Here is a 57,671-nt window from a genome sequence, read left to right as displayed (position 1 = left end):
CGGCCGCGGGGCTCGGCAGCTCCACGGGCTCGGCGTCCACGCTCTCGAGCGCGGTGTGCTCGCCCGGCTGGCCGGCCACGAGGACGTGCCTCAAGGTCTTCACGTCCCGCCGGATCTGACTGGCCAGCTCGCGGTAATCGAACCCGCCGTCCCGGTCGGCGATGACGTAGGCGACCGCCTCCGTGTGCTCGCAGAAATACGTGATCTCGGCGCGCCGGTGGGCGGGCAGGGCCAGGACGGGGAGGGCGCCGAGGCGGAACAGCGCAAAGCACACCTCGAAGAACTCCACGATGTTCGGGAGCTGGACCACCACGCGATCCCGCGGCCGGATCCCGAGGCGCAGGAGGCCGGCGGCGAGGCGGTCGGCGCGCCGATCGAGCTCACCGTAGCTCAGCCGGCGGTCGTCGCCGACGAGGGCGATCCGATGCGGGTGCTGCGCGGCCCGCTCGCGGAGCAGGTCCCCGAACGTCTCGCCGCGCCAGTAGCCTTCGCGCCGGTAGAGCTCGGCGACCTCGGGCGGCCAAGGGGTCCAGCCGGAGAGGGCCTGTCGGCTTTCCTCCGCGGGCATCACCCGATCTCCGGCGCCTGGTCGAGGCCGAGCGCGTTCAGCATCGTGCGGAGCTTGGCGGACGTCTCGTCGAGCTCGCGCTGGCCTTCGGAGCCGACGACGATCCCGGCCCCGGCGTAGAGCCGGAGCGCCCGCCCGGCGACGTCGGCGCAGCGGATGACGACGGCCCACTCGCCATCTCCGGCGGCGTCGCACCAGCCCACGAGGCCCGTGAAGAACCCGCGATCGAAGGGCTCGAGCGCCTCGATGGCCGCGCGGGCGCGCTCGGTGGGGTATCCGCACACCGCGGGGGTCGGGTGCAGCGCGGCCGCGAGCCTCATCGAGGAGATCGAGCGATCGCGGAGCTCGCCCGTGAGCCGGCTGGACAGGTGCCACAGGTTCGCCGTCTGCGTGAGCGACGGCTCCTCGGGGACGCTCAGGTGCCGGCAGAACGGCCGGAGCGCGGCGGCGACGGCCTCGACAACGATCGCGTGCTCGTGCCGGTCCTTCTCGGACGCGAGCAGGGCGATGGCGCGCCGCCGGTCCTCGTCCGGATCCGGGCTGCGGATCGCGGAGCCGGCCAGCGGGTTGGCGACCACCCGGAGCCCGGAGCGGGACAGGAGCAGCTCGGGGCTCGCGCCGATCAGCGTCCGCGGCCGCGAGCTCGGGCCGCGCTCCGAGCCGGACAGGCCCGCGATCGGATCGGAGAGGTTGGCGGCGAAGGTGTAGCCGCTCCGGTTCTGCTGCGAGAGGCGCTGCAGGACGGCGCGGAGGTCGACCGCCTCTCGCAACGTCATCTCCAGCATCCTGGAGAGGACCACCTTGCTGAGCGCCTCGTTCCGCATCAGGCCCACGGCCAGCTCGACGCCGCGCACGTAATCGCGGGGCTCGGGGACCTTCCGCAGCGTCTGGAGCGAAGCCGGCGGCTGGGGTCTGAGCGCGTCGGCCGCGGCGCTCAGCGGCCCGGCGCTCTGGATCGCCTTCGGCACGATGAGGTGCGCGGGCGAGGTGCTGTTGAACGGCACCGCGCCGACCGCCATGGGGACGCCGTGGCCGGCCCGCCCCTGCGCCGCGAGCACCCGGGTGATGCGGTCCGAGAGGCGCTCGCCGCGGTCGGTGCCGATCGTCTCGAGGATCATGTCGTGCACGCCCTGCGCGAGGAGCGTGCGTGTCGGCGACGCGAAGAAGAACGCCGACTCGGGGGTGTATTGCTTGAGGATCTGCCCGGCGTTCAACGAGGGATGAGCGACGGCAGCCGGCATCGATATGGAATTCATCGAACACTCCTTGAAAGGTGTGGAATCGCGGGGCGCCCGCGGCGCGGCGCTCGGGCCGGAGCGCGGCGATGTCACCGCGCGGCGGCGGCGGCGCTTCCGGCGCTGACGCGGGAGCGCGCGATCGCCGCCGCGCCGCCGCGGGCCGCGCGCTCGGGACCCGGCGCGCCGCGGGTCTCATGGGACGGACGTGCAGCGCGACGCCGCATCGGGGCGCGCCGGCAAAGGCTCGGCCGCCGCGCCTCCAGGGCGAGCGCGGAGCGCCGGGGCACGCGCTCCGCCCGCGAGGGCGTCGAGGCGCGGCGTCGGCGCGAACGTCGAAATGGGCACGTCGTCACATCCAGCTCCGATGGGCTTCGAGAGCCGCGTGGGCTCGGTTCATCGGGCTCTGGACGTGGAGTCGCTGGCCGCTACAGAAACCTGATAAGGAAAATCAGTTTCAACTAATCCATGACATGTTCAATACGAACTGTCAAGGTTTCCTGCGCCGGTCACCGAAGGGGGCTCGCGAGCGAGCCCCGGGAACGAGCCGCGCCGGCTCAGCGCTTCTCGCATTGACATTCCACGCGAGGTGTGAAACGAGTCGCCGCGCCATCGGTGCTCGCCAGGCCATCGCCCGGCGAGCTGAAAAGGGAACCCGGTGAGAATCCGGGGCTGCCCCCGCAGCGGTGAACGGGAACGACCATCACCATCGAGCACTGGGCCGCGCTTGAGCGGCCTGGGAAGCGGTGATCAGTAGGAGAGCGGCCGGCGACGGCCGCAGCGCCCGTGAGTCCGAAGACCTGCCGAAGGTGCGCGCGCCGGCGATCCGGCGCGCGCTGACCTGAGCCTTCGAGGGGAAGGCGCGCAGGCTCTGGATCACCTCGCTCACGCGCGGTGCCGCAGCCCGTCCCGCGGTCCCTCCGATTCGGCTCTCAGCTCACCCGAGCAGTGCTGGGTCGACGCGGGCAGGCGGGCGTGAATGGATCAATCCCTTGAGCGTGTGAGGCGCCGCCGGCGGAGCGACGGCGCGGGGTTCTGGCTCGTGCTCGCCGCCGGCAGCGCCGTGGCGCCGGCAGCCGTCGCGGAAGAGCTGCGCGGGGCAGGGGCCGAGCTGGGCGGCGATCGCGCGGCCGCCGCGACAGCCCCCCTGGAGGTGCGCGTCGAGGGGGATCGCGTGCGCGCGCCCGCCCCGCCCAAGGACAGGTCCGTCGCCGGGTCCGTGCTGGGCCGCGACCGCCTGGCCGGCGCGGGGCTCGAGGCCGCGGACGTGCTCCGCACGCAGCCGGGCGTCCAGGTCACCGAGTCCGGCGGCTTCGGCGGACCGGCGACCGCCGCGATCCGAGGCGCGACGGCCGCGCAGACGCCGGTGTACCTCGCCGGCGTCCGCCTGAACGACGACGTCGCCGGGACCGCGGATCTCTCGCTCGTGCCCCTGTGGCTCGTCGAGCGCGTCGAGATCTACCGCGGCAACGCTCCGATCGAGGCCGACCGCCTCGGGCCTGGCGGCGCGATCTTCTTCGAGCCTCGACGGCCCTCCCGGACCACGGCCGGCGTGGGCGCCACGGCAGGCTCGTTCGGCGCGAGGCGCGGGTGGGCGTTCGCCGGCGTCAGCGCGGGCCCGGTGACCTCGATCTTCGGGGTGAGCGCGGAGGCCGCGGCGAACCGCTACGCGTTCGTCGACGATCGCGGGACGCTCTTCGACGCGAGCGACGACACCGTCCAGCGCCGGCAGAACGCCGACACGCGCACGATCGACGCCTGGGCGCTCGCGCGCGTCGATCTCGGCCGCGGCGCGACCGTGGACGTGATCGCGAACGGCACGGGCCGCGAGCAGGGCGTGCCGCGGCTCGCGCTCTTGCCGTCACGGGAGGCGCGCGGGGAATTCCGGCGCGCGCTCGCGTCCGTCGTGGCGCGGGTTCCGTTCGGCGACGAGGCGCAGCACACGCTCGAGGCGCGCACCTCGTTCATCGAGGCGCGATCCGAGTTCCACGACCCCCTCCTCGAGCTCGCGCTCTTCACGCGCGAGCTCCGCCTCGCCGGCCGCCGCCTGGAGCAGACGCTGGGCGCGACGCTCCATCTCTCCGACCGCCTGAGGGTGCGGCCCATGCTCTCCGTCGCGCGGGAGGGGATCTCGCGCGCGCCGGACGACATCCCGCTCGCGCGCGCGCGGCGCTCGTTCGCGCGCGGCGCCGTCAGCGCGGAGCTGCGCCTCGGCGAAGGGCTCGCGCTGCACGCCCTCGCGAGCGGGGAGTGCCACGCCACCGGCGTGGACCCGGAGCGCCCTTGCGACGCGCTCGCGCCGACCGGACGCGTCGGCGTGGAGGTAGGGAGCGATCGACTCCGGGTCCTCGCGACCGTGGGCCGCTACCTCCGCGTCCCGACGCTCGGCGAGGTGTACGGCATCTCCGGCGTCGTCCACGGCAACGCCGAGCTCGAGCCGGAGGCCGGCGTCACGGCCGAAGCCGGCCTCCGGGCGCAGACGCGGCCCGGCGCGGTGCTGCGCGGCGCCTACCTCGACGCGTTCGTGTTCGGGCGCGCGACCTCCGGGCTCATCGCGTACGCGCGCGCCGGCCAGGGCTACGTGGCCCCGTACAACGTCGGGCGCGCCCGCGTGCTCGGCGCCGAGCTCCTGACCGGGGTCGAGGTCACCTCGTTCCTCCGCGCCGAGATCGCGGCGACGCTCCTCGATCCGCGGGACACGACCCCGGAGCGGATGACCACCAACGACGTCCTTCCGTTCCGCGCTCGCCTCGTCGTCGCGCCGCGCCTCCGCGCCGCGTGGAAGCCTCCGGACCGCGGCGTGCTCTCGGGCGCCTCCGGCGAGCTCCGGGCCGTGTACCAGTCGAGCCGGTACGCCGACCCCGCCGGCCTCGGCGTGATCGCGGAGCAGGCGACCGTCGACCTCGAGGCGGAGGCGACGTGGTTCGGAGGTCACCTCGCGACGCGAGCGCGCGTCGCGGATCTCCTGGACGCGCGGCGCACGGACATCGTCGGGTATCCGCTCCCGGGACGGAGCGCGTTTTTCACACTGGAGTCGACATGGTGAACATCCGTCGTTATTGCCTCGCGTTCTCGATCCCGCTCCTCGGCTGCAACGTGGATCCGCCGCCGCCGTCGACGGGCGGTGTTCGAGGCGGCGGCGGGAGCGAGCCGGACACGCCGGGCGCGTGCGAGCGCGGCGTCGTGGTCGTGACGAGCGATTACCAGTCGACGAACATCGCGATCGCGAAGCTCGACGGGACCACGCTCTCGCCCTCCTTCGTGTCGAGCGGCGCAACAAAGCCGGGGCTCAGCCTCGCGCTGTCGGGCGACGTGGACGTGCCGGCCGCGGCGCCGCCGTCCGGCCGCGTCGTCCTGATCGACCGGTATGGAACGAACGTGATCACCTGGATGGATCTCGAGACCGCCGAGGTCATCGCGCAGCTCCCGGTCGGGCAAGGGTTCGAGTCGAACCCTCACGACTACATCGAGGTGGGCGAGGATCGCGCGTTCGTCTCGCGCTTCGGGAGCAACCCGATCCCCGGCGGCGAGCCCTTCGACGAGGGCGGCGATCTCCTCATCCTCGACACGAAGAAGCACGCCATCGAGGGGCGCATCGCCCTTCCGGAGGAGCGAGAGGGGCTCCTGCCGCGCCCGTCGGGGATGACGCGCGTCGGCGACGACGTGGTCGTGTCGCTCGGTCGGCTCGCAGCCGACTTCTCGGACGAGGGTGAAGGGCGCTTCGTGGGCGTCTCGCCGGCGGAGAACGCCGTCGCGTGGACGGTGGACATCGAGGGGCTCCACGGCTGCGGACGTGTCGCCGTGTCGCCCTCGGGCGAGCGGCTGGCCGTCGCCTGCTCGAGCCGCTTCGACGCGGACGCGATGAAGTTCGATCCGGCGACGAGCGACATCGTGATCTACGACGCGCGCTCCACCCCTCCCAGGGAGATCGAGCGGCTCGGCGTGGCCAGGGAGCTCGACGCCGGGATCCAGCCCTCGCTCGCCTTCGCGTCCGAGGACGTCCTCCTCGCGAAGACCTACGGGGGCAACGCGTCCGCCGGCGACAGCGTCTTCTCCGTGACCATCGGCACGGGCGACGTGACGCCGCTCGGCGAGGCGAGCCAGCCCTTCGTCTTCGGCGGCGTGCGCTGCTCGCCTGGTTGCGGCGATGTCTGCCTGCTGAGCGACGCGGAGAGGAACAAGCTCCGGCGCTGGAAGGTGACGGCGAACGGAGCGCTCGAAGCGCTGGAGGACGTGAGCGTCGACACCCAGATCGGGCTCCCGCCGCGATCCATCGGCGGACTCTGATGCGGCGCCCCAGCGGCGGAGGACGGGTGAGATGACCATGCAAGGAATCGGTGCCGAGCACGCCACGAGCGCGCGTGAAGAGCCGGCGGCCTCGCGTCCGGGAGGCCGCGCGCTCGTCGCGTATGCCGTCTTGCTCGTCGTGCTCGCGGCGGTCGCCGCGGCCTCGCTCGCGCTCGGCCCGGCGAGCCTGTCCGACGCGGGCCTCCGGGCGACCCTGCTGACGCTGCGCGCCGCCCGCCTCGGGGCGGCGCTCCTCGTGGGCGCGGCGCTCGCGGTCGGGGGCGTCGTGGTGCAGGGCCTGTTCCGGAACCCGCTCGCGGAGCCGTCGGTCCTCGGCACGACCGCGGGCGCGGCGCTGGGCGGCAAGATCGCCCTCCTCGCCGTGGAGCTCGCCGTCGCCGAGCGCGGGATCCGCGGGCTGCCCCCGGAGATGGTGCTCCCGGCCGGATGCCTCGCCGGGGCGATCGTCGGCCTGGGGCTCGTGCTCGCGCTGGTGCGCGCGCCGGGAGATCTGCTGAGCATCCTCCTCGTCGGCTTCCTCCTCTCCTCGCTGTTCATGAGCCTCGGGAGCCTCGCCACGAGCCTCGCGCAGGAGCGCTGGGAGCTCGGCCGCGCCGTCGTCGCGTTCGCGCTCGGCGGCCTGTCGGGCACGAGCCCCAGGCACGTCGCCCTGGCCGCGCCGCTCGTGCTCGCCGGCGTCGTCGCCGCGTGGTTCTGGGGAAAGCCGCTCGACCTGCTCCTCTCCGGGGAGGAGGAGGCGGCGTCGCTCGGCGTGGACGTGCCCCTCGTGCGCCGCTTCTGCATCCTCTGGATCGCGGTGCTCACCGCCGGCGCCGTCGCGCTCGGGGGCAACGTCGCCTTCGTGGGGCTGCTCGTGCCGCACGCGCTGAGGCCGTTCCTCGGCGTCGACCATCGGCGCCTGATCCCCGTCGCGGCGCTGGGCGGCGCCGTCTTCGTCGCCGCGTGCGATCTCGCCGCGCGCCTCCTGCCCGCGCGCGGCGAGGTGCCGCTCGGCGTCATCACCGGGCTCATCGGCGCGCCGGCCTTCCTGGTGCTGCTCGCGCGCTCGCAGCGGGAGGCCGAGCGTGGCTGAAGCCGTCGGTGTGGCCGGGCTGCGCGTCCGTCGCGGGGGGCGGGTCGTCGTCGACGACGTGTCGTTCACGGCGCCCTTCGGCGGCGTGCTCGCCGTGCTCGGTCCGAACGGGGCGGGCAAATCGTCCCTCCTCAAGGCGCTCGCCGGCGTCGTGCCCTCCGAGGGCGACATCCGGCTCAACGGGCACCGCGCGCGCGAGCTCCGCGCGCCCGAGCGAGCGCGCCTCGCCGCGTACGTCCCGCAGCAGTCCGAGCTCCGCTCGCCGCTCGCGGTCGCGAGCGTCGTGGCGCAGGGCCGCTACGCGCACCACGTCGGGCGCGTGCGCGCCGCCGCGGCCGACGAGGAGGCCGTCGATCGCGCGCTGCGGCTGACGAACACCACGCCGCTCGCCTCCCGCCCGTTCCCCGCGCTCTCGCAGGGCGAGCGGCAGCGCGTGCTGCTCGCGCGGGCGATCGCGACGGAGGCCAGGATTCTCTTGCTCGACGAGCCGACCGCTGCGCTCGACGTCGGGCACGCCCTTCGCCTCTATGCGCTGCTCCGGCGTCTGGCGGCCGACGGCTACTGCATCGTCGTGGTGCTCCACCCCCTCGCCGAGGCGCTCGACTGGACCGACGCCGCGGTGCTCATGGATCGCGGCCGGCTGCGACAGCAGGGCGAGACGCGCGACGTCATCAAGCCCGGCGCCGTGGAGTCGATCTACGACGTGCGGCTCGTTCCAGGCGGCGCGCTCGGCTTCCGCCTGCCCATGGAGCCGGAGGGCCCCGGCCGGGGAGCGCTTCCATGAACGCCCTCGCCTGGATCAACTACGGCGCGCTCGCCGGCGCGCTCGCCCTGTCGGTGGCCGCGGCCGCGCTGCCGCGCTCCTCCGACCAGCGCGCGCCGGCCGGACCGCAGGACACCGCCGCGCGCTCGGTCGAGGCCGCCGTTCCGGGGGCGAACCCGGCGTCGATCGAGGATCATGCGGGGGTCGCCGTCACGCTCCGCGACTTCCGCAGGATCGCGTCGGCCAGCACGGTGGCGGACGCCCTGCTCGTGGAGCTCTGCGAGCCCGACCGCGTGGTCGCGTTCACCGGGTACGGCGCGCGCCGCTCGCCGCGCGGCTACAGGTACGCGGGCAAGGCCCGCGTCGAGGACACCGCCGACATCGAGGCGCTCCTCGCGCTGCAGCCGGATCTCGTCCTCCTCAACGGCTACGGCGACCCGCGCCGGATCGCGCGCCTGCGCGAGGCGGGCCTGACCGTCTACGACCTCGGCCCGATGCGCGGGCTCGCGACCCTCGTCCCCAACGTGCACGAGGTCGCCGCCCTGGTCGGCGACCCGGAGCGCGGTCGGCGGTTCGCGACGGCCCTCGTGCAGGGCATGGCCGCGGTGGCCGCCGATCTCCAGCCCCCGCAGCGCCGTCGCGGCATGTACCTGAGCGGCTACGGCGGCCGTCTCTTCGGAGGCACGGCGGGCACCAGCTACCACGACGTGCTCACCTCGGCAGGGCTGGTCGACGCGGCAGCGGCCGCGCAGCGCGACTGGCCGGAGTACACGCCGGAGCACGTGCTGACGCTCGATCCCGATGTCCTGGTGACGAACACGGGGATGCGGAAGATCCTGTGCGGCCAGGCCGGCCTCGACCGGCTGCGCGCCTGCACCGCGCCCGGCGGCGTGGTCGAGCTGGACGACGCGCTCCTCGGCGATCCGGGGCCAGCGATGCTCGAAGCCGCCCAGACGGTCCGGAGCGCCGTTTACGGCGCTCCCGCTGCGCTGGGCGCAGCGCGCGCGGGCGGCGAGACGCCCGCGCGCAACCCTGCCAACAAGGAGAACTGACACGATGAGCGACGACGCGGCGCTACGCTCGAGCGAGCGCAACCTCGACGGGACGACGACGGAGTACTTCGACGTCCCGCCGGCGGAGGCGACGTATTGTGAGCTGGTGAGGGTCCTGTTCGAGGACCACTGGAATGCGATCGATTTCGGCCCGTGCCTACAAGGGGCCGTGTTCGAGCTGCGGTTCGCGAGCAAGCCCCGGATCGGGTACCTCGACGGATACTTCACGATCGGGCCGGATGAGCCGGGCGCGTGGCACCTCCACCTCTGCGTCGGGGCGCACAAGGGGACGAAGGCGCGGCCCACGCCTCCGGAGCTCGCGCGCTGGCGGCAGTGCGCGCGCGCCGCGTTCTATCGCGACCTGGACGCGAACGGACGCCCGAGGAGCTGGGGATTGAGGCTCTGGAACGGGCGGGACGAGCAGATGATGACGGTGTTCTTCCCGAACCCGTGGCTCGACCAGGCGCGCATGAAGCCCGTCAGGGACCCGGACTGGTCGAGGCTCGCGCTCTGGATGGACCTGCGCGCGCGCTTCGCGGGCGTGCCGCCCGAGCCCGCGCCGGTCGATGGGCCTCGGCGCCCGCAGATGTGCGGATAAGGCGCCTGAGCAGAGCATCGTCCCGGCGCGAGCCGGAGGCAGGTCATCTCCCCCGCACGAGGCGGTGGATCAGATCGAGCGCCTTGGCCGGATCCCTCCGCCCCGTCGCGCACGCTCTGCACACGCACGCGACGCCCCGCGCCTCCTGGGGAACCCGCTGGAGCACGTCGGCGGGGATCGCCGTCTCGAAGCACCAGCAGGTCGTCGCCCCCTCGGCCATCCCGCACGCGTTCGCCTCGCCGCACAGCGGGCACCGCGCGGGATCGACGTCGGCGCCGATCACGGCGTCGCGCCGGCGAGCCGCCCGCGAGCGATCCGCGCCGCCTCCACCATGTTGACCAGGGCCGCCTCGACCTCCTCCCAGCCGCGGGTCTTGAGCCCGCAGTCCGGGTTCACCCAGAGCTGGTGGCCGGGCAGCACGCGCGCCGCGCGCTCGAGCAGCTCGACCATCTCATCGAGGGTCGGCACGCGCGGCGAGTGGATGTCGTAGACGCCCGGGCCGATCTCGTTCGGGTAGCGGAAGCGCGCGAAGTCGGCGAGGAGCTCCATCCTGGAGCGCGACGTCTCGATCGAGAGCACGTCGGCGTCCATCGCGGCGATGGCGTCGAGGATGTCGCCGAACTCCGAGTAGCACATGTGCGTGTGGATCTGGGTCTCGTCGCGGACCCCGCTCGTGGCGAGCCGGAAGGCGTCCACGGCCCACCGCAGGTAGGCCCCCCAGGCGTCGCGGCGCAGCGGCAGCCCCTCGCGGATGGCCGGCTCGTCGACCTGGATCATGGCGATGCCCACGGCCTCGAGGTCGGCCACCTCGTCCCGGAGCGCGAGCGCGATCTGCGCGCACGTCTCGCTCCTGGGCTGATCGTCGCGCACGAAGGACCACTGGAGGATCGTGACGGGCCCCGTGAGCATGCCCTTCATGGGCTTCGCCGTGAGCGACTGCGCGAACGTGGACCACGGGACGGTCATCGCGGAGGGGCGCGACACGTCGCCGAAGAGCACGGGCGGCTTCACGCACCGGGAGCCGTAGCTCTGGACCCACCCGTTCTCGGTGAAGGCGAAGCCGTCGAGCTGCTCGCCGAAGTACTCCACCATGTCGTTGCGCTCGAACTCGCCGTGCACGAGGACGTCGAGCCCGATCGCCTCCTGCTTCTCCACGCAGCGCCGCGTCTCGTCCTTCAGGAAGCGCTCGTACTGCTCCGGCGTCATCCGGCCCGCGCGCAGCGCGGCGCGCGCGCCGCGCACGTCGCCCGTCTGCGGGAAGGAGCCGATCGTCGTCGTGGGGAACGCCGGGAGGCCGAAGCGCGCGCGCTGCTTCCCCGCTCGCTCGGGGAACGCCGACGCCCGGCGCAGCATCCCTTCGTCCACCGCGGCGACCCGCGCGCGGACCTCCGGGTTCCGGGTCCGCTTCGAGGCGCGCCGCGCGGCGAGCGCGCTCCGCGCTTCGGCGAACAGCGCCGAGCCTGGCGCGTCCGTCGCGGCGGCGTCGGCGAGCGCGCGCAGCTCGGCCAGCTTCTGCGCGGCGAACGCCATCCAGCGGAGCAGCTCGGCGTCCAGCCGCTTCTCGGCGGACAGGTCGACGGGCACGTGCAAGAGCGAGCACGACGGCGCCACCACGACCCGCTCCGGCCCGAGCGCCGCGACCGCGCGCCGGACCAGCCGGTGCGCGGCGTCGAGGTCGGTGCGCCAGATGTTCCGGCCGTCGACCACGCCCACCGAGAGGGACATCGACCGCGGGAGCGCGGCGAGGGCGGCGTCGAGCTGCTCCGGCGCGCGCACCAGGTCCACGTGGAGCGCGTCGGCGCCCGACGCGGCGGCGAGCGAGAGGTTCTCGCCCAGCGCGCCGAAGTACGTCGCGAGGAGGACTCGAGGCCGCTTCGCGCACGCGGCGAGCCGGGCGAACGCCCGCCGGCAGGCGTCCTGCGCGCGCGCGTCGAGGTCCAGCGCGAGGCACGGCTCGTCGACCTGGACCCACGCGACGTTCCGGTCCGCGAGCGTCCCGAGCAGCGCCTCGTAGACCGGGAGCAGCCGATCCAGGAGGTCCAGCGTGCTGGCGCCGGACGGCGACCCCGGCGCCAGCTTCGAGAGGAGCAGGAGGGTGGCCGGCCCGACCACCACGGGACGGGTCTCGACGCCGAGCGCCCGCGCCTCCTCGATCTCGCTCACGAGCTTCGACGCGTCCAGCTCGAACCGCTGCCCGGCGTCGAGCTCGGGGACGATGTAGTGATAGTTCGTGTCGAACCACTTCGTCATCTCCAGCGCGGCGACGTCGACGCCCGCGGCGCGATCCTGGAGGCCCCGCGCCATCGCGAAGTAGCGAACGAGCGGATCGGAGATGGCGCGATAGCGCGCCGGCACGGCGCCGACGGCGATCGCCATGTCGAGCATGTGGTCATAGAGCGAGAAGTCGTTGCTCGGGATGTGGTCGATGCCCAGCGAGCTCATCGCAGACCAGTGCCGGCGGCGGAGCATCGAGGCCGTCGCCTCGAGCTCGGTCGCAGGCGAGCTCTTCGACCAGTAGCTCTCGAGCGCCTTCTTCAGCTCTCGAGCGACGCCGAAACGCGGATAACCGAGACATGTTGCGAGCACGGACATGGTGAGACCCCGTTCCCTTCTCAGGACGATTGAATGGTTTGGAGCGGCGGCACGCCCCTGGGCGTGCCGTGCGTGTCGAGCGCGACGAGGACGACGCGGCCGCGCGCGGCCCGCTCGATGTCAGAAGGAGGCATCGAGGACGACCTCCCCGGCGACGCCGACCTGATACGCCGAGACGCGGCGCTCGAAGAAGTTCGTGACCTCCTGGACGTCCTGCAGATCCATGAAGGACAGCGGGTTCTTCCCCCCGTAGCGCCGCGGCATGCCGAGCGTGACGAGCCGCTGATCGGCGCAGAACTCGAGGTAGCGGCGCACGTCGCGCGCCGACAGGCCCGCGACGCCGGCGCCGAGGAGATCCTCCGCGAACTGGGCCTCACACTCGATCGCCTCATCCATCATGTCGAGGATCGACCGCGAGAGGCCGGCGTCGAAGAGCTCGGGCTCCTCGCGCCGCACGGTGCTCACGACCTCGAAGGCGAAGCGCATGTGCGCGCTCTCGTCGCGGAAGACCCAGCTCGTCCCCGCGGCGAGCCCGTGGAGCAGGCCGCGCGAGCGCAGGAAGTACACGTACGCGAACGCGCCGAAGAAGAAGAGCCCCTCGACGCACGCGGCGAAGCAGACGAGGTTGAGGAGGAACTGCCGCCTCTCGGAGCGCGACTCGAGCCTCCCCAGCGACTCGATGGAGTCGAGCCAGCGCATGCAGAAATCGGCCTTCTTCCGGATCGAGGGGATGCTCTCGACCGCGGCGAAGGCGCGGTGGCGCTCCTCCGGATCGGGGATGTACGTGTCGAGGAGCGTCAGATAGAACTGGACGTGCAATGCCTCTTCATAGAGCTGCCGCGACAGGTACATCCGCGCCTCCGGGGCGTTGATGTGCCTGTACAGGTTGAGCACGAGGTTGTTCGCCACGATGGAGTCTCCCGTGGCGAAGAACGCGACGAGGCGCTGCACGAGGTGGCGCTCCGCGGCGGTCATCCTCCGCAGGTCGCCCACGTCCGTCGAGAAGTCGACCTCCTCGACCGTCCATGTGTTCTTGATGGCGGCGCGGTACATCTCGAAGAAGGCCGGATACCCCATCGGGCGCAGCGTGAGGCAGAGGCCCGGATCGAGCAGGCGCGCGGGGCGGCTCACGCGGCTCACTGGCACGCCTCGCAGGACTCGGGGTTCTCGAGCGCGCACGCCACGTCCGCGGCCGCCTTCGCCGGCGCAGGCGGGAGGTCCGGCGCCGCGCCCACGGTCGCCTTGGCGATGCGCGTCGCGGGGCGCGAGCGCAGGTAATAGGTCGTCTTGAGCCCCTTCTTCCATGCGTGGAAGTACATGCTCGAGAGCTGGCCGATGGTGGGGTTCTCGACGAAGAGGTTCAGCGACTGGCTCTGGTCGATGAAGGCGCCGCGATCCGCGGCCATGTCGATGAGCGACCGCATCGGGATCTCCCACGCCGTCCGGTACACGGCGCGGACCTCCTCGGGCAGCTCCTCGAGCCCCTGGACCGAGCCCTCCGCGAGCTTGAGCCGGGCGCGCACCGCGTCGGTCCAGGCGCCGCGCTGCTTGAGCTCCGCGACGAGATAGCGGTTCATCTGCAGGAAGTCGCCCGAGAGCGTCTCGCGCTTGAACAGGTTCGACACCTGCGGCTCGATGCACTCATAGCAGCCGGCGATCGACGCGATCGTGGCGGTCGGCGCGATCGCGACGAGCAGCGAGTTCCGCAGCCCCTCGGCGCGGATGCGGGCGCGGAGCGCCTCCCAGCGCGCTTCGTCCTGCGGCACGAGGCCCCACGCGTCGAACTGGAGCTCGCCGCGCGCCGCGCGCGTCTCGTCGAAGGCCGGGTGGCGCCCCTTCTCGGCGGCGAGGTCCGCGGACGTCGAGAGCGCGTGGTAGTACACCTCCTCGGAGATCCGCCTCGAGAGCTCCCGCGCGGCCTCCGCGTCGAAGGGCAGGCGCATCTGAAAGAACACGTCCTGCAAGCCCATGAGCCCGAGGCCCACCGGCCGCCAGCGGAGGTTCGAGCGCCTCGTCGAGGCGATGGGGTAGTAGTTGAGGTCGATGACGCGATCGAGCTGGCGGATCGCCGTCCGCACCGTGCGCGCGAGCTTCTCGAAATCGAACGCGACGGTGCCGTCCGCGCGCGCGGCCGTGTGGCGCGCGAGGTTGATCGAGCCGAGATTGCAGACCGCCGTCTCCTCCTTCGAGGTCACCTCCACGATCTCGGTGCAGAGGTTCGAGAGGTGCACGGTCCGGCCCGGCAGCGCCGTCTGGTTGCAGGCGCGGTTCGCCTTGTCCTTGAACGTCATCCAGCCGTTGCCCGTCTGCGCGAGCGTGCGCATCATCCGCGCGTAGAGCTCGCGCGCCTTCATCGTCTTCTTGGCGAGGCCCGCCCGCTCGGCCTCGGCATAACGGCGCTCGAACTCGTCGCCATAGAGATCGGGGAGATCGGGCACGTCCTTGGGATCGAACAGGCTCCATTCGCCGTCCGCCTCGACCCGCTTCATGAACAGGTCCGGGACCCAGCTCGCCAGGTTCAGGTTGTGCGTGCGCGCGGCCTCGTCTCCGGTGTTGTCGCGCAGCGCGAGGAACTCCTCGACGTCGGCGTGCCACGGCTCGAGGTAGACGCAGCAGGCGCCCTTGCGCTTGCCGCCCTGGTTCACGGCCGCGACGGACGCGTCGAGCGTCTTGAGCCACGGCACGATCCCGCTGGAGTGCCCGTTGGTGCTCTCGATGAGCGAGCCGCGCGACCGCACGCGGTGGTAGGCGAGCCCGATGCCGCCCGAGAACTTCGAGAGCATCGCGACGTCGGTGTAGCGCTGGTAGATGGTCTCGAGGTGGTCCTCCGGCGAGTCGAGCAGGAAGCAGCTCGAGAGCTGCTCGTGGCTCGTCCCGGCGTTGAACAGCGTGGGCGAGCTCGGGAGGTAGTCGAGCGACGAGAAGAGGCGATAGAGCTCGACGGCCTGCGCCGCCGTCTCGGACAGCGCGCAGGCGATCCGGAGGAAGAACTGCTGCGGCGTCTCGATGACGAGGCGCGTCTCGGGGTGCTTGAGGAGATAGCGATCGTAGAGGGTCCGCAAGCCGAAGTACTCGAGCTCATGGTCCCGGCCCGGCTCGATCGCGTCGTTCAGCTTGCGGGCGTTCTGCGCGACGAACCCGTGGAGCCGCTCGTTGATGAGGCCGAGCCGCCGCCCGACGGCGACGGACTGCGAGAAGGCGTGGATCTCCTGATTGCGGACCTCCTTGTCGATATAGGTCGCGAGCAGGCGCGCCGCGAGCTTCGCGTACTGGGGCTCATCCGCGATGAGCGACGCCGCCGTCTGGATGGAGAGCTGGTCGAGCTCGCGCGTCGTCGCGCCGTCGTAGAGGCCGCTGATCGTCTTTGTGGCGACGCGGAGCGCGTCCACGTCGGACAGGGCGAGGCAGCAGCGGCTCACCGCCCGGACGATCTTGTTGACGTCGACGGGCTCGCTCGACCCGTTGCGCTTCTTCACCCGCATCGTCGTGTGCGGGGGCGCCTCCTCGGCGCCTCCGGTCCTCGCGCTCCGCGCCCGCAACGGCGCCGCGCCGTTGCTCGTCGTCACTGTGTCGCTCAGCATGGCAATCCTCCTCGTCACGCTTCGTTCGGAGCGGTTCCAGACCGCTCGCGTCGAGACCGCGAGAGCGAAGAGGCCAGCCGATGCGCGCGAGTGCGCCGGCTCTCCAGGAGAGCCTTCGGACCGACCGCTCGCCCCCGCGGGCGAAAGGAAGACAACGCGGGAGGGGGTCGGAACCGGGACGGGCGCGAGGATCAGCGCCAGCTCGGACCTCCCCGCCTCCCTCGAGGCTTCCAGGCCAAACCGGCGCAGGATGTCTCCCCAGCGCAGGATGTCGGCAGGTCTTCGGGCTCGCGAGCGCTCCGGCTCTCGCCGGCTTCCTACGGTCCACCGCTTCCCAGCCCGGAGGGCCAGTGCTCGTCGTGGAGATCGTTCTCGCTTACCGCTGCGGGGCAGCCCCGGATTCGCACCGGGTTCCCTTTTAAGCCCCGGGCCGAAGCCCGAGGCACCAACATGAGGCACTACATATTGCGGTGCGCGACCCCGGTCAAGCGATATGTTGGGGATCCGGGCGAGCGCATGGATGTGGCGCGATCGCTGTCCAACGACGGATGCGCTCGCGACCGTCCAGGCCTGTGCTGCCTGTCCGACGCTCTTCGGAACGAGAGGGCGTGCACGGTCGAGCGAGGTTTGCGCGTCAGCGGTGCGCGACGGCGCGCAGATCGTCGAGCTAGGGGCAGGATGCGTTGGCGATCGCCACGGCGTCGAGATCGAAGACGCCCGTCGCGCCCGTCAAATCCGGCCGATCGGTGATTCGCACGTAGCGCGCGAAGCTGAGATCGAGATCGGCGAGGTCGAAGGCGTCGCCGCCCGCGACCTCGGGGTCGGTTGGATCGAGGATGTTCGTGTCGGGGTTCGCCAGCACGGGGTGCCAGCCGGCGCAGGAGCCGTAGGGGGCCGCCGCGGCGGTGCACGGGAAGGCGATCCAGTCGACGCCGTTCTGGCTCACCTCGACGGTCGCGAGCTCGGCGAACACGGAGGTCGGGCCGGTCTCGAAGGGGTTCTCGAAGACGATGAAGTCCGGTCCTGGCCCGTCGACGATGAGGTTGCCCGAGAAGCCCAAGGTGACGGTGCCGCCGTTGCCGAGGGACACCACGTCGGTCGAGCCCCCGCAGCAACCTCCGCCCTTGGGAGGACCGAAGGCGATGTTCGGGAACCTGTCCTGTCCGTAGTTCGGGCCGGGCCCGAAGAGGTGGCTTACCACCTCGGAGGCGAACACCGTTTCCGCTCCCGTGCAGTCGACGCCGCCGCCGCCCACGCCGCTGCCGCCGTCGCCGCCCGCGCCGCCGTCGCCCGCGGCACCGCCGCTGCCCACGCCGCCGCCGTCGCCGCCCGCGCCGCCGTCGCCGCCAGACCCCCCTGCGCCGCCCGCGCCGCCGCCGCCCGCGCCGCCGTTTCCGCCTGCGCCGCCGTCTCCGCCTGCGCCGCCGCCGTCTCCGCCTGCGCCGTCGCCGCCAGATCCCCCTGCGCCGCCCGCGCCGCTCCCGGCGTCGTTCGACGACGTGCTCGCGCCGCCGCCCGAACCGGTGGCCCCTCCCTGACCGGTCGCGCCGCCGGATCCCTGCGCTGCCGTTCCTCCCATTCCCCCGGGGCCGCTCCCGGACGGCGAGCCCTCGGAGGAACAGGCGATGATCGTGAGCACCGACAGGAGCACGCTCGCGCGCGTGATACGAGAAACCATGAGACCTCCGAAGGCGAGCGCGCGCCGCGCCGGGGTGAACCCGGCGCGGCGCGCGCCCGCGTGCTGATCAGTAGAACGGCGCCGACGTGCCGTACCGCGCGAGATAGATGTTGTAATCGGCGGTGTTGATGCTCCCATCTCCATTGAAGTCGGCGTGCTGGTTGTACCCGGGGTCGCCCAGCTGGGTGCTCCACGACGCCACCAGGATGTTGTAATCGGCGGTGTCCACGTCGCCGTCGTTGTCGAGATCCGCGTCCGCGATGTTCCCGAATCCATCGCCGTCGGTGTCTCGCTGGTTCGCGTTCGCCGTGAGGTAGGCGTTGTCCGCGCCGTCCGGCACGCCGTCGCTGTCGGCGTCCGGCGCGCCGTCGGGGAAATAGAGCGTCACCTTCGGCGTCACCCCGATCTCCCAGAAATCCGAGGCGCTCCCGGCCGAGTAGCACTGCCCCGCGGGGGACGAGTACTCGTCCCCCGACGGGTTCCAGGCGATCGCCAGGGCGCTCGTGTGGCCGACGAACGCGATGGGCGACGTCGCGCTGTCGTCCTCGCACGCGTCCGGCGTCAGCTCGAGGTACTGCGACGAGCTCCCCTCGTTCACCGGCGTCTGGCTTCCCCCGACGACGCTCGCGACAACGCTGGCGCGGATGAGCGCGGCATAGCCGTTCTCGCTCGCGCCGCCGACGCCGAACGCGTCCCCGCCGCCCACGTGCAGGGCGTCGTCCCCGTCGAAGCCGAGCGCCGCCGCGCTCAGCACATTGCTCGCCAGGAGCGAGCCCTCGCTGCCGCCGTAGGCGTACGCGCTCGCCGTGCCGTCGATGACGTCCTGGATGTCGGCCGCCGCCCAGATCCTGAGCTCGCCGGTCCGGTTGGGCGAGGTCTGGTAGCCGATCCCGGTGACGAGGTTGCCCGCGGAGTCCACGGCGATCCCCCCGGAGGCGCCGGGGATGCTCGTGATCAGCGGGATCTCCGCGATCTGCGGCGCGGTCAGATCGAGGGCGTAGACGCCGCTCGTGTAGCCGCCCGGCCCGTTCCACCCGCCATTGATGACGAGCGCGTCGTTACCGTACCAGGCCCCGTCGTAGTAGTTGACGTCGAGCTCGATCACGTCCCCGTGGCTGAGCAGGTCGGGCGGCGAGGTGACGCTGAGGATCGAGCTCGGGAACACGAGCAGCGGCGCCCCGTAGCCGACGCCGAGCGCGATCGTGCTGCCGTCCGGCGAGATGGCGAGGAAGCTCGGATCCATCGGCCCGTCGCTCAGCGTCGCGACGGGCACGTAGACGCCAGATCCGTAGTTCTTCTGGAGGTACAAGGTCTGATCGTTGGCGACGAGGAGCCGCCCGGCCAGCTCGTATCCATCGATCTCCTCGGATGTCGTCGGGAACCCGTCCAGGGCTATGGACCACCCGTCGGCGATGGCGGGTAGGTCGAACGTATACGACGTGTTCCCCGCGTACTCGTCAAAGGCGTCCGCCAAGGCGGGCGGCGAGAGCAGGAGGAGCGCTGCGGCGACAGAAGATGCAGAAATGCGCACAGAGCCCGCCGCGACGCGCGGCGGCGCTGAACCTTGGGAGATGATCATCGGACCGACCCTTCGCCCCCGCGGGCGTTTGCGAAAGAAAGCTCGGGGGACGGATCGGAACCGGGACGGCGCGTGCGTCTGCGCCAGCTCGGACCTCCCCACCTCCCTCGAGGCTTCCAGGTCAAAACCGGCGCGGGATGTCTCCCCGACGCAGGATGTTGGCAGGTCTTCGGGCTCGCGAGCGCTCCGGCTCTCGCCGGGTTCCTACGGTCCACCGCTTCCCAGCCCGAAGGCCAGTGCTCGTCGTGGAGATCGTTCTCGCTTACCGCTGCGGGGCAGCCCCGGATTCGCACCGGGTTCCCTTTTGAGCCCCAGGCCGAAGCCAAGGGCACCAACACGAGGCACTACATATGGCGGTGCGATGCGCAGGTCAAGCGAGATGTTGGGGTGGGGGCAGGACGAGCGGACGAATGCAGCCCGTCCACTGTCGAAGATCGATGCGCCGGGCTTGGCCGTACAAGCCTTCGCCGCGTGCGCTCGCGGCACACTGACCCGATCGCCCCCAAGGTGCTCGAGCGGCAGTTCGACGCCCAGGCGCTCAACTATCTTGGTGACTGACGTGACGTGCGACCGCACACGCGGCTCGCCTGCATGAACCGATGGAGCTCGGATAAGGCCCATGTAGCCGCGCTCGCGCATGGTGAGACTGTCCGCGGAAGCGGGGGCGGACCACGGCGGCGCTCAGCGCGTCCAGCGCACCCCCGCGCGCCGAATTGCAGCGCGATCTTGCTGCGGGCTGCGATCGAGGAGCACGCGATCCGGGTCGACGACCACGGCGGCCGGACGGCGCTCCGACGTGAACGTCACGCGATCGGCGCCGGGGCTGCGCGTCGCGAGCACGCGGGAGAGCTCATTGCCGGCGTCGTCGAGCAGCGCGAGCGTCATGGGAGCCTGCGCCGAGGCCGGCGCGACGGAAGGGCGCCACGCGTGCCCCTCGAACGTGTATGGCGTGAACGCGAGATCCAGGCTGATATTCCAGCGCCCGTCCTCGCCGGGCACGCCGTCGGCCGAGAGGGCGCGGACGGCCCAGGACTCCACGGTTCGCAAGCCCTGTGCGGCCGAGCCGGCGCCGGGCAGCGCCTCCCATGTCGAGGCAAGGGACGCGAGGCTCGCACCCGGCGCTCCCCGGCCCCCTTGCACGCCGAGGTGCTGCCGGAGCGCGCCGTCGAAGGCGTCCGGGCCGAGCTCATCGCGAAGCCGCTGCATCGCGAGGCCCGCGTAGAGCGGCACGTACGCGCCCGCGTCCGCCTCCATCAGCGGGACGACAGGCTCGCGCGCCTCCGCGATCGAGCGCAGCACCTTCTCGCCGATGCGGTCCGAGATCGCCCTGCGGGTCTCCCGGCCGAGCACGGCATCGACGGTGACGAGGCCGCTCAGGACGGGCAATCCCTCTCCGAGCGTGGCGTAACCGGCGACGAGGGCGGGGTGCAGCCGATCGATCCACCAGCGTTTCGACAGGTGCCGCGCCGTCGCGAAGAGGACGCCCGGGTTCTCGGGAGCGTCGTCCCAGCCATCCTCTTCGGAAAGGAGCAGGACGTCGCCGAACAGCCCTGTCGCCTTGATCTCCCTCGGGACCTCGACGATGCGCACGCGTGGACGTCCATAATCGCCGTAGCGCGCCGACAAGGCGCCGAGCGACCGGACGGCCGCATCACAGAAGGCGCGCGCCACCGAGACCCGCTCGGGGTGGTGGTAGACGTCGACGGACACCTCGCCCTCTGCGCCCCCGAAGGTGCCGCTCGTGCGCGCGTAGCGGCCAGCGACGATGGCGAGCCGCTCGGACCCGGACACGCGCCCTTCGACCTGCCCGTGCCCCTCCGCCGCGCCCGAGACCACCAGCTCGAGCGCGTCCGGGGCCCGCACGGTGACGGCCAAGGGGAACGCCGTGCTCTCCAGGCCGTACGCTTGCTGGAAAGATGCCGCATCGGGGGCGCTCGGGAGCGGGCGCCGCGCTGGCAATCCAAGCTCGCGACGGTAACCCTCGGCGCGGAGCTCTCGTCGCCGATCGTACCCGAGCCTGGGGAGCAGGTCGCGGTCCTGGAGCCAGGCCCCCTCGGAGGACATCGGGTGCGGCTTGCCTTCGTTGGCGAACGACGGCCATGCCGCCGCGCCGCGCCAGGTGACGCGGACCGTCTCTCCGGACTCCAGGGGCCGCCCGAGCGTGATCCGGTGATGCCGCAGGCGATCGTCGCGGTCCCAGGACGCGATCGTTCGATCTTCCGCGTCGATGGCGGCGAGGGAGAGCTTCTCCGGGACGTCGAAGTCGAGCGCCTCGATGGGCCGCGATCCACCGTTCTCCAGCGTGAGCTCGTAGGCGATGCGCGCCTCGCGCTCCGCCGGGCGGAGCTCGACTTCGAGCTTTCCTTCCATCACACGCGGCCTCGGGGCAGCAGCGACCCCGACATACGTCGCCTCGTACGAGGCCGCCTCTGCGCGCTCCTCTCCCGGCGAGCGGTATCTGTTCTCGATGTTGACGGCCCTGTACACCCGGAGCCCGCAGAGGGCGCCGACGGCCACGATCCCGCCGAGCACCATCATCTGGCCCGACGAGCGCTCGCGCAGCGCGCGCTGAAGCCGAGCCCGGAAGGCGAGCTCCGTGCCGCGCGGCCACCAGAGGACCGCGGCGAACACGATCGCCGCGGCCACCGACAGCAGCCAGCCGTTCACCCAGATCGCCTGGGTGATCCACGGCGCGAGGCCGGTGAGGGGTGAATAGAAGACGTGGATCGGCATCGCGTACTGGAGCGCCGTCTGCGAGACCACGCTGAGCGAGTGGTTCATGACGCAGAGGAAGACGGCGCTGAACGCCAGGAAATGGGCCAGCGCGCGGCGCGAGACCACGCTGTAGAAGAAGAGCGCCAGCGCAGCGACCTGGAGGTTCGCGGGCCAGATGACGGCGAGCGCGAAGAACATGCCTTCGCGCGGGGCGAAGGTGGCGCGGTCGATCGCAAGCTCCACGAGGAGCAAGCTCAGCGTCGGGGCCAGCGCGAGCGCGAGGGCGAGCCCCGCGAGGGCGAGCGCGCGCGGGAGCGCGATCACCCACGTCGGCGCCGGAAGCGCGTCCTGGATCTGCGAGAAGCCGGCGTCCCGCTCGCGCGTGACCCAGCTGCCAGCGGAGGAGCAGAGAAAGATCGCCGTCGGCATGTAGAAGAACTCCACGAGCCGCAGCCCCACGAGGCCTGCCCAGGGCAGCTGCGGGCCGTCCGCCCCGCCGTCGAGCTGGAACATGGCGCTCGCCACCATGAGGATCAGCCCGAAGAGCAGCACCATCCGGGTGCCGCGCGCGCGGAGGCTCTCGGCGAGGAGCTGCCACGCGACGAGCGCGACCGCGCGGCCCTGCGCTCGGGTGTCGAAGCGCGCCTTCGCCTCGTGCCTCGGGAGCGCGGGCGCCTCGCTCGAGGTCTGCGCGCAGGATGGATGCCCGGGGCTCCGGGTCGCCTGCCCACGGCCCCACACCCCCCGTGATCCACCGGCCTCGCCCCGCTGGTAGCCGACGAGGAGCCGCTCCGCGCTCGGCCTCGCGAAAGCGGCGACGAGCGCGAGCGCACCGATTCCCATCACGCCGAGCCGGTTCGCCAGGAACGGCCCCGTCAGGCTCATCGTGCCGCGGATGCGTTCTTCGGCCGTCCAGTACGAGAGCTGCGCGGCGACGGAGTTATAGCCGATGGGGTCGAGCCACTCCCCTGCCTCGCGGTCCACGCCCCCTCGCCACAGCACGAGGATACCAACCATCCAGACGGCCATGACGAGAAAGGACAGCGCATACGCAGGCGCGGAGCGCCCGCTCCGCACGGCCGCGGCGAAGTAGAGGGTGCCGAATCCGAAGACGCTCGGCACGAGGAACAGCGCATAGGCGTGCGCGACCGCGCTCCAGGGCGTGGGCATGAACAGGTCGGCGCGCCCGGCGAGGTGACGCATCGCCATGGGCACCAGCACCCAGGAGATCGATACGGACGCGGCGACGACGAGCCCGGAGGCGAGCGCGCCCAGGTACTTGCCGAAGAGGTACGTCCTCGGCCCGCAGGGGAACGTGTAGGCGACCTCGGCGAAGCGGTGCTTCAGGTCGTCGACGACCGCGCTCGTCATGATGTGCGCGAGGAAGAAGATCAGCCAGAAGCCGTTGTCGCTCGTGAAGTGGTAGATGACGTACGGCGAGTTGCGCGGGACATCGCTGGCGCCGATCTGCGCCATGTACTCGGAGTTCAGCGCGTAGATGCACGTCTGGACGACGAGCGACGCCATCAGGATGAGGTTCACGGAGCCGAGGAGCTGGCGCCTGAGCTCGCCGCGGGCCACGGCGCTCACCCAGAGCGCCCGCTGCCCGAAACCCTGAGCCGAGGGCGTCGTCACGCGGACGCCTCGTGCAGGCTGTGGTGGTAGAGATCCTCGAGCTCCGGCGCTTTCGGGCCAAACGCTTCGCCGGGCCGCGTCGCGCTCACCACGGTGACCACGACATCGCCGAGCCTCGGGGACACCTGCAGAGGCCGGACTCCGCGGGTGACCTCGGCCTGCCGCGCGCGCGCCACACGCGCTTGCCAGAGCTTGCCATCGAGCTCCGCGCATGCGGCTGAGGGAGAGCCGCGGCGGACGATCCGGCCGCCGGCGAGGATCGCCATGTCGCCGCAGAGGCTGGCGACGTCGTCCACGAGGTGCGTCGAGAGCAGGACGATCGCCTCGCCGGAGATCTCCGAGAGGAGCTGGTGAAGCCGGTTGCGCTCCGCCGGATCGAGCCCCGCGGTCGGCTCGTCGACGATCACGAGCCGCGGGGCGCCGAGGAGCGCCTGCGCGATGCCGACGCGCTGCCGCATCCCGCCGGAGAACTCCGCCACCGGGCGATCGGCGGCGCCCGTGAGATTGACGCGCTCGAGGAGCTCATGCACCGCGCGGGCGCGTTCGCGGCCGTCCACGATGCCCTTCATCAACGCGATGTGATCGAGCAGCCCTCGCGCCGTCACGCCAGGATGCACGCCGAAGTCCTGGGGCAGGTAGCCGAGCCGGCGCCGGAGCGCCGCCGGATCCGCGAGCACGTCGGTCTCGCCGAGGTGGATCGAGCCTGCGTCCGGCCGCTGGAGCGTGGCGAGCGTCCGCATCAAGCTGCTCTTGCCGGCGCCGTTCGGCCCGAGCAGGCCGAAGAGGCCGGGGCCGACGTCGAGCTCGATGCCGGACAGGGCGCGGATGCCGCCGGGGTAGGTCTTGTCCAGCCCGCGGACGCGTAGCTGCATGGAAGGTGTGACGTCGCTCATCGCGCCGCGGTGGCCTGGAGGATCCTGGGGAACACGGCGGCCATCACGAGCGCGTCGTGCTGCTTGATGAAAAAGTGGTCTCCGGGCAGCTCGACGCGCTCGTAACCCCGCGTCGAACAGAGGCTCCAATGTCCGGTCGCTTCCCAGGAAACCACGGCGTCGGCCCTTGCGGCGCACACGGTGATGGGCACCGGCAGGGCGACGGGCTCGGGGCGGTGCCAGGTCTCCGCGAGGGCGAGGTCGGCGCGCAGCAGCCGACCTACCATGTCGCGGAGCTCGGCGTGCCGGAGGACATCGTCGGGGATTCCGCCTCGCCGCCGCAGCGCCTCGATGAAGTCCGGCTCCGGCAGGCGGTGGAGCTGGTGCGGATCGGGCAGGTGCGGGGGACGCGCTCCGGAGACGAAGAGCCGCGCGGGCGTGGCGCCAGCCTCATGGAGGCGCTTCGCCAGCTCGAACGCGATGAGCCCGCCGAGGCTGTGCCCGAAGATCGCCGTCGGCGGCCCATCGCCGAGCTCGCGCTCGATCGCCGCGACGACCTCCGTCATCGAGAGCGACGGCGGCTCGCGCGCGCGCTCTTCCCGACCGGGGAGCTGGGCGCGAACGACCTCGACCGCATCTGGCGCCCGCTCCGGCCAGAGGCGGAAGAGCGACGCGCCTGCGCCCGCATGGGGCAAGCACAGGAGCCGCGCGCGGGGCTTTGCGCTCGGTGCGCTCCTGAGGAGCCAGCGCCCTCGATCGCTCATCGAGAAATCTCCTGTGAAATGGGTCGGGGATCGGCGTTCGCCGTCCGCTCCAGCACGCGCACGACCATCGCGGCGACGCGCGACGCGATGGGAGCGAGCGAGAAGTCGTAATGCCCGCAATCGAGAGGTTCGATGTCGAAGCGCCCTACGAGGATCGGCGTCCACCCACGATCCGGCGGGAGCTCGAGCGACGGGCCGCGGGACGCCTGCGCGGAGATGAGGAGCGCGTCCCCCGCGTAAGCTCGCGGCTCGTACCGTCCGAGGGCGCGGAGCTTGGCCGACAAGTGCAGGGAGATGCTCCTCCATGCCGCGACATCGTCGCCGGGGCGGAGAATGCCGCGACGCTCGGGCGTTTCCTCGTGCCGCGACGCGTCCCACGCCTGGACGAGCGCGCCCGCGGGAACCTGGTCGAGCGGCAGGCCGAGCCACGGCTCGACGCCGTCGCGAACGGCCGCAGGCGCCGCGCTGTCGAGGAGGACGAGCGAGACGAGCGGCGCGCCGGCGTCCCGGAGGCGGCGCGCGACCTCGAGCGCCATCACGCCGCCGAACGACCAGCCCACGAGCACACAGGGCACTCGGCTTGTGCCGAGCGGACGCAACACCGCGGCGCAGTCGTCGGCAAGCGCCTCGATGCTCAGATCCTCGCCCTCGTTCGCGGCAAGCTCGACGGCGATCACGGCCGCCCGGCCGTCGAGCGCTCGGGCGAACGCCTCGTATCTCCACACGCCGTCGCCCGGCGCCTCGATACAGACAATCTGCGCCGTATCCACCGCCCGGTTCAACCGGACTGCCCGGATGCCGCGCCGCGATCCGTCGGGGGCCTCCAGCGCACGCGCGAGCTCCGCCACGGTCGGATGCTGAAACAGAATGTCATGCGGCACCGCGCGTCCGAGCTCCTCGCCCGTCGCCGGGCTCGTCGATGAGCCCGCCTGGATCCGGGCGACGAGGCGCTCGAGCACCGGCTCGGTGAACAGCGCGCGGATCGGCACCTTGAGGCCGTGCCGCCGCTCGATCTCCAGGACGAAGCGGGTGGCGGCGAGCGAATCGCCGCCGAGCTCGAAGAAGCTCGAACGCAGGGAGACTCGAGGCGCTCCGAGGATCTCCTGCCACAGCGCGGCGACCTGGCGTTCGAGGTCAGTGCGAGGAGCGACGTGTTCGCCGCCCTGCTCGGCTGCGTCGATCCTCGGTAACGCGCTGCGGTCGACCTTGCCGTTGGCCGAGAGCGGCAGCGCGTCGATCGCTCGAACGTGCCGCGGCACCATGTGCTCCGGCAGCCGTTCGCGCAGGTGCTGCAGGAGCTCGGCCTCGCTCGCCTGGGCGCCGTCGCGCAGCGCGACGTACCCGACGAGCTGCTTGCGGCTGTCCCTGGGGTCGCCATGGGCGACGACCGCTGCCGCCTTGACCGAGGGGTGAGCGGCGAAGACCGCCTCGATCTCGCCGAGCTCGACGCGGTGGCCGCCGATCTTGACCTGCTGGTCGTCGCGACCCAAGAGCTCGATGAGCCCGTCTCTCCACCGGCCGAGATCACCGGTCTTGTACAGCCGTTCTCCGGTGGGTGCTCGAGGGCCCAGCTCGGTTGTTTCGAGCGCTGCCCCGCTCGTCGAACCGTCGGCCCAGGAGATGAAGCGCTCGGCCGTCTTCGTGGCGTCCCCCCAGTAGCCGCGGGCGAGGCCGAGACCGCCGATGTAGAGCTCCCCGGTCACGTGGTCCGGGCACTCCTCCATCCGATCGTTGAGCACGTACCAGCGCTGATTCCGCAGCGGCCGGCCGTAGGGCACGCTCGTCCAGCCCGACAGCGCGCCTCCGATGGGGTGAACGATCGACCAGATCGACGCCTCCGTCGCGCCCCCGAGGCTGATGCACCGGGTTCCGGGCGAGAGCTTGCACAGCCGCTCTGGCAGATCCAGCGGAATCCAGTCGCCGCTGAGCAGCGCGAGCCGCAGACCGAGAGTCGCCCCGCGCCCCTCGGCGTAGTCGACGAGCATCTGCAGGAGCGCCGGCACGCTGTTCCAGAGCGTCACCCGCTCGCGCTCGAGCAGCGAGAGCCAGTGCTCCGGGTCCTTCTCGGCCCCCCGCTCCGGCATCACCAGGCAACCACCGGCAGCGAGCGTCCCGAAGACATCGTACACCGACAGGTCGAAGCTCAGCGACGAGACGCCGAAGACGCGATCCTCCGGTCCAACGCCGAAACGATCGTTGATGTCCTCCACGGTATTGACCGCGCTCCGGTGCTCGATCATCGCGCCCTTGGGGACCCCCGTGGAGCCGGACGTGTAGATGACGTAGGCGAGATCGTGAGGACCCTGGCGCGGCTCACCCCATGACGGCTCGCGACGCCCGGCGTCGTCGACCGTCTCGACCTCGACGCCACCAGGGACGGTGATCCGCCCCTTCACCGCGGTTTGCGTCAACACGAGCTTCGCGCCCGTGGCCTCGAGCAAGGCGTGGATGCGCTTCTCGGGCAGGGTCGCGTCGATGGGCACGTAGGCGCCGCCCGCCTCGAGCACGGCCAGGACGGCCACCACCTGCTCCCAGCCGCGCTCCATCACGACCGCCACGAGCTCGCCGGGGGCCACGCCGCGGGCGAGGATCCTGTCGGAGAGCCACGCGGCGCGCCCCGCGAGCTCGCCGTAGGTCAGGCGGCGCTCGCCGCAGACCACCGCCTCGCGGGACGGCTCGGCCTGCGCCCGCCGCCGGAAGGCGCTGTGCAGCAGGTCGCCGCTCTCGGGCGCGCGGGTGGAGTTGGCACGGCGGCGCGCCTCCGCCTGCGCGGCGGGCAGCCCCACCGGGCTCGGTGCGTGCCAGGCGGCCTCGCCCTCGCCGCTGAGCCGCTCGAGCAGCCACGTGTACGCCGCGAACATCGCCCCCAGCGCGCCCGGCGCGAACGCCTCCTCGACCGCGTCCCAGTAGACACCGAGGTGCCCCTCGCTCTCGTCGACGTGGTGATCGAGCAGGACCTGCGGAGTCTGGCTGATGCTGAACACCACCTCGCCGAGCCTCGCCGTCTGCGCGGCGTCGTCCGCGTGCTGCGTGTCGGCCTGCCGGTCGAGGCCGAAGAGGCTCGTGAAGACCACCGGCGTGATGAGGTCCGGCCGGTCCTCATGCATCCTCCGCAGCTCGCGCAGCACGCGCACGCCGCCCACGTGGCGGTGCTCGAGATCGTCGAGGAGCCGCCGCTGGACGGCCGCCGCGCGCTCGACGAAGGTCGCTCCCTGCCGGCGATCGACGACCAGCGGCGTCAGCGTCGTGAACTCGCCGACGACCTCCTGCACCTGTGGGTGGACCGGCAGCCGGTTGAACGTCGGCAGGCTGAGCGTGAACCGCTGGCGGCGCGTGAAGGCGCCGAGCACCTCCGCGTAGGCGGCGAGCAGCACCCCCGAGGGCGTGAGCCCGAAGCCGGCGGCCCGCGACTTCAGCCGCGACCACGCCTCGCGCGGGAGCCGGTGGCCCCGGCGCTCGAAGCGCGGCTTCTGGATGCGCGCTGGATCCTTCGCGAGGGGCAGCGCCGGTCCGAGCGGCATATCCCGGAGGCGCGCCTCCCAGTACCGCCACGAGCGTGCGTAGGTCGCGGAGCGCTCGAACGCGCGCTGAGCCGTCACGTAATCGCGGAAGCGGACGCCGAGCGGGGGCAGCTCCCGGCCTTGCACCTCGTAGAGCTCGGCCCACTCGCGCAGCACGATCGCCATGCTGCGGCCGTCGAGGGCGATCATGTCGATGCCGACGTGGACGCGGGTGGTGCCTTCATCGATGCGCGTGGCGCGAATATCGAAGAGCGGCCAGCGTTCGCACGGGGCAGCCCGGTGCGAGAGCGAGGCGCGGAGCTCGGCGAGCCTGGCCGCCCGCTCGGGCGCGGGCGCCCCCGACAGGTCGAGCAGCTCGATGCGGTAGGCGGGCACGGTCTTCAGCACCTGCTGCCGGCCGTCGGGCAAGAGGACGACACGCAGCATGTCGTGACGATCGATGAGGCGCTGCAAGGCGCGCTCGATGCGCGCGAGATCGATGGCCTCGCAGTCGAGCTCGAAGTAGCCGTGGCAGGAGACGTCGCCGAGGATCATGTCGGCGCCGCGGCCGATCCAGTAGGCTTGCTGCACCTCGTTCAGGGGGAACGGCTCGTACCGCCCCGCCTCGTCCTCCCGGAAGAAGGCGCGCGGGTCGTCGCCCTCGGCGGGCCCTTCGCCCGTGAGCGCTGCGGTGATGTGCTCGGTCAGCGCGCCGGCCGTCGGCACCCCGTTCGCGGCGCGCAGGACCTTGTTCGGCGCGATCCGGACGCCGAGCTCCTTCGAGAGCGAGGCGGTGAGGTTCAGGAACATCAACGAATCGAGGCCGAGCTCCATCAGGTTGGCGGTGGGCTCGATCCGCCGCTCGTCGATGCGGAGCATCCGGGCGAGGCGACTGCGGACGTGCGCCGCGGTCTCGGCGGCGCGCGCGCCTCCGGGCAGGGCCTTGAGCCTGCGGCCCGCCGCGTCCTCCTCGTCCGGCTCCGCCCTGTCCGCGCGCCGCTCGACCTCGTCGTAGATGGCGGGCGCCGCGCTCCGCGGATAGCCGCGCAGCAGCTCGGGCCAGCGGGCGTCGAGGATCCCGAGGTGCGCCCTCGCCGCCCCGAACGCGTGATCGAGGCACGCCAGAGCGTTCTCGGGGGCGAGGCCCAGCAACCCCCCGCGCTCGACCTGCGCGGCGTGCACCGGATCCGCGACGGCGCCGACGCGCAGCCAGAGGCCCCAGCTAATGCTGAGCGCGGGGAGGCCTCGGGCACGGCGGAACGCCGCGAGGGCATCCAGAAACGCGTTCGCCGCGCCGTAATGCGGCAAGCCGTACGCCGGAACGAGGCTGACGGAAGAGGAGAACAGGAGAAAGAAGTCGAGAGGGAGGTCGCGCGTGACCTCGTGGAGCACCCACGCCCCCTCGACCTTGGGCGCGAGGACGGTCGCGAACTCCTCCCACAGAGGACGCTCTGACGACATGCCGGCGCCGAGGTCGAGGGCGCTGTGGACGACACCGCCGAGCGCCGGACCGGACCGCTGGATCCGATCGACGAGCGCGCGCATCGCCGTGAGATCGGTCACGTCGCCGCGAGCGAGCTCGACCTTCACGACGCGCCCGCGGAGGTGCTCTGCGAGGGAGAGCGCCCGTTCGCCGGGCTCCGACCGGCCGAGGAGCACGAGGTGCCGTGCGCCCTTGTCGGCCAGCCGCTCGGCGACCTTCATCCCGATCCCGCCGCGGCCGCCCACGATGAGGTACGTGCGATCCGGTGAGACCGGGATCCCGGCGCCGGTCGCGGAGAAGTCACGCCGCGACATCCGCACGATACGCGGCGCGAGCACCCGCTCGCCGCGGAGCGCGACGACGCCCTCGTTCGGGCCGATCCGCGTGAGGACATCGAGCAGGGGCGCCGGATCCCGCGGCGTCATGGCTGGGTCGACATCCACGAGCCGGAGGTGCAGCTCCGGGTGCCCCACGGCAATGCTGCGCACGAAGCCGAGGAGAGGCGCCTCGGCGACGGCCGGGGCCTCGTCGCCGATCGCTTGCGCGCCGCGCGTGAAGACCAGGAACCGTTCGAGGTCTTCCCACGAGGTCCCATCGAGCGCTCCGATGAGGTGCAGCAGCCCGTTCAGGTGCCGGCGCTGCGCAGCGCGGATGGCGGTGACGGTGTCAGCGCGCTCCGCGTCCAGGCCCCAGAAGCACGCGATGGATCGAGGGGCGAGGGCTCGATCCCCGTCGATCGCTCGCACAGCGCGAACCAGGCTCTCAGGCTGCTCGAGATCGACCGCATGGCATGTGGCGCCCGCGAACGCGGCCTCGCCTCCGGGCGTGTCCGGGGTGAGCAGCACGGAGGCCCGCGCGCCGGCCCTCGCGAGCGCCTCGACGAACGCGCGCGCGAAGCCGCCGCGGTCCGCGCAGACGATCCAGGCGGTCCCACGCAGCGCGTCGGCCGAGCGGGGCGCGTCCGCGAGCTCCGTCGCCGGGCGCCAGTCGATGCCGTAGAACAGGTCTGTCCGGACGGCCTCCCCCGGCGCGCGGTCGCCGCGCGCTGCGGCCGCGCCCACGGAGGCCCGCCGCTTCCCGCCGGCTTGCGCGACCAGCACCCGCTCGCCGACGGCCGCCCCTGCCGAGCGCGCGTCCGGGAGCGCCTTGCGCTGGACGAAGCCGCACTCCGAGAGCAGGCGCTCCCACGCGTCCTCCTCCAGGAACATGCGCCCGCGGCGCAGCTCGCCGTCGGTCACGTCGCCGAGGAGCAACCCCGTCGTCAGATCGGCGGCCAGGCTGTTGCGCGTGACCTCGTAGAGAACGAGCACACCGGACGGCGCGAGGAGGCTCCTGGCATTCTGGAGGGCGCGCCGGAGGTCCGGCGCGGCGTGCACGGAGTTCGCGGCGATGATGAGGTCGAAGCCGTGAGGCGCGAACGACTGCTCGAGCAAGCTCCTGCCGATGTCGAGGAGGCGGAGATCGAGCTTTGGATAAAAGGCGAACCGCTCTCTCGCGCGCTCCAGGAACACAGGCGATACATCGGTGAACACGTAGGACGTGTCGCCGTCGAGCAGCGGGAGGATCTGCTCCGTGGTCGCGCCGGTGCCGCCGCCGATCTCCAGGATCCGCGCTGGCCGGAGCTCGCTCTCGACGAGGGCGCGCACGACCTCGCGCACGATCCCGTTGAAGTAGCGCGACGTCGGGAGCTCGGCGTAGATCCGGTAGGCATCATCGACGCTGCCGTCGCTGAAGATCACGCCGCGCGGGTCGCTGCCGCCTGTCAGGACCTGGGGCAGCGCCCGGCCCACGGTGAGCACGATCTCCCCGAGCGCGGACGTCCTCGCGCGGAACGCCGCCGCTGTGCCCTCGGCGCGCGCGCACGCCTCCGGGGAGCTCGACACGAGCTCGCCGTAGCGCCCGCCGTCGCCTCTCCGGAGCTCGCCTCGCGCCGCGAGGAGCTCCGCGACGGAGCGCACGACGCGAACGAAGCGGGGAGGGACCCCGGCCGCTGCGCAGGCCTCCTCCGGCGTCGACCACCGGAGGTCCCCCTCGGAGCTCCGGGCCGCCTGGCGGCGCGCTCCCCCCCGAGCCTCGCCCCGGAAGAGCCCGAGCTGCCCGAAAGCGAGGCGGAAGTAGCAGGAGCACAGATCCTCCAGGGACCGCTCTTCCTGGAGGTGGGTCGCGAGATCGAGCGCGACGAGCCCTGCTTCCGCCTGCTCGCCCCCGGCGCGCACGAGATCGGCGAAGGCGTCGCTTCGGCCGCCCTGCACGGCCTTCTCGGGCACCTCCGCTGCGGGCCCGCGGAGCTCGACCCGCTCGAACGGCGTCGCGGGGAGGCGCACGCGACGGCCCCGGCCGTCGTGAACGGCCGCCCAGTCGATGTCCACGCCGGCGACGTAGAGCTGCGCGAGCGCCTCCGAGATCGCATCTCGATCGTCCTGCCCGCCCGACAGCGAGGCGATGAGGACCGCATCGCCGCCGGAGAGCACCTCGGCGCCGAGCTTCGTCAGCACGGCCTGAGGGCCGAGCTCCAGGAACACGCGGTGGCCGTCGCGCGCGGCGAGCCCGAGGCAACGCGCGAACTCGACCGGGCGGAGGAGCTGCTCCGCCCAGTACGCCGGGTCGAGCCGCTCTCCGGGCCGGAGCACCCGGCCTCCCACGTTCAGGAACAGGGTCGTGTTCGCGGAGTGGTGCGGGATCTCGGCCGCGCGCCGGAGCGGGTCGCGGACGGGCTCCATCAGCGGCGAATGGAAGGCGTGCGCGACGTGGAGCGGCCGGGTGGTGATGCCCCGGCGCTCGAACGCCTCGACGTGCTCCCGCACGGCGTCCCGCGCGCCCGAGATGACGACGCGCTCGTGCCCGTTGATCGCCGCAATGGCGACCGGCCCCGGTCCGCCCGCGAGCTGGTCCTCGACGACGCCGCGGGGCGCGAACACGGCCACCATCTCGCCTGGACCTGGCGCGCCGTGCATGAGCTCGCCGCGCGCGGCGGTCAGCCGGAGCGCGTCGTCCAGGCTCAGCACGCCCGAGACAGCGGCGGCCGCGAGCTCGCCGACGCTGTGGCCAAGCACGGCGGCCGGCTCGACGCCCCATGCCTTCCAGAGCTCGGAGAGCGCGAACGCGACCGAGAACAGGCACGGCTGCGCGTAGCGCGTCTCCTTGAGCCTCTCGCCCCCATCGAGCGAGGTGACCATCCGGACGAGGTCGAAGCGGTCGCGCAGGACGGCCGCGCAGCGGTCGAACGCGGCGCGGAACGGCAGGTGCGCCTCGTAGAGCCCGCGCGCCATGCCCGCGTACTGCGCTCCCTGACCCGTGAAGAGGAAGACCGGCTTGACGCCCGAGAGGGCGCGCGCGCCGCTGCTCTGGAAGACGGGCACGGGCGCGGTCTGGCCTTCCCGGCGGGCGTTCGGGTTGACGCTCGGGGCTCCGGGTCGCCGTTCGGCGCCCTCCGCCCCGAACCCCAGGGCGCCGCGCAGCTCGTCCCGGGAGTCCGCAACGATGGCGAGGCGGCGAGTGAAGTGGTGCCTGCCGACGTTGGTGGTGTACGCGACGTCGGCGACGTCGTGGGCCGCCCCGCCGTCGTCGCGGAGGTGACCGCGGTAGGCGCCCACGAGCGCACGAAGGCGCTCGTCGCTCATCGCCGACAGCGTCACCACCGGGCGGATGCGGGACGAAGGCTGCCTCTGCCCGCGGCGGGGCGGCTCTTCGAGGACGGCATGCGCGTTCGTGCCGCCGAACCCGAACGAGCTGACGCCGACACGGCGAGGCGCGGCGCCGGCGGGCCAGGAGCGCGGTTCCTTCGGGAGATAGAAGGGCGATCGCTCCAGATCCATCTTCGCGTTCGGCCGATCGACGTGGATGCTCGGGGGGATCTGTCCGTGGTGGGCCACGAGGGCGGCCTTGATCAGGCTCGCGATGCCGGCCGCGGCGTCGAGGTGCCCGATGTTGCTCTTCACCGAGCCGAGGGCGCAGAACGACCGCGCGTCGGTCTCGGCGCGGAAGACGCGCGTGAGCGCCTGCACCTCGATCGGATCGCCGAGCGGCGTGCCGGTGCCGTGCCCCTCGAGGTAGCCGACGCTCGCGGCGGAGACATCGGCGACCGCGAGCGCCTCCGCGATGACGCGCGCCTGCCCCTCGGCGCTCGGCGCGGTGTAGCCGATCTTGTCCGCGCCGTCGTTGTTCACGGCCGAGCCGCGCAGCACCGCCCAGATGGGATCGCCGTCCGCGATGGCCTCCGCGAGGCGCTTGAGCAGGACCACGCCCACGCCGTTGCCCCCGACCACGCCGGCCGCTCGCTCGTCGTAAGCGCGGCACCGCCCGTCGGGCGATAGGATCAGGCCCTCCTGGTAGAGGTAACCGACCTCCTGAGGCAGCGTGATCGTGGCGCCGCCCGCGAGCGCCATCGCGCACTCCCCGCTCAGGATCGACTGGGCGGCGAGGTGCACGGCGACGAGCGAGGTCGAGCACGCCGTCTGCACCGTGAGGCTCGGCCCCTTGAGGTCGAGCTTGTACGAGACGCGCGTGGCGAGGTAGTCCTTGTCGTTCGCCGTGAGCAGGCGAAGGGATCTCGCCGTCGCTCCTTCCCTCGGGTCGAGGAGCGCGGGCGGGAGGTGCGTGCTCGCGCTGCATCCGGCGAAGACGCCGGTCGGGACCGAGACGCTGCGCGGCGCGTGGCCGGCGTCCTCCAGGGCCTCCCACGCGCACTGGAGAAAGAGGCGCTGCTGCGGGTCGATCAGCTCGGCCTCGCCCTCCGCGTAGCCGAAGAGCGCCGCGTCGAAGGCGTAGACGTCGTCGATCACGCCGCCTGCCGGCACGTAGTCGGGGTGCTTTGCGAGCTCCTGCGGGACGCCGGCGGCGCGGAGCTCATCCATCGAGAACCGCGCGATCGACTCCCTGCCGCGCAGGAGGTTGTCCCAGAACTGGTCGACGGTATTCGCGCCCGGAAACCGGCACGCCATGCCGATGATCGCGACCGAGTTCGTCTCGTCCAAGGGCCTGTCCCCGCTCATCGCTGTTCCTCGCTCTCGTTGTCTGTCTCGGCCGCGCGACCCCGCGAGCGCTGCTGCCGGCGCCGCGCCCCCTGGAGGCGCGCGAGGCTCACGGGGTCCTGCGCCGCACGCGCGGTGCCCTCGACTGCTTGGGGCCCGATGTCGCGACAGGCCGTCTCCAGGCGCGCCGCGAGGGCGGCCACGCTGCCGTGCTCGAACAGGTCGAGCACGGGGATCTCGCGGCCGAGCCGCGCCTCGAGGATCTTGTGCACCTCGACGAGCGCGAGGGACGTCGCGCCGAGATCGAGAAAGCGGGCCTTGACGCTCACCTGCGGGAGGCGCAGCACCTCGGCGACGACCCCGGCGAGCGTGCGCTCCAGATCGGTGCGCGGCGCGATGTGCTCGCCCCTGCGGTCGCTCACGTCGACCTTGGGGAGCGCGCGGCGGTCGACCTTGCCGTTGGCCGAGAGCGGCAGCGCTTCGAGCAGCCGCAGGTATCGCGGGATCATGTACAGCGGCAGTCGCTCGCGCAGGTGCTGCAGCAGCTCGGCCTCGCTTGCCTGGGCCCCCGGCCGCAGCACGGCGTACCCCACGAGCGGCTTCTGGCTGTCCTGCGCCTCCCCCTGCGCGATCACCACCGCCTCCCTCACGCTCGGGTGGTCCGCGAGCGCCGCCTCGATCTCGCCGAGCTCGATCCGATGACCGCCGACCTTCACCTGCTGGTCCTCGCGGCCCAGGATCTCCAGCACGCCGCCTTCGCGGTAGCGACCCAGGTCCCCCGTCCTGTACAGCCGCTCGCCCGTCCCCGCCCACGTCACGAAGCGCTCGGCGGTCCTGGTCGGATCGTCCCAGTAGCCGCGGGCGAGGCCGAGGCCGCCGATGTAGAGCTCTCCGGTCACGTGGTCCGGGCACTCCTCCATCCGATCGTTGAGCACGTACCAGCGCTGATTCCGCAGCGGCCGGCCGTACGGCACGCTCGTCCAGCCGGGCAGCGCGCCCTCGATTGGATGAACGATCGACCAGATCGACGCCTCCGTCGCGCCCCCGAGGCTCACGGCGCGGACGCCCGGCGCGAGCTTGCGCAGCCGTTCGGGGAGATCGACCGGGATCCAGTCGCCGCTCAGGAGCGCGACCCGCAGACGCGCGAGCGAGGCGCCGCGCCCTTCGGCGAAGTCGACGAGCATCTGCAGGAGCGCCGGCACGCTGTTCCACAGCGAGACGCGCTCGCGCTGCACCAGCGTGAGCCAGTGCTCGGGATCCTTGTCGTGGCCCCGGCCAGGCATCACCAGGCAGCCGCCCGCGGCGAGCGTGCCGAAGATGTCGTACACCGACAGGTCGAAGCTCAGCGACGAGACGCCGAGGACGCGATCGGAGGGGCCGACATCGAAGCGGGCGTTGATGTCCTCGACCGTGTTGACGGCGCTCCGGTGCTCGATGACGACGCCCTTGGGCGTGCCGGTCGAGCCGGAGGTGTAGATGATGTAGGCGACGTCCTCGGGCCTCTGCCGCGGCGCATCCCAGGTGGGCGCGCACCGGCCCGCGTCGTCCACCGTCTCGATGGCGCCGTGGCCGTGCAGCGCGAGGCGCTCCTTGACCCACGACTGCGCGAGCACGACGCGCGTCCGAGTGGCGTCGAGCAAGGCGTGGATGCGCTTCTCGGGCAGGGTCGCGTCGATGGGCACGTAGGCGCCGCCCGCCTCGAGCACGGCCAGGACGGCCACCGCCTGCTCCCAGCCGCGCTCCATCACGACCGCCACGAACTCGCCGGGGGCTACCCCGTGCGCGCGCAGGCGCGCCGCGAGCCATACGGCACGCTCGGCGAGCTCACCGTACGAGAGGCGCCGATCCTCGCAGACGATGGCCTCGCGCTCGGGGTGAGCCTGCGCGTTGCGGCAGAAGGCGCTGTGCAGCAGGTCGCCGCTCTCCGGCGCTGCGGTGGCGTTCTGGCGCCGGCGAAGCCCGGCTTGCTCGGCGGGCAGGCCGACCGGGCTCGCCTCCTGCCACGCCGGGGAGCCCTCCTCGCCGAGCCGCTCGAGCAGCCCCAGGTACGCCGTGAACATCGCGTCCAGCACCCCCGGCGCGAACGCCTCCTCCACCGTGTCCCAGGCGAGGACCAGCGCGCCGCGGTCCTCGTGGAGCTGGTGGTCCAGGAGCACCTGAGGTGTCTGCGTGACCGTGTACGTGAGCTCGCCGAGGTGACCGGCCGGCGCGACGTCGCGACCGGCGGGGCCGGTCGCGAGCATGCTGGTGAACACCACCGGCATGAGCGCGGCCCCGACACGGCGGTGGACGTGGGCGTAGTGGCGGAGCGCGTGCATCCCGCTCACCCGGCGGTGCTCGAGATCGCGCAGGAAGCTCTCCTGAAGGGCGCGCACGCGCTCGGCGAAGGTCGCGCCGTCGTCGCGTACCTCGACCAGGAGCGTGCTGGTGAAGTCGCCGGCGATGCGGTCGACCTCGGGATGGACCGGTTGCCGATCGAAGAGGGTCAGGTTGACGGTGAAGTCGCGCCGCCTGCCGAAGCGGCGCAGCACCTCGGCGAACGCCGCCAGCACCAGCACGGACGACGTCGCGCCGAGCGCCCGACTCCGGTCCTTGAGCCGCGACCATACCGCAGGCTCCAGGCGGCGTTGCCGCCGGACGAAGCGCGGGCGCTCGACGTCGGAGACCCGCACGCAGAGCGGCAGCTCGGGCGCCGGCGGCAGGGTCTCGGCGCGGATCCTCCAGTAGCGCTCGGACTCGCGCCACGCCTCGGCGTCCTGCTGCGCGCGCAGGGTGAGCACATAGTCGCGGAAGGAGACCGCGAGCGGCGGGGGATCGAACCCGGGATCCTCGTAGAAGCGGCGGATCTCGCCCTGCAGGAGCGCCGCGCTGTGGCCGTCGAGGAGCAGCGCGTCCGAGCTGATGTGAATGCGCGCGCGCCCGTCGTCGAGCCGAGACACGCGGACCGCGAACATGGGCCAGCGGTGCGGGTCCGGTACCCGATGGGACATCGCGTCGCGGACCTCCCGGAGCGCCTGCTCACGCTCCTCGGGCGCCTTGCGGCGGAGGTCGGTCACGTCGACGCGGAAGCGCGGGACCTCGCGGAGGATGGTCTGCGTCCCGCCAGGGCTCACCACGGCGCGCAGCATGTCGTGCCGCGCGACGGCCCGATTCCACGCCTCCTCGTAGCGCTCGACGTCGAGGCCCTCGACGTCGAACTCCTGGTAGCCGTGGCACGCGACGTTACCGAGCTCGAAATGCCCGCTCCGCCCGAGGAAATACGCCTCCTGCACGTCCGTCAGGGGGAAGGGCTCGTTCCGCCGTTCCAGGTCCACGCGGAGCATCGGGCCGGCGCTGTCGTCGAGCGCGATGCCCTGCTCGCGGAGGAGCGCCGCGACGAGCTTCTGTTGTTCATCGGACAGGTCGAAGCCTGATAGCGACATGGTGAATGCCTCCTGCGCTCAAGGATTCCGGGCAGCGTCGAGGGCGCGCGTGACCTCGTCCGGGCTCATGCGCTTGACCTTCTGGACGGCGGTCGCGATGGCCATCGCCCGCCCCTCGACGGGGTCCACCTCGATGATGGCCTGGGCGAGCCGGGCGATCGTCGATGCCGCGAAGAACCGCGCGATGGGCAGCTTCACGTGGAAGCTCTCCGCGATGCGCGCCACGAGCGGCATCGCCGCGAGCGACTCTCCGCCGAGATCGCGGAACGCGTCGTGGATCCCGATGGGCTCGACGCCGAGCGCGTCCTGCCAGATGCTGACGAGGCAGCGCTCGAGATCGCTCCTCGGCGGCGCATAGCTCACGCCCAGCGCCGGCCGGCCCGCGGCCCGGCGTGCAGGGCGCGGCGGGGCGGGGTCCGCGAGCCGCTGCGGGCTCTCCGCTCCTCCCGTCGCGACCGACGTCGAGCGCCGCTGGATCTGCTCCCATCGCGCCGCGAGATCGACGGTGGAGACGACGACCTGTCCGGCCGCGCGGAGCGACAGGATGGCATCCAGCGCCTCGCCGCCCTCTCCCGGCCGGATCGCGGTCGAGGTCGGTGACGCGGCGGAGGACTGCCATGCATCCCAGTCGACCGCGATCCAGGGGGTGTCGCCCTTCCGGCTGCGCTCGACCGCGAACGCGTCCATGAAGTGGTTGGCAGCCGCATAAGCTGCGAAGCCGATTCCCCCGAGGATCGTCGAGAGCGACGAGCAGAGCAGCACGAAGTCGAGCTCTCGCGAGAGCACCCGGTCGAGCACGCGCGTCCCCTGCACCTTGGCGCGGAAATGCGCGCGGGCGTGCTCGGGCCCGGTCTCCCGTGCGTCGCGGAAGATCTCCGGCCCGACCGTCCCGGCCGCGTGAATGACCCCGTGGAGCGCGCCGAAGCGGCGGTACGCCTCCGCGACCACGCCCGCCATCCGCTCCTCGTCGGCGACGTCTGCAGGTATGACGAGGACCTCGGCGCCGAGGCGCTCGAGGCGCTGGACCGCGGCGATCCTCCTGCTCATCCGATCTTCCGGGTCGTGCGACCGAATCCACGCATCCCACGCGTCTCGCGGGATCAGGCCTGCACGGCTGGTCAAGATCAGCCGTGCCCGCGCGGCGCGCGCGAGGTGCTCCGAGAGCGCCACGCCGACGGCGCCGAGACCACCGACGACGAGGTAGACGCCGCGCTCGCGCAGCCGCGGCCGCGCGGCTGAGGGGGAGAGACGGATCGGCTCGAAGGCGGCGACCCAGCGGTGGAGGTTCCGGTAGGCGACGTAGGGAGCGGCGGACGCCGACTTCCGGCCCATGTCGAAAGGCGCGGCAACGGCCGATTCACGATCGATGTGAACGCCATTGTCGCCGCCCGCGCCGAGCTCGCGAAGGAGGTGCTCCACGAGGCCTGTCCCGCGGCGGGTAACATCGACGACCCGGCACCTCAGCGACGGGATCTCCTGCGGGAGAACACAGCACGCGCTCAGCAGCGTCGCCTTGTCCGCCATGATGGGCTCGTCGCCCAGCACCGAGAAGAGCTGGTCCGTCAGCACGACGACGTGAACGGCGCCGCCCGCGCCTCGGGCTGCGATCGCCTGCGCGAGGAGCAGGAGCCCGAAGAAGCCGAGGCGCTGCTGTTCCTCGAAGGTCTGCGGCCCCGCGTGGTCCTCGGTCAGGCTCCAGAGGTGGAGCACGCTCCACGGAGCCGCGCCGCTCGCGGAGACCTCCTCCAGCAGCCGATCATGGTCGGCGCGCGACGACGGATCGATCTGGAAACGTTTCGCGCCGACCCTGGCGAACGCGGCGCCCGGGCTCACGACGACGATCTCGTTCGACCTCTGCTCGAGCGCTTCGATGAGCGCCGCAGCGAGCCGGGATGGATCCGCGAAGACGAGCCAGCGTCGACGCTCCGTCGGGCTCTCGCCGATCGGCGGCGAGCGCCTCCACGACGGAGCGTAGAGCCACTCCGCCACCGGGCGCCGCTCTGCCGCGGCCCCCCGCGCCGGTGCGTGCTCGGACGCCGGCGCGTCGATCCAGTGGCGTTGACGCTCGAATGGGTAGGTCGGCAGCGGGACACGGCCGACATCCGCACGCCCCGCCCACTCGGCGCGAAAGTCGACCGGCGCGCCCGCGAGCCACGCGCGCCCGAGGCGCTCCTTCGCAGTGGCGCGCGCATCCGCGCTGCCCGCCGCCGGCGCTTCGACCGAGAGGCCCTCGCCCTCGACGAAGCGCATCGAGTCCGTCAGCGCGCGCGCCGCGTCTGCGACGTCGTGCGCCACGACGAACCGCCGGTGCTCGAACGTCCTGCGGCCGACCTGCAAGGTGTAAGCGACATCGGCGAGCCGCAGCCCGGGCGTCCGCGCGAGGTGCTCCGCGAGCCGCTGGCACGCCGCCTCGAGCGCGGCTTGAGACCGCGCCGAGATCACCAGGAGCTCCGGCGCCGGCGCCCCGGACCGCGCGCGCTCCGCGGGGGGCGGCTCTTCGAGCACCACGTGCGCATTCGTGCCGCCGATCCCGAGGGAGCTGACCGCGGCGCGCCGCGGGCCGCGCAGAGGCGCGGGGAAGCTCTCCCCGCGCGACAGCACGGAGAATCCCAGCTCCTCGATCCGCGCTGCCGGGTTCGCTCGCTTGTAGTGGAGCGTCGCCGGCAGATAGCGATGCTTCAGGCAGAGCGCCGCCTTGATCAGGCCGGCCACCCCTGCTGCGGCGTCGAGGTGCCCGATGTTCGACTTCACGGACCCGAGGACGCAACGCGCGCCGGCCGCTCGCCCGTAATAGCGGCCGAGCGCCTCCACCTCGATCGGATCGCCGAGCCGCGTGCCCGTCCCGTGCGCCTCGACGTAGGCCACCGTGCCTGGATCGACCCCCGCGAGCGCGAGCGCCTCGCCGATGACCTTCTGCTGGCCGGCGACGCTCGGCGCCGTATACCCGACCTTCCCCGACCCATCGTTGTTGATCGCGAAGCCGCGGATCGACGCGTGAATCGTGTCGCGATCCGCGATCGCCTCGGAGAGGCGCTTCAGCACGACGACCGCGACGCCGTTGCCCTCGACGAAGCCCGATGCTTCCGCGTCGAAGGGCCGGCACCTGCCGTCCCCCGAGAGGAGCCCCTCCTCGGGGTCCGTCCAGTATCCCACGTCCTGCTTCGCGCGGAGGCCGACCCCGCCGACCACGGCGAGATCGCACTGCTCGTTCAGCAACGCTTGCGCCGCCGACGCGACACCGACCAGCGAGCTCGAACAGGCCGTCTGCACCGACACGCTCGGGCCGGTGAGGTTGAGCTTGTACGAGACGCGCGTCGCCAGGTAGTCCTTGTCGTTGCCGATCACGACCTCGAGGTGCCTGGCGATGTCTTCGTAGAGCGGCGCGCGGCAGACGTTGTACAGGTACGTATTGAAGTTCGCGCTCGCGTACACGCCGATCGTGCCGCGCGTCTCGTCGACGTAGCCGGCATGCTCGAGCGCCTCCCAGGCGCACTCCAGGAACAGCCGGTGCTGCGGGTCGGTCACCGCGGCCTCGCGGGGCGTCATCGCGAAGAACCCGGCATCGAAGCCGGCGATGTCATCGAGGATGTACCCCGCGTCGACATACCGTCGCCCGCCTTCTCGCAGCGTCGGCCCGCCATGGAACCGCGTGAGCACGTCCCGCCCCGCGACGAGGTCGTCCCAGAACGCGCCGACGCTGGCCGCTCCGGGGAAACGGCCGGCCATTCCGATGATGGCGACCCCCAGGTCAGAATCACCGGATCCATCCTGATGATCAGCGCTGCTGTCCACGGCATCCCTCCTTGAGCTGGTCATCCCTCAGGTCCCCCGACGCCGGAGGCGCACCGCCGCCGCGCGGCGGCGCTGGGCCCGTTCCTCCGGAGGGACCTGCGAAGGCTGAGTCCCGACTCCAGCCGGCGCCGCGTCCATCGCCCCGCCGCCCGGCGCCGCTGCCTTGCGGATGTAATCTGCGATGGCGCGCACCGTCGGGTGCGCGAAGACGGCGACGATCGGGAGCTCGACGCCGAAGCGCGCTTCGAGCCGGGTCAGCACATGGATCGCCGAGACAGAATCGCCGCCGATGTCGAAGAAGTTCCGGGTAACGTCAATCGATGCTTCCGGCCGGCCGAGCACCTCGCTGAAGACGCCGCGGATGGCCGTCTCCATCTCGTCCTGCGGCTGCGCCGCCGGCAACGCTGCGTCGGGTGCGCTGCACAGGCGGGCGAGAGCAGGCCGATCGACCTTGCCGTTCGACGTGAGCGGCAGCTCGCGCACGATGCGCAGCGACGACGGGACCATGTACTCGGGCAGATGGCGCGCGAGGTGCGCCCGGAGTTCGCCCGTACCGACGGCCGCCTCCTCGAGCACCACGCCGGCGACGAGCCGCCGTCCGCGCGCCGCCTCGGGGGCGGCGACCGCGCAGGCCCTGACGCCGGGACAGCGCTGCAGCACCGCCTCGATCTCGCCGAGCTCGACACGGTAGCCGTTGATCTTGACCTGCTGATCCTGACGGCCGAGGAACTCGATCTCGCCGTTCGGGAGCGTGCGTCCGAGGTCGCCTGTGCGGTAGAGGCGCTCGCCGGTCACGGGGTGGACGATGAACGACGCCGCGGTGCGCTCCGGGTCGTTCAGGTAGCCCCGCGCGACGCCGACTCCCCCGATGAACAGCTCCCCGACAGCCCACGTGGGACGCCTCCGGAGCTGGGCGTCCAGCACCTCGACGCTCTGGTGAGCGAGGGCCCGGCCGTACGGGATGCTGCGCCACGACGGGTCGACCTCGCCGATGACGTGGTGAATCGACCAGATCGACGCCTCGGTGGCGCCGCCGAGGCTGACGATCCGGGCGCGCGGATTCAGGCGGCGGATGCGCGCCGGCAGGTCGACCGGGATCCAGTCGCCGCTCATCAGGATGAGCCGCAAGGAGCCGAGCGCGCGCGCCGCCGCGGCATCGTCGGCCGTCTCCACCACGAGGCCCGCGAGCGATGGGACGGAGTTCCAGACGGTGACCCCGTGCTCCGAGAGGCATTGCCGAAAATGGCTCGGATCCCTCAGCTTCTCCTCGTCCGGCAGCACGACGGCACCGCCGCGGCTGAGCGGGCCGAAGACGTCGTAGACCGACAGATCGAAGCCGAGCGATGAGATGCCGAAGACGCGATCCTCCGGTCCGACGCCGAAGCGATCGTTGATGTCCTCCACGGTGTTGACCGCGCTCCGGTGCTCGATCACGACGCCCTTGGGGACCCCTGTCGAGCCGGATGTGTAGATGACGTAAGCGGGTGAGCGCGGATCCCGCCGCGGCGGGACAGCGGTGACCTGGCGCGACAGCTCGCGCTCGTCGATCCCGATGCAGCGCGTCCCGGCGGGCCACGAGGGCTCGCGCGAGAAACGAGGGAGCGTCAGCACGGTGCGGATGCCCGCCTGACGCATGAGCGCGAAGCGCCGCTCGGGGGGGAGCGACGCGTCGAGCGGGACATAGGCCCGGCCCGCGATCGAGGCGCCGAGCACCGCGACGACCTGCTGCCATCCTTTCGGCAGGACGACGCCGACGAGCTCGCCGTCGTCGCGCTCGCTGGCGATGGCGGCCGCGACCCCGCGCGCCAGCCCGAGCAGCTCGCCATAGCGCAGCTCGCGCTCGCTCGCGACGACCGCGACGCGCTCCGGCGCCCTCGCAGCCCAGGTCACGAACGCGTCGTGGAGCAGCGCCTCGGGCCCGCAGGACCGGACGACCTCCGGCACGGCCGTGGGCGGAGCGCCTGGCACCCAGGCCGCTTGTCTCCAGGCGTCGTCCTCTCGCGCGAGCCGCTCGATCGCGCCGCAGAACGCCTCGAACATGGCGTCCAGGACGCCCGGCGGGAACAGCTCTTCGACGGCGTCCCAGTACGCGACGAGCCGGCCGCCGCGGTCCACGACCTGGAGATCGATCCACACCTGCGGCGTCTGCGTGATCGCCTCGACCTCCCGGCCGAACCGCTCGATCGCCGCAGCATCTCGCCCGAGCGCCTCGAACCCGAGCTCGCTCGTGAACACGACCGGCGCGAAGACCCGCTCGCGACGGCTCGCGCAGTCGCGGAGCACCTCGACGCCGCTGTAGAGCCGGTGATCGAGGTCCTTCCAGAGCTGTCGCTGAAGGGCCTGCGCGCGCTCGAGGAAGCTCCGGCCCCCGTGATGATCGACCTCGAGCAGCGTCACCGACGTGAAGTCGCCAACGATGTGCTCCATGTCGTCGCAGAGCGGAAGTCGGTTGAAGAGCGTCAGGTTGAGGCAGTAACGAGGCGACTTGCTCCATGCGGAGAGGACCTCGGCATAGACGCTGAGCAGGGTCGCGGCCTCGGTGAGCCCGGCATCGTTGGCTCTCCGCCGGAGCGAGAGCCAATCTTCGGGCGCGAGCTCGAAGCGACGGCGTCGAAACCTCGGTCGCTGGACGGTCCGCGGATCGACCGCGAGCGGCAGCTCGGGCCCGGGCGGCAAGGAGGCGGCGCGCTCTCGCCAGTAGGCGGCGGATGCGGCGTACGCCTCGGTGCGCTTGAGCTCGTGGAGCGCGACCACGTAGTCCCGGAAGGACGCGGCGCTCGGCAGGAGGCGCCGACCCGGATCCTCGTAGAGGCGGTGCCACTCCTCCACGACGCGGAGCAGGCTCTGCGCGTCCAGGATGAGGGCGTCGAAGCTCAGGTGGAGCCGCTGCGCGCCGCCGGGGAGCCGCGTCACCCGGAGATCGAACAGCGGCCATTGCTCGGCGGGGCGCACCTGATGGGACAGCTCGCCGCGGATGCGCTCGATGTGGGCGCCCACCTCGCCGGGGCTCGCGTCGCGGAGGTCGTACGCAGCGATCTCGTAGGGCGGAACGTCCTCCAGGACCTCCTGACGGCCGTCCGAGCGGATGACCGCGCGGAGCATCGGATGGTGCGCCACGACCCTGCGCCACGCATGCTCGAGGCGCGCCACATCGAACGTCCCCTCCAGCTCGAAGTAGAGGTGCGCGGATACGCCGCCGAGCTCGAAGATCTCGTGGCGCCCCAGCCAGTAGGCGTGCTGCACGTCGGTGAGCGGGAAGGGCTCGTGCGCCTCGGCCGGCCGCGCGAGGGCTCGCGGGAGGGAACGCACGCCGAGCGCCTCCGTCCGGAGATACCGCTGCTCGATCCGCCGGCAGAACGACGCGAGCGTGGGCGCCTCGACGAGGTCGGTGAGGCTCGCGCGGACCGCGAAGGCGCGCTCGACCTCGGCGAGGACCGAGAGCGCCGCGATGGAGTGGCCCCCCAGGGCGAAGAAGCTGTCTTCCTCACCGACCGACGCGACGCCGAGCGCCCTCGCCCAGAGGAGCGCCATGCTGCCGGCGAACGACGCGCTCTCCGCTGCCGCCCCCGTCCTGCCTGCGTCCGGGGACGGCAGCCGGCCTCGATCGATCTTGCCGTTCAGCGTGAGCGGCAGCTCGCGCAGCAGGATCAGCTGGCTCGGCGTCATGTACGCCGGGAGCCGCTCCGCCGTGAACGCCAGGATCTCCTCCTCGGCAGGTGGATCCTCGGCGCTCACCGGGACCGCATAGGCGACGATCCGCTCGCCTGCGGACGAGGCGTGGAGCACCGCGAAGGCCGTCTTCAGGCGCGGGTGAGCGGCGATATTGGCCTCGATGTCGCCGAGCTCGATCCGGTGCCCGCGCAGCTTGACCTGGTGATCGATGCGCCCGAGGAAGTCGATGTTCCCGTCGGGCCGGAGACGCGCGAGATCGCCGGTGCGGTAGAGGCGTCCCCCCTCCGGCGGCCCCGGCGGACGGCTGTCGCCTGCGGCGCTCGCGTCGAACGGGTCGCGGATGAACCGGGACCGGGTGAGCTCAGGCCGGTTGTGATACCCCCGCGCGACCCCGGCGCCCCCGATGTACAGCTCTCCCACGGCGCCCGGAGGCACCGGCTGGAGTGTCTCATCGAGGAGATGGACATGCACGTTCGCGATCGGCCTCCCGATGTGGGGAGGTCGCTGGTCGTCGCCCGGCGCCGCCGGCACCCTGCCCCAGGTCGCGATGATCGTCGCCTCGGTGGGCCCGTACAGGTTATGGACCTCGAACGGCAGCTCCGGGGGCGGATACGTACGCAGGCGATCGCCTGCCACCAGCATCTTCTCCACGGAGAGCGCCGGCGGCAGGGGCTCTCGAAGGAGCGTCTCGGCGAGCGGCGTCGGCAAGATGCAGTGGGTGATCGCCTCCTCCGCCATCCAGCGATAGAGAGCGCCCGGCCTGCCATAGTCGGCGCGGTCGGCGAAATGCAGGCTCGCTCCGCTCACGAGCGTCGGCCAGATCTCCCAGACGCTCATGTCGAAGGAGGGCGCGATGACCTGGCTCACCCGATCACGCGGACCGAGCCCGAACGTCGCGATATCCCAGAGGACATAGTTGACGATCGCGCGGTGCTCGATCATCACCCCCTTGGGCTCGCCGGTCGATCCCGACGTGTAGATGAGGTAAGCCAGGTCGCCCGCGGCGGGCGGTTGCCATCGGTCCCGTGCTTCCGGCGCCGCGGCCTCCTTCACGCACCTCTCTTCGCCGTCGGGCCGGTCGATCCGCAAGACGACCTTGGCCTCGATCCCTGCGCCGGCGCCGTCCGCGAGCAGGATCTCGGCGCCTGCGTCCTCGATCATGAAGGACAGCCGTTGCCGCGGATACCGCGGATCCAGCGGCAGGTAGGCGCCGCCGGCGAGCATCACGGCTAGCTGGGCCACCACCATCTCCGGGCCTGGTGTACAGCAGACGGCCACGAAGCTCCCTGGCCGCACGCCGCGGCTGCGCAGCCTTCGTGCGAGCTCGGAGGCGCGCTCCAGGAGCTCACGATAGGAGTAGGCCTTGCGGCGATCGATGAGCGCCAGCTTGTCCGCGTGGCGGCGAGCGCTCTGCTCGACGAGCAGGTGGAGCAGCCCCGCGTCCGCCGCCGCGCCGGCGCCGGCGCCGCTCGGGTGTGACGAGCCTGTGATCATGGGATCACCCGTTTTCCCCTTCATGGTAGGCGTCCCGCGGCTCAGCGCGCGCGCACGAGGCCTGTCACAAGTCCCTTGACCAGGATCCCCTTCACGGGATCCGATTCGGCGGTCATGTCTTGCAACGTCGTGTTGCTGTAGTCCGCGCTCGAATCGGTCGCGAAGGCATGGCTGTCCGCGAGCAGGTACTTCACCACCCCCGAGCTAGGCGGGACGCCCTCTGCGACCGTCGCGGCGGTCGTGATCGACTCGAGGTCGATCTTCCACCAGCGCCATGCGGCGGCGGCGTAGAGCGACAGCGCATCCGTCGCCGGGGAGACGGCGAACAAGCTCTCGTCGTAAGCGCGCAGGTACGCCGTGCTGCCCGGGCCGGGTACGATGCCGCCGCCGGGGAAGCCCCCCGTGAGGTCCGAGACATTGACGAAGAAATCCGGATCGAACGTATCCTCGCCCGCGCGCATGCGGATCAGGCAGCCTGTCTTGCTGGCTGCATCCCCGCCGATGACGTTCACCGCCGCGTTGTAGGGATCGCTCCCCAGGTAGAGGTCGCCCGAGGGTGCGATCGTCGAGTTCGACACGCCACCGCAGCGCTCGTCGTGCACGTAGGTAACCTTGTCCGTCTCGACGTCGATGAGGGCCGCCGACGTCTCGGGGAGGATCTTGCTGAAGTTCTGGTCGTAGTAGAGCGCGATGACGACGAGCTGGTTACCCCTGCGCTTGGGGAGGTAGTCGAAATAGGGGATCCACCCCTCGCGCTTCAGCCCTCCGAGGTCGATGGCCTTCTTGATCACCATCTCTTCGGGGTCCCACGCGATCGCCTGGAGCGATGTGTCGTCGAGCAGGTAAGCCTTCCTCTCGGAGACGAAGTGCACCGATCGCGTCGATGCACCCCCGGCGACGCCGAAGCGATCGAAGCGGAGCTCCTGCGCTGCCTCGAGCCTGCCCGACGGATCGAGATCATAACGCGTGAGCTGCGGGGTCTGCAGCAAGAGGGCATAGACGCTCGTTCCACCCTCGATCCCGAAGAGGTGCGCCTGGTCGGGGATCTCGACGGCCTGCGCGTAGTCGATGGTCTGGCCGTCATCGAGGGAGGGCGTCAGGACAAGCAGCGACGTCGCGTCCTGCCCCACCTGGAGCATCGTCGTCATCGCGTAGAGCGGGCCGCTCGGGAACGCGCCCGCGCTGCCGTGCTGCTGCTCGTCGCTCCCGCAACCGGCGACGCTTGCGGCGAGCGAGAGCGCCGCAAGCGTCGCCTCGATACAGCCTGTTCTGGGCGAGTCGAACGTTCGCATGGTTCTCTCCGTCATCCAACGCATGGTCTCCTGCGGGCCAGGCGTCAAAGCTCGATCATTCCCTTGAAATAAACTGCGCGCCCCGGCTTCTGAACGCCGTAGAAATCGTGCGCCTTCGCGTCCGTGATGTTCTGCACTTCCAACGTCGAGCTGACCGTCGTCGCGCCATGGACCACGTACGTCAGATCAGCTGCATGAAGGAATTGCGCTTCGATCACAGGCTTGTCCTCGCGACGCGCGATGCTCTCCCAGAACCGGAAGAACTCGTGCGTGTAGCGGGTCGTCCAGCCCAAGGCGAGCTGATCGCCTGGCGTCGCGACAGAGGACAGCTGGGCGCGCGCCCTCGCGCTCCCGAACAGCCAGGGGAGGTTCGGGATGCGGTCCCCGGCCATCTCGGCGAATTCCCCCTCGGTGGAGGTGTTGCGGAGGTCCTGATAGGTCGCGCTCACCTCCACGCTCAAGTAGGAGCCAGGCGACATCCAGGCCGCTTGTCCTTCGGCCCCGAGCGCACGCGCCGATTGCACGTTCCGGTGCTGGAAGTACATGTTGCCTCCACGGAGGTAGACAAAGTCCTCGGCCCACCGAGCAAAGGCGTTGACCTCCCCGCTGAACGATCCGAGACCTTTCTTCCGGCGCGAGAGCCCGAGCCCGAGGTTTCCATTGTGACTCGTCTCCGGCCGGAGCTCGGGGTTCGGCTGGATGAGGATGCCGTTGCCGAAGATCTCGTCGGCGCTCGGCAGGCGCGTCGCTGCCTCGTACGACACCTTCGCGTAGAGCCAGTCGGTCAGATGGAATCTCACCCCGTCGCCGGCTCCCGCCCGGAGCGCGTCCACGGCAACAGGGACGAGGGCATTGCCCGCGAGCACCTGATCCGACGCGGCGTGCATCAGGTAACCTTTCACGAAGGCGACGTTCTGCAGCCGGTCCTCGAGGAAGCTCGCGTCGAGCTCGAGGCCGCCCACGAGCTTGACCAGGTCGCGGCGGGCCGCGAGCGGGTCGGCTTCGTCGGGCGCGAGCTTCGCGCGCTCCACCCCGGCGCTCGTGACGAAGGTCGGGGAGACGTTGAGCCGCACGGCGCGCTGCGGTCCTGCTTGCCATGTGACGTGTATCCTTCCGAGAAGGCTGTCCTGCCAGATCGTCTGGTCCCGCGCCCGCCCGTCGATCTCACCCGGCCTGCGCCGCTCCCCCACGACGCGGCCGTCCCAGTCGTACACGGCGCTGGAGGTGTCCTGGAAATCGATCACCCGCCGCGAGCCGCTGGCGAGGAGCTCGAGGTCGAGGTCATGCCACAGGGCCTCGGGCTGTGCGTAGCGGAGCGTTGCCCCGTAGAGCTCCTCGCCGTAGGTCACCGCCCCGTACGGCGTCGTCATGAGCACGTTGTGCTGGAGCTCCTTGTCATACTGAGAGGCGAACGCGCGGAGCGTCAGCCGCTTCACCCACGCACGATCGACGAGTCCAACGTCGATCGAAGCGCCGCGTGCACCGTAGGCGTCATGCCCCCGGCGCACGGTCGCACGCAGAGGGCGTCCTGTCCCTGCATCCGGGATCTCAACGTCGGTGGGATAGTCGTTCCGCGCGGAGTCGATGAACGCGTTCCCGGCAGCAAAGAAGCCGCTCTCCTCGTGACGGTAACGAGCACCCAGGGTCGCGCGGTGGGTGGCGAACGAGCCGACCTGGTACGAAAGATCAGCGCCCGTTTCGTAGTAACTCTTCGGGGTGACCAGGTCGACCGCGCCGCCGAGGGTGTCGGCGCCGAAGCGGATCGGGACGACCCCTCGGTAGATCTCGATGCGTTCGACGAGGTTGACCGGCACGCCGGTGATCCCAGAGGCGAACCCCGCGAGCTCGATCGGAACACCGTCCAGAAACACGCGGATCTGATCGCTGTAGAATCCGTTGAGCGAGAACCGCGCGCTGGTGCCGAGGCCGCCCGCGCGAGCGACGCTCACGCCCTGAACCTGGCTCATGACGTCGCCCATGTCCGCCGCCCGCCGCTTCGTGCGCGCGAGCTCCAGGATGGAGACAGCCTCTGCGGACTCTCGATGCTCCTGCACCTCACCCTTCCGCGCCCTCACCGTGACCTCTATCGGAGCGGCAGCGACTGGGGCCGCGGCGTCGCCAACGGCTCCGGCCGGTTCGGGTGGAGGCACAACCTGCGCCACGGCGAGCCGAGAGGGCAACGAGAAGGACAACGCGGCGACCAAGAAGCATGCACGGCGGCGGAGCGTTCCTCTTGCAAGGGCCGGTAGCACGATCACTTCCATACGTGACACGCAATGAAACAGACACGGCGGGCGCTGCGAATCAAGACAAAAGAAACAAAGTGATCCTCTGCTCACCTTGAACAAGGGACATGGACGCACCTCGAGCAGGGCTCTCCATCCGCACGTGGTCGTGGACGCGAGGTGCTCCTCGGGGGCTGCGACAAATCTGGCCAATCTGCTCGAGCGCCTGCGCTCAGCTTCGCTGCCCCGGCGCACACGGCATACGCAGGCGACCCCCTGCATGTCGGCGGAAAATTCTTGGCGAGCATTCGCCCCTCGTTTGTCGTCCTCGTCTGGAGCGGTATCGAGCCGCTGACGTTGAATCTGCGAGGAGGAGAGGCCTGCCGACGGCGTAGGATGCGCTGGGCCATTGAAAAAGGCTCGGACAGACCATTCTCCCCCGCGGGCGAAAGAGAGGCATCGCGGGAGGGGATCGGAGCCGAGCCGGGCGCAGGACTACGCCGAGTCGGACCTCCCCGCCTCCCTCGAGGCTTCCAGGTCAAAACCGGCGCGGGATGTCTCCCCGACGCAGGATGTTGGCAGGTCTTCGGGCTCGCGAGCGTTCCGGCTGGCGCCGGGTTCCTACGGTCCACCGCTTCCCAGCCAGGAGGCCAGTGCTCGTCGTGGAGATCGTTCTCGCTTACCGCTGCGGGGCAGCCCCGGATTCGCACCGGGTTCCCTTTTGAGCCCTTGGCCGAAGCCAAGGGCACCAACACGAGGCACTACATATTGCGGTGCGGGGCGCAGGTCAAGCGAGATGTTGCGCAGGGAGCCGGACGAGGGGAGCGACTACCGCCTTCCAGTGAGGGTGTGCTCACGCGTCGCGCGCCCGGAGCTCGTCGTCGAGGCGCTCGTCATATTCGTCGCGAACGGCCGCCGCGACGGCGCCGCTCGACGGGGCGGGCTGCGCGGCGCCGCGCCTCCACGAGCGCAGCAGGGCGAAGACCCCGAGGAAGGTCACCGCGATGCCCAGCATCAATGCCAGCGCGACCTTGCCGAGGACGCCGGACGAAGGCGCCGCGCGGAGGCGGTCGCCATAACGCGCCACGAGGTCCTGCTCGATGGAGTCGGCCGCCTCTCCCCGGCGGAGGCGGGCGCGGATCTCGCGACGAAGATCGCTCGCCACCGCGGATTCGTGCACGTCGAGCGTCTGATTCCAGCAACAAGGCGCGAGCAGGCGCGCCGCGAGCGCCTTCTCGCCGGGCGCGGGGGCCGAGTCGACGAGCTCGGTCGCGGCCTCGCTGGGCGTCGCCGGCTCGGCCCTGCCGCTGAGCGCGATGCCCGCGATGGCGGCGGCGAGCGCCGCCGCGCGGCGCCCGCGCGAGCTCCGCAGAGGCCGGAGACGCAGGGGCGAGCTCACCGCGCGCGCGCCGTGAGGGGAACGGGCCGGGTCATCCTCCAACGCGCCGTGCTCTCGCTGGGTCATGGCGAGACAGGCTAGCGCGACCGGCCGCAAGGGCCCCTGCGACACGATGTCGCGCTCGTCCCCGCGCCGCCCCATGGGCGCGCCAAAGGCCGGGATACCGCTGCATCGTTCGAGGGGATGCGACAGCGTGACGCATTGCCCGCGCCACCTCGCAACACGTAATGTCCCGCGCATGCCAAACGAGGTTCTCTGCTCCACGTCTCGTGGGTCATCAGCGGCCGGCGATGGAGCGCCGGCCCGCCGGCGCGGGCGGCTCCGGCCGGTGCAGATCGGGCTCTGGGTCACTGCGCTCGCGGGGCTCGCCGTCTTCGGCGCGGTGTCGCGCGCGCGCGAGGCGCCCGCCTCGCCGCCCGTGCTCGGCGAGATGCCGGCGTTCTCGATGACGGACCAGGACGGCCGCCCCGTCACGCGGGAGTCGCTGCGCGGGCAGACGCTGATCGTCGACTTCTTCTATGCGAGCTGTCCCGTGTCGTGCCCGAGGCTCTCGGCGCAGATGGCCGCGTTCCAGGAGCGGATCGCGCAACGCAGCGAGGCGCGCGGACAGGCGCTCCCCATCCACCTGATCTCGATCACGCTGGATCCGGAGAACGATACACCCGACGTGCTGCGCTCGTACGCGGCGCGCTACAGCAGCGGCCGCGGCGCCTGGTCGTTCCTCTCCGGCCGGAGCGAGGAGCTGAACCGCGTCGTGGTGAAGGGGTTCAAGGTGCGCTTCGAGCGAGCCGACCCGTCGGCCGGGCTCGGCGCGATCATGCACGGGGAATGGTTCGTCCTGGTCGACGGGCAGGGCCGTATCCGTGGCTACTACCAGATCGGCGATGAAGAACGAATGAACGCGCTCGTCCGCGACGCGGAGCGACTGGCCTCGAAGGAGCTGACATGAATCGATCGATGTGCTCTCGCCTCCGCGCCGTTCATCTCGCGCGGTCCCTGCTGCTCGGGGCGGCGATCGCGACGAGCCTCACGGTCTCGTGCTCGAAGGCGTCCACCGCCGCTCCGCGCGTCCACCACGCGACGGGCGCCGTCCGCTCGCTCGGCCCGGGGCGCGCCTACGTCAACATCGCGCACGACGACATCCCGGGCTACATGAGCGCGATGACGATGTCGTTCGAGCCCCAGAGCCCGTCGCAGCTCGACGGCATCGAGGTGGGCGACCGCATCGCCTTCGACTTCTACGAGACGGAGGACGCGCGACGTGTCCTTACGCGGGTCGAAAAGCGCAGGTGAGCCGACTGCAGGGCGGGGCGCGTGGCTGGTGGGCCGCTCGCTCGGCGCCGCGTTCATCGCCGCGGGGCTGGGGATCGTCACCCTCACGGCGCTCTCCTTCGCTCCGCCGGCGACCGGCGCCTTCGCTGTTCACGGGATCGAGCTCGGGATGACGGCGAGCGAGGTCGTCCGGCGCTTCGACGCTGGGCTGGCCGGCCGCTGGAGCGAGACCCCGGGCTGCGCCGGGCCTTCGATCGAGTGGTCGCGGGGCGAGGCGGCGCCCGCCAGGGCGCCCGTCTCCGCGCGCTTCGAGTTCCATGAGGGTTTGCTGATGGCCGCGCGGGTGCGCGTGACGCCGGAGGACCCGAGCGCGCGCGGCGCGCGGCTCGAGACCTCCGCCCAGTTCGTGCTCGCGCGTGAGGCGCGAGACGACGGCTCCTCGATGATCGTGCTCCTCGCCCGCGGGTGCCCCGAGCACGAAGCGGAGGTCGAGCAGCTCCTCAGCGGCAGCTCCGTGAGGCGCTGAGTCGGCGCGGACCGCGGGCCGCCTCGGCCCCGCACGGTCGGTGCCGGACATGCATCCAGGCGCGCCGCCGCCCACGGAGCGGCGCGGATACGCGCGTTCTGCCGTGAAACGGCGATAGGGCGACGTGTCAAGTCGGCTCGATGTGACATGATGACGCAGGGGAGAGACGCTCTTGGGCCATCAAAGCTTCCGCCTACGTTGATCATGTCGAGCCGTGCTGACGAACGTTTGCCATGGCAGAAAACGTCGTGCTGGCGACACGAGCCCGTGTCCGCGCTCATTCAGGGAGCGCGCGAGGTCGACCCCGAGGAAGCCGGAGCTGCCGCTGATGACTACGGCGATCGTGTCATCGAGAACCAGGGGTCCTCTTGCTGGTGTGATTCTGGCGGTCCGGAGCCCCCCTGGTCGGGCTCATGGAATTCGTCCTCGGCGACGCGGGGCCGGAGAGACGTCCATGGAAAGCGGGTCGCGGCAACAGCGCGGCGATCCTGCTCCTCTTCCGCGCCTCCCCGCCGGTCTTCCTCCAATCCATCCTTCACCGAGGCTCATCCGCCGCAACCCTCGATCCCGGCCGAGCAGTACGAGCTCCACCAGGGGTTGCAGTCGTCGGCGTCCTGCTCGTCGCCGTTGCTCATGTCGAGCAGCTCAGCGAAGCTGGACTGGGCGTCTCCGTACCGCAGGTGCATGTGCTTGGCGGCGCCCTCCCCATGCGGCGGGCGCATGATCACGTAGTGGAACGCCTCGCAGCCGGCCCCGCCGGAGGTGAGCGCGAACTGGAGCCACACCGAGTCCGGGTACTCCGGGAAGTAGTGGGGATCCGGCGCGAAGCCCTCGTAGGAGTACGCGCATCCCTCGGCGAGCGGCATCTCGCCTTCTCGGTCGCTGTAGAACGACATCTCTCTCATCTCCTTGAGAGCCACGCGCCCCGGATTGCGCGGATCGTCCGGACACTCCGCGACCAGCGGGTCCGACGTGAGCTCGCCGTCCACGCCGAGGTAAGGGACATCCTTGTTCGGTTCCTCGGCGACGACCTGGTCCTTGCCGGAATCATCGTCACCACAACCGAGCAACAGCACACAAGCGAACGTCGCGCAAAGCGCGCCAGCGAGTCGAGACGTCATTTCCTAGAGGGCTCCTTCGCCATCGCGAGCCGACCGGCTCCGGTCGAAGACAGGAGGATCGAGCGGGCGAGCGACCCGTAGCACACCACACGTGTCGGTGGCACGATTTTCATATTTCGTGTTACTTGGACCGCGCCCCGCTCCGGCGGCGGGTCGGGGAGGGCGCGGCGAGCTCGGCGACGCCCGCGCCTCGCCCTCTCGCCCGCGACCCGCCCGCGCCCGGCCATGTCGGCGGCGAGGGCGCCGAGCCAGCCGTGGTGCGCCGTTGCGCCGGCGCGCGGGCGGCTGGCGGCGCCTCCGGCGGCGGGTCACAAACGGGGGGCCCATGCCGCTCAGCCATGCGCTTCTCGCGGATCCGGTCGACGACCTCATCGCGCTCCTGCGCGGCAAGCGCTTCGTGGCGCTGACCGGGGCGGGGTGCAGCACCGAGTCCGGCATCCCGGACTACCGCGGCCCCGAGACGCGGCGCCGGGCGCGCAACCCGATCCAGGGGCGGGAGTTCTCGCGCTCGGCCGAGATCCGGCAGCGCTACTGGGCGCGCGCCGTGCTCGGGTGGGAGCGGTTCTCGCGGGCCGAGCCCAACCCGGCGCACCGCGCCCTCGCGCGGCTCGAGCGGGACGGGCCGCTCGAGGGCCTCATCACGCAGAACGTCGACGGCCTGCACCACGCCGCCGGCAGCCGCCGCGTCATCGAGCTGCACGGCACGCTCGCCGAGGTCGCCTGCCTCGCGTGCGGCGCGATGGAGCCGCGCGCCGCCCTCCAGGCGCGGCTCCTCGCGCGGAACCCCGGCTGGCTGCGGCTCGCGGCCGACGTCGCCCCCGACGGCGACGCCGACCTGCCCGCCGAGCACGTGGCCGGCTTCCAGACGCCCCCCTGCCTGCGCTGCGACGGGCCGCTCAAGCCGCGCGTCGTCTTCTTCGGCGAGAACGTGGCGCGGCCGGTCGTCGACGCGGCGTTCGCGCTCGTCGACGCGGCGGAGGCGCTCCTCGTCGTGGGCTCCTCGCTGGCGGTCTTCTCGGGGTACCGCTTCGTGCTGCGCGCCGCGCAGCGGGGCATCCCGATCGCGATGGTCAACCTGGGGTCCGCGCGCGGCGAGGAGCTCGGCGCGCTCAAGGTCGAGGGCCGGGCGGGCGAGGTGCTGCCGCGCCTCGCCGAGGCGCTGGCCGGCGCGCCGCGGCCGGGGTGAGGGCGCGGGGCCGGGCGCGCCGCGCCGGACGTCAGCCGCGCCGGTACATCACGTCGGTGCGGAGCACGTACTTGCGCCCCCGCGTCACGGCGGCGCCGCGGTGGAGCCGCCGGTGCTCGAACACGAGCGCCATCCCGCGCTGCGGGACGATGCTCCGGCCGCCCCAGAAGTCGGTCGTGCCGCCCTCGAAGCCGTCGTTCAGGTAGATCATCGCGGTGAACAGGCTCCGCTCGAGCTCCGATCGCGGGAACGATCCGTCGCCGTGCCAGTCGAAGTACTCGCCCTCGGCGTACCGGTAGTAGCGGAAGCGCTCGTTCAGCCCGACTGCGCGGAGGGCGCCCCAGGTCGGCGGGGTCCACGGCGCGAGCCGCTCCCAGAGGCGCGCCGCGAGGGCCGGATCGTCCAGCATCACGCGGCCGTTGTTGCGCACCTCGAGGTTGATGACGCTGCCGCCCCCGATCGGCGCCTGCGCGAAGCCGTGCGCCTCGGCGAGCGCGATGAAGCCGTCGCACTCCTCGGGCGACAGGAGGTTCGTCACGGTGAAGATGCGGAGGTCGTCGGCGTAGGAGGTCCGCTGGGCGGGTCGTTCGGCGTGCATCGTGCTCATGCGTCGACCATGCGTCCCGGCGGACCGGATCCGGAAGGGCGGGACCGGGCAAGACCGGGCAGGACCGGGCAGCGCGGTGGACAGGACGGCGCGGCATCGCCGATGATCGAGGGCTCGCAGCGATGGCACAGGTCCCCAGGGCGGGCCGGGGCGCGGAGCCCGCGGTCCATTTCAACCACGCGCTCCTGCTGCGGGCGCGGCTCGAGCTCGACCTGACGCAGGAGCAGGTCGCCGCGTCGATCGGCGTCGACGTGCGGACCTACCGCCGTTACGAGTCGGGCGGGGTCAACGACCCGCGGCTCGGCTTCTCGGTCCGGAGCCCGTCCCGGCGGCGCATCCTCGAGCGGCTGGGCGCCGAGCTCGGCCTCGCCGAGGCGGACCTGCTCGTCGGCGAGGCGGGGGGAGCGCCGGCGGCGGAGGGCGAGGCGGCGAGCGGGGCGGGGGAGGCGGCCGTCGGGGCCGGGGAGGCGGCCGCCGTGGCCGGGGAAGCGCCCGCCGGGGCCGGGGAAGCGCCCGCCGGGGCCGGGGAGGCGCCCGCCCGCGCCGCCGAGGCGCAGGCGCCGCCCATCGCGACCGCCGAGGCGCAGGGCGCCGCCCCGGCGTGGCGCCCGCTGCACGCGCACACGCTCCAGCGGGCCCGGCACTTCGTCGGGCGCGGCGAGATCCTCGACCGGCTCGCCGCGTGGGCCGCCGCCTCG

31 protein-coding genes and 4 riboswitches (2 of these 35 cut by a window edge) are annotated in these 57,671 nt (G+C 71.9%); of the genes, 11 read left to right on the top strand and 20 right to left on the bottom strand.

The window, feature by feature from the left end; translation table 11 throughout:
- Together WMF20_RS22635 and dhbC are read right to left on the bottom strand one after the other, a co-directional pair.
- Nucleotides 1-568: the start of a (2,3-dihydroxybenzoyl)adenylate synthase gene (locus tag WMF20_RS22635; RefSeq protein ID WP_437616716.1), read on the bottom strand. 1,076 nt of this gene lie to the left of the window's left edge; 568 of the gene's 1,644 nt are visible here — the first part of the coding sequence; the start codon lies at nucleotides 566-568; its stop codon lies beyond the left edge, outside the window.
- On the bottom strand, nucleotides 568-1,824 hold the full coding sequence (gene dhbC / locus WMF20_RS22630) for an isochorismate synthase DhbC (protein ID WP_129576305.1): 1,257 nt from the start codon (nucleotides 1,822-1,824) through the stop codon (nucleotides 568-570). The genes WMF20_RS22635 and dhbC overlap by 1 nt, the downstream gene beginning before the upstream one ends.
- Nucleotides 1,825-2,399: 575 nt before the next feature.
- A riboswitch (cobalamin riboswitch) is annotated at nucleotides 2,400-2,625 on the top strand.
- 157 nt (nucleotides 2,626-2,782) lie between these two features.
- Here dhbC and WMF20_RS22625 point away from each other — a divergent pair.
- Genes WMF20_RS22625 through WMF20_RS22600 form a run of 6 tightly spaced genes read left to right on the top strand, consistent with a single transcriptional unit; the run spans nucleotide 2,783 to nucleotide 9,596 of the window.
- The gene (locus WMF20_RS22625) at nucleotides 2,783-4,849 is read left to right on the top strand and encodes a TonB-dependent receptor (protein ID WP_437616715.1); all 2,067 of its coding nucleotides are present in this window, start codon (nucleotides 2,783-2,785) and stop codon (nucleotides 4,847-4,849) included.
- The gene (locus WMF20_RS22620) at nucleotides 4,843-6,090 is read left to right on the top strand and encodes a YncE family protein (protein ID WP_437616714.1); all 1,248 of its coding nucleotides are present in this window, start codon (nucleotides 4,843-4,845) and stop codon (nucleotides 6,088-6,090) included. The genes WMF20_RS22625 and WMF20_RS22620 overlap by 7 nt, the downstream gene beginning before the upstream one ends.
- Before the next feature lie 31 nt (nucleotides 6,091-6,121).
- Nucleotides 6,122-7,183, top strand: coding sequence for a FecCD family ABC transporter permease (locus WMF20_RS22615; protein WP_437616713.1), 1,062 nt, complete (start codon nucleotides 6,122-6,124; stop codon nucleotides 7,181-7,183).
- On the top strand, nucleotides 7,176-7,967 hold the full coding sequence (locus WMF20_RS22610) for an ABC transporter ATP-binding protein (RefSeq protein WP_437616712.1): 792 nt from the start codon (nucleotides 7,176-7,178) through the stop codon (nucleotides 7,965-7,967). Before WMF20_RS22615 ends, WMF20_RS22610 begins: the two co-directional genes overlap by 8 nt.
- Nucleotides 7,964-8,998 (top strand): ABC transporter substrate-binding protein, encoded by a 1,035-nt coding sequence (locus WMF20_RS22605; RefSeq protein WP_437616710.1) that lies wholly within the window; start codon nucleotides 7,964-7,966, stop codon nucleotides 8,996-8,998. Before WMF20_RS22610 ends, WMF20_RS22605 begins: the two co-directional genes overlap by 4 nt.
- 4 nt (nucleotides 8,999-9,002) lie before the next feature.
- Nucleotides 9,003-9,596, top strand: a complete 594-nt coding sequence (locus tag WMF20_RS22600) for a DUF7676 family protein (protein ID WP_437616708.1) — start codon at nucleotides 9,003-9,005, stop codon at nucleotides 9,594-9,596.
- Between the two features lie 43 nt (nucleotides 9,597-9,639).
- Here WMF20_RS22600 and WMF20_RS22595 read toward each other — a convergent pair whose 3' ends face one another.
- The 16 genes from WMF20_RS22595 to WMF20_RS22520 all read right to left on the bottom strand — a co-directional run bounded on the left by WMF20_RS22595 (nucleotide 9,640) and on the right by WMF20_RS22520 (nucleotide 52,525).
- Nucleotides 9,640-9,879 (bottom strand): cysteine-rich CWC family protein, encoded by a 240-nt coding sequence (locus WMF20_RS22595; protein ID WP_437616706.1) that lies wholly within the window; start codon nucleotides 9,877-9,879, stop codon nucleotides 9,640-9,642.
- Entirely contained in the window at nucleotides 9,876-12,188 is a 2,313-nt protein-coding gene (gene metE, locus WMF20_RS22590) for a 5-methyltetrahydropteroyltriglutamate--homocysteine S-methyltransferase (protein WP_437616704.1), read from the bottom strand. Before metE ends, WMF20_RS22595 begins: the two co-directional genes overlap by 4 nt.
- A gap of 120 nt (nucleotides 12,189-12,308) precedes the next feature.
- Nucleotides 12,309-13,265: a ribonucleotide-diphosphate reductase subunit beta gene (locus tag WMF20_RS22585; protein ID WP_437617155.1), complete on the bottom strand. Its 957-nt coding sequence runs from the start codon at nucleotides 13,263-13,265 to the stop codon at nucleotides 12,309-12,311.
- Between the two features lie 59 nt (nucleotides 13,266-13,324).
- Nucleotides 13,325-15,769: a ribonucleoside-diphosphate reductase subunit alpha gene (locus WMF20_RS22580; protein WP_437616702.1), complete on the bottom strand. Its 2,445-nt coding sequence runs from the start codon at nucleotides 15,767-15,769 to the stop codon at nucleotides 13,325-13,327.
- Between the two features lie 256 nt (nucleotides 15,770-16,025).
- A riboswitch (cobalamin riboswitch) is annotated at nucleotides 16,026-16,234 on the bottom strand.
- A 202-nt stretch (nucleotides 16,235-16,436) separates the two neighbouring features.
- Complete coding sequence (locus WMF20_RS22575) at nucleotides 16,437-17,447, bottom strand: hypothetical protein (RefSeq protein WP_437616700.1); 1,011 nt, start codon at nucleotides 17,445-17,447, stop codon at nucleotides 16,437-16,439.
- A gap of 67 nt (nucleotides 17,448-17,514) precedes the next feature.
- Nucleotides 17,515-18,921: a dockerin type I domain-containing protein gene (locus WMF20_RS22570; RefSeq protein WP_437616698.1), complete on the bottom strand. Its 1,407-nt coding sequence runs from the start codon at nucleotides 18,919-18,921 to the stop codon at nucleotides 17,515-17,517.
- A gap of 248 nt (nucleotides 18,922-19,169) precedes the next feature.
- Nucleotides 19,170-19,377, bottom strand: a riboswitch (cobalamin riboswitch).
- Between the two features lie 330 nt (nucleotides 19,378-19,707).
- A complete protein-coding gene (locus WMF20_RS22565; RefSeq protein WP_437616696.1) occupies nucleotides 19,708-23,376 on the bottom strand; it encodes a hypothetical protein in 3,669 nt (1,222 codons plus the stop codon).
- The gene (locus WMF20_RS22560) at nucleotides 23,373-24,248 is read right to left on the bottom strand and encodes an ABC transporter ATP-binding protein (protein WP_437616694.1); all 876 of its coding nucleotides are present in this window, start codon (nucleotides 24,246-24,248) and stop codon (nucleotides 23,373-23,375) included. Before WMF20_RS22560 ends, WMF20_RS22565 begins: the two co-directional genes overlap by 4 nt.
- Before the next feature lie 17 nt (nucleotides 24,249-24,265).
- Entirely contained in the window at nucleotides 24,266-25,012 is a 747-nt protein-coding gene (locus WMF20_RS22555; RefSeq protein ID WP_437616692.1) for a thioesterase II family protein, read from the bottom strand.
- Entirely contained in the window at nucleotides 25,009-34,968 is a 9,960-nt protein-coding gene (locus tag WMF20_RS22550) for an amino acid adenylation domain-containing protein (protein ID WP_437616690.1), read from the bottom strand. Before WMF20_RS22550 ends, WMF20_RS22555 begins: the two co-directional genes overlap by 4 nt.
- A gap of 14 nt (nucleotides 34,969-34,982) precedes the next feature.
- Nucleotides 34,983-38,387 (bottom strand): non-ribosomal peptide synthetase, encoded by a 3,405-nt coding sequence (locus tag WMF20_RS22545; protein ID WP_437616688.1) that lies wholly within the window; start codon nucleotides 38,385-38,387, stop codon nucleotides 34,983-34,985.
- Nucleotides 38,388-38,405: 18 nt separating this feature from the next.
- The gene (locus tag WMF20_RS22540; protein WP_437616686.1) at nucleotides 38,406-42,179 is read right to left on the bottom strand and encodes an SDR family NAD(P)-dependent oxidoreductase; all 3,774 of its coding nucleotides are present in this window, start codon (nucleotides 42,177-42,179) and stop codon (nucleotides 38,406-38,408) included.
- A 27-nt stretch (nucleotides 42,180-42,206) separates the two neighbouring features.
- Entirely contained in the window at nucleotides 42,207-47,345 is a 5,139-nt protein-coding gene (locus WMF20_RS22535) for an amino acid adenylation domain-containing protein (RefSeq protein WP_437616684.1), read from the bottom strand.
- Nucleotides 47,346-47,386: 41 nt separating this feature from the next.
- Complete coding sequence (locus WMF20_RS22530; RefSeq protein ID WP_437616682.1) at nucleotides 47,387-48,637, bottom strand: hypothetical protein; 1,251 nt, start codon at nucleotides 48,635-48,637, stop codon at nucleotides 47,387-47,389.
- A gap of 44 nt (nucleotides 48,638-48,681) precedes the next feature.
- The gene (locus WMF20_RS22525; protein WP_437617154.1) at nucleotides 48,682-50,976 is read right to left on the bottom strand and encodes a TonB-dependent receptor domain-containing protein; all 2,295 of its coding nucleotides are present in this window, start codon (nucleotides 50,974-50,976) and stop codon (nucleotides 48,682-48,684) included.
- Between the two features lie 446 nt (nucleotides 50,977-51,422).
- Nucleotides 51,423-51,630: riboswitch (cobalamin riboswitch) on the bottom strand.
- Between the two features lie 85 nt (nucleotides 51,631-51,715).
- Nucleotides 51,716-52,525, bottom strand: coding sequence for a cytochrome c-type biogenesis protein (locus tag WMF20_RS22520; protein ID WP_437616680.1), 810 nt, complete (start codon nucleotides 52,523-52,525; stop codon nucleotides 51,716-51,718).
- Between the two features lie 64 nt (nucleotides 52,526-52,589).
- Here WMF20_RS22520 and WMF20_RS22515 point away from each other — a divergent pair, with 64 nt between their 5' ends.
- From WMF20_RS22515 to WMF20_RS22505, 3 genes are read left to right on the top strand one after another with little or no spacing between them, the layout of a single operon-like run.
- Entirely contained in the window at nucleotides 52,590-53,210 is a 621-nt protein-coding gene (locus tag WMF20_RS22515; protein ID WP_437616678.1) for an SCO family protein, read from the top strand.
- Entirely contained in the window at nucleotides 53,207-53,554 is a 348-nt protein-coding gene (locus WMF20_RS22510) for a copper-binding protein (protein ID WP_129576285.1), read from the top strand. The genes WMF20_RS22515 and WMF20_RS22510 overlap by 4 nt, the downstream gene beginning before the upstream one ends.
- A gap of 28 nt (nucleotides 53,555-53,582) precedes the next feature.
- The gene (locus WMF20_RS22505) at nucleotides 53,583-54,059 is read left to right on the top strand and encodes a hypothetical protein (RefSeq protein WP_437616676.1); all 477 of its coding nucleotides are present in this window, start codon (nucleotides 53,583-53,585) and stop codon (nucleotides 54,057-54,059) included.
- 545 nt (nucleotides 54,060-54,604) lie between these two features.
- Here WMF20_RS22505 and WMF20_RS22500 read toward each other — a convergent pair.
- Nucleotides 54,605-55,180, bottom strand: a complete 576-nt coding sequence (locus tag WMF20_RS22500) for a hypothetical protein (RefSeq protein WP_129576283.1) — start codon at nucleotides 55,178-55,180, stop codon at nucleotides 54,605-54,607.
- A gap of 325 nt (nucleotides 55,181-55,505) precedes the next feature.
- Between WMF20_RS22500 and WMF20_RS22495 the strand changes: the two genes are divergently transcribed.
- Nucleotides 55,506-56,366, top strand: coding sequence for an NAD-dependent protein deacetylase (locus tag WMF20_RS22495; RefSeq protein ID WP_437616674.1), 861 nt, complete (start codon nucleotides 55,506-55,508; stop codon nucleotides 56,364-56,366).
- Between the two features lie 31 nt (nucleotides 56,367-56,397).
- On the opposite strand, the gene WMF20_RS22490 is transcribed toward WMF20_RS22495, so the two are convergent.
- A complete protein-coding gene (locus tag WMF20_RS22490) occupies nucleotides 56,398-56,973 on the bottom strand; it encodes a 2OG-Fe(II) oxygenase (RefSeq protein ID WP_437616672.1) in 576 nt (191 codons plus the stop codon).
- Nucleotides 56,974-57,095: 122 nt separating this feature from the next.
- Between WMF20_RS22490 and WMF20_RS22485 the strand changes: the two genes are divergently transcribed.
- A protein-coding gene (locus tag WMF20_RS22485; RefSeq protein ID WP_437616670.1) for a helix-turn-helix domain-containing protein crosses the window boundary here: on the top strand, nucleotides 57,096-57,671 show its 5' portion. Its footprint extends 2,328 nt past the window's final position; only the first 576 of its 2,904 coding nucleotides appear in the window; the start codon lies at nucleotides 57,096-57,098; its stop codon lies off the right edge, out of view.

Origin of the sequence: Sorangium sp. So ce834 (assembly GCF_051521425.1) — a bacterium.
GTDB lineage: Bacteria > Myxococcota_A > Polyangia > Polyangiales > Polyangiaceae > Sorangium > Sorangium cellulosum_D.
This window is presented reverse-complemented; position numbering and strand designations above follow the sequence as displayed.

Bases quoted from the DNA above. Each gene is read 5' to 3' on its own strand.
- dhbC (WP_129576305.1), bottom strand. From the start codon at position 1,824: ATGAATTCCATATCGATGCCGGCTGCCGTCGCTCATCCCTCGTTGAAC.
- WMF20_RS22625 (WP_437616715.1), top strand. From the start codon at position 2,783: ATGGATCAATCCCTTGAGCGTGTGAGGCGCCGCCGGCGGAGCGACGGC.
- WMF20_RS22620 (WP_437616714.1), top strand. From the start codon at position 4,843: ATGGTGAACATCCGTCGTTATTGCCTCGCGTTCTCGATCCCGCTCCTC.
- WMF20_RS22615 (WP_437616713.1), top strand. From the start codon at position 6,122: ATGACCATGCAAGGAATCGGTGCCGAGCACGCCACGAGCGCGCGTGAA.
- WMF20_RS22605 (WP_437616710.1), top strand. From the start codon at position 7,964: ATGAACGCCCTCGCCTGGATCAACTACGGCGCGCTCGCCGGCGCGCTC.
- WMF20_RS22600 (WP_437616708.1), top strand. From the start codon at position 9,003: ATGAGCGACGACGCGGCGCTACGCTCGAGCGAGCGCAACCTCGACGGG.
- metE (WP_437616704.1), bottom strand. From the start codon at position 12,188: ATGTCCGTGCTCGCAACATGTCTCGGTTATCCGCGTTTCGGCGTCGCT.
- WMF20_RS22585 (WP_437617155.1), bottom strand. From the start codon at position 13,265: ATGGGGTATCCGGCCTTCTTCGAGATGTACCGCGCCGCCATCAAGAAC.
- WMF20_RS22580 (WP_437616702.1), bottom strand. From the start codon at position 15,769: ATGCTGAGCGACACAGTGACGACGAGCAACGGCGCGGCGCCGTTGCGG.
- WMF20_RS22575 (WP_437616700.1), bottom strand. From the start codon at position 17,447: ATGGTTTCTCGTATCACGCGCGCGAGCGTGCTCCTGTCGGTGCTCACG.
- WMF20_RS22560 (WP_437616694.1), bottom strand. From the start codon at position 24,248: ATGCAGCTACGCGTCCGCGGGCTGGACAAGACCTACCCCGGCGGCATC.
- WMF20_RS22555 (WP_437616692.1), bottom strand. From the start codon at position 25,012: ATGAGCGATCGAGGGCGCTGGCTCCTCAGGAGCGCACCGAGCGCAAAG.
- WMF20_RS22545 (WP_437616688.1), bottom strand. From the start codon at position 38,387: ATGTCGCTATCAGGCTTCGACCTGTCCGATGAACAACAGAAGCTCGTC.
- WMF20_RS22535 (WP_437616684.1), bottom strand. From the start codon at position 47,345: ATGATCACAGGCTCGTCACACCCGAGCGGCGCCGGCGCCGGCGCGGCG.
- WMF20_RS22530 (WP_437616682.1), bottom strand. From the start codon at position 48,637: ATGCGAACGTTCGACTCGCCCAGAACAGGCTGTATCGAGGCGACGCTT.
- WMF20_RS22510 (WP_129576285.1), top strand. From the start codon at position 53,207: ATGAATCGATCGATGTGCTCTCGCCTCCGCGCCGTTCATCTCGCGCGG.
- WMF20_RS22500 (WP_129576283.1), bottom strand. From the start codon at position 55,180: ATGACGTCTCGACTCGCTGGCGCGCTTTGCGCGACGTTCGCTTGTGTG.
- WMF20_RS22495 (WP_437616674.1), top strand. From the start codon at position 55,506: ATGCCGCTCAGCCATGCGCTTCTCGCGGATCCGGTCGACGACCTCATC.
- WMF20_RS22490 (WP_437616672.1), bottom strand. From the start codon at position 56,973: ATGAGCACGATGCACGCCGAACGACCCGCCCAGCGGACCTCCTACGCC.